Origin of the sequence: Acidipropionibacterium thoenii DSM 20276 (assembly GCF_000423445.1) — a bacterium.
Classification (GTDB): Bacteria; Actinomycetota; Actinomycetes; order Propionibacteriales; family Propionibacteriaceae; genus Acidipropionibacterium; species Acidipropionibacterium thoenii.
The window spans coordinates 142,964-200,634 of sequence record NZ_KE384018.1 but is presented as its reverse complement, the minus strand read 5'-3'; the positions used below and the strand labels follow the sequence as shown (position 1 = coordinate 200,634).

Sequence of the window (57,671 nt, the reverse complement as noted above, 5' to 3'; positions counted from 1 at the left end):
TACGGGCTGACCAAGGGCCAGTACTCGCCCACCTCGGTGCAGGGCACCGTGACCAAGTCCTCCCCGATGGGATCGGTGGACTACCCCTTCAACCCGCTGTCAGTGGCCCTGGGGGCCGGCTGCACCTTCGTCGGGCGGGCCATCGACTCCGACCGCAAGGGACTCGACGCCACCCTGATAGCGGCGGCGAAGCATCGCGGCACCTCCTTCGTCGAGGTCTTCCAGAACTGCCCGATCTTCAACGACGGCATCTACGAGGACCTCAAGGGCCCCGACGCGGCCGAGAACCTGGTGATCCTCAAGGACGGCGAACCGATCCTGCTGGGCGCCGACCACAGCCGCGGGGTGGTCCGCGACCCGGTCAACGGCACCCTCACCAGCGCGGACGTGGCGGAGGTGGGAATCGACCACGTCCTGGTCCACGACTCCCACCGGGTCGACCCCTCGCTGGCCTTCGAGCTGTCCCACCTCACCGACTCCGGGCAGATCAGCCAGACCCCGATCGGGATCTTCCGCGACGTCACCAAGCCCGCCTACGACGACATGGTGCGCGACCAGGTGGCCCAGGCCACCCAGCAGAACACCAGTCAGCAGGCCCACGATGACGCCCTGCAGACCCTTCTCGACGGGGTGGACAACTGGACGGTCACCGAGGACGGCCAGGTCGTCGAGGGCTGATCGGTCGATCCCTGAGGTCCCGACGAGGCGCCTGCCGAGTGATCGGCGGGCGCCTCGCCGACATCCAGGGGTGGGCGCAGTGAATGCAGTGAATAAGGTGGGGAGCGTGACTACTCAAGCCTCCCCCTCCACGACGCAGTTCCCCGGCCTCGACCCCTCGGTGAGCCCCGGCGACGACCTGTACCGCCATGTCAACGGGCGCTGGCTGGCCACCGCGGTGATCCCCGACGACCAGCCCTCGACCGGATCGTTCCGGCTGCTGCGCGACGCCTCCGAGGAGGCGGTCCACGAGATCCTCGACGAGTTGACCGATGGCGGTTCCGCCGAGCTCGTCGACGCGGCCCCGGAGGCCACCCAGCACGAGGCCGACCTGCTGGCCGGACTCTACGGACGCTTCATGGACACCGACGCCGTCGAGGCCGCCGGCGTCGCCCCGCTGGCCCCGGCGCTGGCCAGAGTGGCGGCGATCGCCACCCCCGAGGACCTGCTGGCCTTCCTCGGCTGGGGGCTGCGCAACGGCATCGCCGGGCTGTTCTACCTCGAGGAGGAGTCCGATCCGGGCAACCCGGACCGCTACGTGCCATGGACCGGGCAGGCCGGGATCGGACTTCCCGATGAGGCCTACTACCGCGACGCCGACAAGGCCGAGATCCGCCAGGCCTACCTGGCCCACATCCAGCGCTCCCTCGAGCTGGCCGGGATCGCCGGTGATGCCGCCGAGCTGGCCGCCACGGTGATGTCCCTGGAGACCGAGATCGCCTCCCACCACTGGGACCAGGTGCGCTGCCGAGACATGCAGGCCGGCTACAACCCGATGCCCTTCAGCGAGCTGTCGGGCAGCCATCCAGGACTGTTCCTGGAGACCTGGCGCACGGCGGCGTCGATCCCCGAGTCGGTGCTGGGCACAGTGGTGGTCAACCAGCCCAGCTTCTTCGACGAGCTGGAGCCGATGCTGACCGCCGGAAGGCTGGACGACTGGAAGGCCTGGGCGGCCTGGACCGTGGTGCGCAGCTACTCCCCCTACCTGTCGTCGGACCTGGTCGAGCAGAACTTCGCGTTCTACGGCCGGACCCTGTCGGGGACGCCGGTGCTGCGGGCCCGCTGGAAGCGCGGCGTCTCCTTCGCCGAGTCGGTGATGGGCGAGGCGCTGGGGAAGTTCTACGTCGCCAGGCACTTCCCGCCGGCCGCCAAGGCCCGGATGGACGACCTGGTCAGCCACATCCTGGACGCCTACCGGGTCTCGATCTCACAGCTCACCTGGATGGGCGAGCAGACCCGCGCCGAGGCACTCACCAAGCTGTCGAACTTCCGACCCAAGATCGGCTACCCGGCCAAGTGGCGCGACTTCAGCGGTTTCGAGCTTCCCGGCGGCGGGCTGATCGAGGCCGTCGCTGCGGCCTCGTCCTTCGAGGTCGACCGGATGATCGAGAAGCTCTCGGGGCCGATGGATCCCGACGAGTGGCTGATGTTCCCCCAGACCGTCAACGCCTACTACCACCCGCTGCGCAACGAGATCGTCTTCCCGGCGGCGATCCTGCAGCCGCCGTTCTTCGATGTCACCGCCGATGACGCCGTCAACTACGGGGCGATCGGGTCGGTCATCGGTCACGAGATCGGCCACGGTTTCGACGACCAGGGCTCCACCTGCGATGGCAGCGGACGGCTGCGGGACTGGTGGACCGAGGCGGATCGGGAGGCCTTCAAGGCGCGCACCACCGCTCTCATCGACCAGTACAACGCGCTCATCCCGGTGCAGCTGCAGCCCGACGGACCCCATGTCAACGGGGCCCTGACGATCGGGGAGAACATCGGAGACCTGGGCGGGGTCGGGATCGCCTTCCTGGCCCTGAAGCTGTCCTTCGGCGATGATCAGCCCGAGCCGATCGACGGGCTGAGCTGGCAGCAGCGGTTCTTCCTGTCCTATGCCACCATCTGGCAGGGCAAGTACCGCGACGAGGCGCTGCGCTCCCGGATCGCCACCGATCCGCACTCCCCCGATGAGCTGCGCTGCAACCAGATCGTGCGCAATGTCGACGCCTTCTACGATGCCTTCGGCGTCACCCCCGACAACGCCTTGTGGCTGGCTCCCGACAAGCGGGTCACCATCTGGTGAGCGGCCGAGGGGCGGGTGGGGCCGGACCCATCCGCCCCGACCCCCTGTCCCCGAACCCTCAACCCGCCGAGACGGCCTCGGCCAGGGCGAGCACCCGCCGGGCGGTCTCGACGTGGAGGTTCTCGATCATCCTGCCGTGGTAGGTGACCACTCCCGAGCCGTCGCCGGACTCCCAGGCCTCGATGACACCCCTGGCCTCGGCGATCTCGGCGGCGTCGGGGGCGAAGATCTCGTTGGCAGGGGCGATCTGGGAAGGATGGATCAGGGTCTTGCCGTCGAATCCCATCAGCATCGCCTCGCGGGCCTGGGCGGCGAATCCGTCGCCGTCCCGGACGTCGTTGTAGACCCCGTCCAGGATCACCGTGCCGGCCGCCCGGGCCGCCAGCACGCACATCTGCAGGGCGGTGGTCACCGGGGCCCGGCCGGGAACGTGTCGGGCGGCCAGCTCCTTGGTGAGGTCATTGGTACCCATCACCAGCACGCTCAGCCGCTCGGAGGCCTCGGCGATCGCCAGGCAGTCGAGCACCGCCCGGGGGGTCTCGATCATCGCCCAGATCGCCATCCGGGGCCCCGCCCCGGCAGCCTCCATGTCGGCGGCGATGGCGCGCACCTGCTCGGTCGATCCGACCTTCGGCACCGCGATCGCATCGGGGCCCGCAGCCACTGCGGCGGCCAGGTCGTCGTGGTACCACGGGGTGTCCATCCCGTTGACCCGGATGATGACCTCGCGGGAGCCGTACGGCCTTCCGGCGACCATCCGGGCCGCCCGGTCGCGGGCCTCAGGCTTGGCATCGGGGGCGACGGCGTCCTCCAGATCGATGATGATCGCATCGCAGGCCAGAGTCCGGGCCTTCTCCAGGGCCCGGGCGTTGGCGCCTGGCATGAACAGGGGTGAACGACGGGGGCGCAGCACTGGATCCATGCGGCCATTTTCTCACGGATCGCCTGGATCTGGCCCGACCGGGGGCCGATCAGGACGATGACCTCGTCGACGCCCAGCTGGGCGCCGACCTCGTCGCCGATCGCCACCCGGGCCTGGCTGGCCACCACCAGCACGGCGAGGTTGTCGAAGGTGTGACGGTGGCCTCCGGCCAGGGCGCTGCAGCCCATCGGCGATCACGCATCCCTCCGCCGGCAGGCAGCCGGCTCCACGGTCCTCGTGCTGTCCATACCGGGGAGCCCAGGCGGGGGATGCGACGCTGCACCGTTGGCGGGTAAGGCCCGCGTCGAGGTCGTATGAAGAATTCGTTACGCGGAGCTCGGCCGCCGACAGAACCCGCCGCGCGAGGACGCCGTCAGGAGGACCGGCTGACGACCTCGTCGCACAGCTGGGCCAGGGCGTCACGGGCCGGACCGGCCGGCAACGCGGCGAGCTCGGAGCGTGCCCGGTCGGCACGGGAGCGGATGCCGGCCCTCGCCTCGTCCATCACATGGCTGGCGCGCAGCCCTTCCAGGGCCCGGGCCAGCGCCTCGTCACTGGACAGGTCGGCGTCCAGCAGGTCCCTGACCGGCTGGTCGGCGGGGTCGCTGGAGGCCCGCAGCAGCAGCACCGGCAGGGTTGCGACGCCCTCGCGCAGGTCGATCCCCGGGGTCTTGCCAGTGCGGGTGGAGGTGATGTCGAGCAGGTCGTCGGCGAGCTGGAAGACCAGCCCGATCTCCTCGCCGAAGCGGCGCAGCACCGCCAGCTGCGTCTGCGGAAGGCCGGCCACCATGCCGCCGAAGACTGCCGCGGCGGAGATCAGCGAGCCGGTCTTGTCGGCGACGACGTCCAGATAGTGCTGCAGCGGGTCCTCGCCGGGCTGTGGGCCGCGGGTCTCTGCGATCTGGCCCTGGACCAGGCGGGCGAAGGTCTGCGCTTGGAGCCGGACGAAATCGGTGCCCAACCCGGCCACCGCCTCGGAGGCCCGGGCGAACAGGTAGTCGCCGACCATGATGGCCACCGAGTTGCCCCACCGCTGATTGGCCGACTCGGCCCCTCGCCGCAGCGTCGCCTCATCCATCACGTCGTCGTGGTAGAGGCTCGCGACGTGGGTCAGCTCCATCACCACGGCGGCACGCACCAGGTCCTGGTCGCTCACCGTGCCGGTGTCGTCCGGGTCCTGGCGGGCCAGTTGGGAGGACAGCACCACCAGCAGCGGGCGGAACCGCTTACCGCCGGCGGAGATGATGTGATTGGCAGCCTCGGTGACGAAGGGTGTGTCGGCCCCGGCCTGGCGAGCCAGCTCCTCCTCGACGAGGTCCAGCTTGTCGGTGACGAAATCGGTGAACTCGCTGGTGACGGGTTGCGACACGGTGCTCCTGTTCCAACCGGGCTGCCCCGGAGTTGCTGCCTGCGGTGCCCCGGCCCCCGGACCGGTGCGCACACTGCATCGTCAAGCCTAACGGCTCACCATTGCCCGCGACCAACCACACCACCTCCTGGCCCCCCGACGTCCACCGCGATGCGGGAGGGACGCCGGGCGACCCGGCAGTTCACCGGAGGAAGGTTGCGGCGTGATCGAAGACGTCGATCAGCGGCTGCGGGTAGAGGCCGAGTCCCAGGGTGGCCAGGGCGCAGATCACCAGCACCAGCCACGAGCCGGTGCTGATCGGGGAGACCTCCACCGCCTCGGCGGCCGGCCCGGGGCTGCGGAAGAAGACCACCGCGACCACCCGCAGGTAGAAGAACGCCGCGACAGCGCTGAACAGCACGCCGAGCAGGGACAACCACGCCCAGCCGCCACGCCAGCCGGCGGTCAGCACCAGGAGCTTGCCGATGAAGCCGAAGGTCAGCGGGATGCCGGCGAAGCTGAGCATGAACAGGGTCACCACTGCCCCGAGCCAGGGGTGACGGCGTCCCAGACCTGCCCAGGAGGCGATCTCATTGGACTCACCGCCGGACTTGCGCACCATCATGATGATGACGAACATGCCGATGGTCGCCAGTCCGTAGCCGATGAGGTAGACCATCACCGATGAGAAGGACCCCGAGGAGCCCTGCGTCATCCCGGTCTGAACGGTGTAGGCACCTGCGATACCGACCAGCATGAAGCCGGCGTGGGCGATCGAGGAGTAGGCCAGCAGCCGCTTCATGTCGGTCTGCACCAGGCCGACCAGACATCCGACGGCCATCGTGGCCACCGCCAGCACCGCGACCAGCGGCTGCCAGTCCCAGCGCAGCGCTCCCAGCCCCACGTAGAGCACCCTGACCATCGCCACCACACCGGCGATCTTGGTGGCCACCGACATGAAGGCGGTGACCGGGGAGGGAGCCCCGGTGTAGACGTCGGGGACCCAGGTGTGGAAGGGCACCGCGCCGACCTTGAACAGCAACCCGACGCAGACCAGTCCCATGCCCGCCAGTGCGATCCGGGAGGAACCCGGCTGGGCGGTCATCGCGGAGTCGATGCTGGCCAGCTCGAAGGACCCGGAGGCCCCGTAGAGAAGCGCGACCCCGTAGAGGAAGACCGCCGAGGACAGCGCCCCGAGCAGGAAGTACTTCAGCGCCGCCTCCTGGGAGATCAGCCGGCGACGCCGGCCCAGCCCGCACAGCAGGTACAGCGGCAGGGAGAAGATCTCCAGGGCCACGAACATCACGATGAGCTCGTTGGAGGCGGCGAACATCATCATGCCGAAGACCGAGAAGAGCATCAGCGGATAGACCTCGGTCTGCTCCTGGTGCGCGGCGGTCGCCTCCCGCTCGGTGGCCGATCCGGGCACCGAGGAGGCACTGGCCACGAAGGCCGTCTCGGTGCTGCCGTTGCGCTCGGCGAACAGCACGACGACGCCGATGGAGAAGATCAGCAGCAGCGCCCAGGTGGCATAGCTCGGGGCGTCCAGGGCCAGGGTCTGCTGGGCGGCCAGCTGGTAGCTGGCCCCCGACCAGGAGTTCAGGGTGCCGATCAGGGCGGCCACCAGGGCCACCAGGGTCAGCCCGATCTGGACCGGGCGCCGGCTCTGGCGCGGCACGAAGGCCTCCACCAGGACCGACAGGCAGGCGGCCACCATCATGATCATCAGCGGCGCGAGAATGCCGTACTCGAGTTTCGGGGCCGTGATCTCAAGCGGCACCGGGAGCTCGAGGGGGATCGGCGAGGCCGTCGACCCTGCGGTCAGAAGTGCGGAGATCACTTGACACCCTCCTTGACGACCGGCTGGGGATCGGTCATGTTCAGCTGGGACATGGTCGCCCTGGCGGCCGGTTCGATGACATCCAGCATCGGCTTGGGGAAAAACCCGAAGACCAGCAGGACGATGATCAGCGGGGCCAGCACGAACTTCTCCCGGCCCCCCAGATCTGTGCGCACCGGCGGGGTCCCCTCATCGATCGGACCGGTCATGGTCCGCCGATAGGCGCGCAGCACGTAGACCGCCGCCCCCACCATGCCGATGGTGGCCACCGCCACGTACACCGGATGGCGCCCCCAGGCCCCGGCCAGCACCAGGAACTCGGAGGCGAAGCTGGAGGTGCCCGGCAGTCCGAGGGTCGCCAGCCCGGAGACCAGGAACAGCCCGGCCAGCACCGGGGCGCCGGCCTGCACCCCTCCGAAGTCCTTGATGTCGGCACTGCCGCGACGGCGCACCAGGAAGCCGAGTACCAGGAACAGCGCCGCAGTGGCGAAACCGTGGTTGAACATGTAGAAGATCGAGCCGGTGATCGACGGCGTCGTCACCGCGAAGATGCCGAGCACCATGAAGCCGAAGTGGCTCACCGAGGTGTAGGACACCAGCCTCATCAGGTGGTGCGAGGTGGCGGCCATCACGGCCCCCCACAGGATCGAGATGACGGCCAGCGCCAGCACCACCGGGGTCGCCCAGGCCGAGGCCTGCGGGAACAGCCCCAGGCACAGTCGCAGCATTCCGAAGGTGCCGATCTTGTCGAGGATGCCGACCAGCAGGACCGAGGAGCCGGGGGTCGCCTGCTCGGCGGCATCGGGCAGCCAGGTGTGCACCGGGACCATCGGGGCCTTGATCGCGAAGGCGATGAAGAATCCGATGAACAGGTATCGCCCGATGGCCCCGTCGAAGTTCATCCGGACCAGGTCGGCCAGCAGGAAGGTGGTGTGACCGGAGGCACCGGAGTGGACCCCCAGGCCGATCACCGCGACCAGCATGATGAGCCCGCCGACCAGTGAGTAGATGAGGAACTTCAGCGCCGCCGCGCGGCGCCTGGCCCCTCCCCAACCGCTGATCAGGAAGTACATCGGCAGCAGGGTCGCCTCGAAGAAGAGGTAGAAGAGCAGGACGTCGGCCGCCACGAAGCAGTAGATCGCCAGTCCTTCCAGCATCAGTGCCAGGCCGAAGAAGATCGAGCCGGGCAGCTGCGGGGAGTCGCCCGTGTCGGCGCCACCGGCCCAGGCGTCACCGGTCCGGCCGATTCGCCACTCGGCGCCGAGCACCACCGGCACCAGGGCGACGGTGAGCAGCACCATCGTCATCGACAGCGGGTCGGAGCTCAACGCGTACCAGGCGCCGATCGACGAGATCCACTGGTGCTTCTCCGACAGGTCGGTGCCCCGGGACGCGGCGAGGAAGGCTGCCAGGCCCACCACGAAGGTCACCAGGGAGACCGCCAGGCCGAAGTACCTGGCGGTGGCACCCTTCAGGAACATCACCACAGCACCGGCCACGATGGGCAGCAGCGCCAGGATGGTCAGGACAGGCACAGTCATCTCCATCTCCTCCCTCAGGCCATCCGGCCCAGAATGACGACCACACCCACGACGACCACGCCGATCGCGGTGTGCAGTCCGTAACTGCGCACATAACCGTTCTGCAGCTTGCGCAGCGCGGTGCCGAGACCGGCCATCACCCCCGCGGTCCCCATCGCCCCGCCGTCGACAGCCGAGCTGTCGAAGGAGGAGATGCCATGGGCCAGGGCGGTCGCGGGCCTGACGACGACGGCGTCGTCAATGGCTCGTCCGTAGATGTCGTTGCGCCCGATGAGTGCCACCGGGTTGCTGGTGGCCGGCTCCTCGGAGGGCACCCCGTGGCGGTTGGTCAGCCAGCCGGTGACGACCCCGGCCGCCACCACCACCAGGGTGATGACGCCGATCACCGAGATGTGCAGCACTCCGGTGTGCTCGGGATGGGACCCGGTGGCCGGGGCCAGCCAGTCCCCGATCCAGCCGGTCATCACCAGACCGGCGCCGATCGACAGGATCGCCAGCACGATCAGCGGAACCGTCATGGTGGCCGGCGACTCGTGAGGGTGCACGCCGGTCCGCCAACGGCGTTGCCCGAGGAATGTCAGCACCATCAACCGGGTCATGTAGTAGGCGGTGATCCCGGCACCGATCAGGGCCAGTACCCCGAACACCGGGCCGGTGTCGAAGGCCGCCTCGATGATGTGGTCCTTGGAGAAGTAGCCGGAGGTGAAGGGGAAGCCGATGATCGCCAGGTACCCGCAGGCGAAGGTCCAGAAGGTGAGGGGCATCACCTTGGCCAGCGCCCCGAAGTGGTACATGTCGGTGTCATCACCGGTGCCGTGCATCACCGATCCGGCTCCCAGGAACATATTGGCCTTGAAGGCGCCATGGGTGATCAGGTGGAAGATCGCGAAGGTGGCCCCGATCGGGCCGAGCCCGGCGGCCAGCATCATGTATCCGATCTGGCTCATCGTGGATCCGGCGAGCACCCGCTTGATGTCCTTCTTGGTGGACCCGATCCAGGCACCCATCAGCAGGGTGATGGTGCCGATGATCGCCACCGCCAGGGTGGCCGAGTAGCTCTGGGCGTAGATGGCGTGGGAGCGCACCACCAGGTAGACCCCGGCGGTCACCATGGTGGCGGCGTGGATCAGGGCCGAGACCGGGGTGGGGCCCTCCATGGCGTCCATCAGCCAGTCCTGCAGGGGGAACTGGGCCGATTTCCCGCAGGCGGCCAGCAGCAGCATGAATCCGAGCAGCGCAGCCCAGCTGCCCGACAGCCCGGGCGCCCGCTGGGAGACCTGGGTGAAGTTCACGGTGCCGAACTGGGCCAACATCGTGAAGATCGCCATCGTCAGTCCCAGATCGCCGATCCGGTTCATGATGAAGGCCTTGTTACCGGCGGCCGCGGCGGCCGGGCGCTGGTACCAGAAACCGATCAGCAGGTAGGAGCACAGCCCGACACCCTCCCAGCCGATGAACAGCATGAGGTAGTTGTCGGCCAGCACCAGGATGAGCATCGAGGCGATGAACAGGTTGAGGTAGCCGAAGAACCGGCGACGGTGCGGGTCGTGGGCCATGTAGCCGATCGAGTAGATGTGGATCAGCGAGCCGACGAAGGTCACCAGCAGCACGAAGAGGATCGACAGCTGGTCGACCTGGAGGTCGATGCCCAGATGCCAGCTGCCGAGGTCGATGAAGTCGTAGACCGGCACCGAGACATTGCGCTGGGAGGGGTCGCGCCCCAGCAGTTCGATGAACAGCACCAGGCCGATGACGAAGGAGGCGATCGGGGCGAGCGCCCCGAGCAGGTGGCCCCAGCTGTCGGACCTGCGGCCGAGTACCAGCAGCAGACCGGCGCCGGCCAGCGGGATGGCGATCATCAGCCATGCCAGGCTGAACAGCCCTGAGGCGGCCACCGGGAGAACAGTCTCGAGGGGAACTGTGTCGAGCGGAATCATTCCGGTGCTCCTCAGTACTTCAGCAGGTTGATGTCGTCGACCGAGGTCGAGCGGCGGGAGCGGAAGATCGTGACGATGATCGCCAGCCCGACGACCACCTCGGCGGCGGCGACCACCATCACGAAGAAGGCGCCGACCTGACCGTCGAGGTTCCCGTGGACATGGGAGAAGGTCACCATGGTGAGGTTGACCGAGTTGAGCATCAGCTCCACCGACATGAAGATCACCAGCGCACTACGCCGATAGAGGAAGCCCAGCATGCCGATAGCGAACAGAATTGCCGACAGCACCAAGTAGTCGTTCGGGTTCATTCCAGTTCTCCCTCTCCCAGTCCTGACCCGCCCAGCTCGCCGTCGATCCTGTTGCGCGAGGCGGCGACGGTGGCGAAAGCCCGCTCGGTCGGCGCCTTGAGCTGACCGGCGTCCACGATCCCGCCACGGCTGCGCAGCGCCTCCGACACCGACTCCGGGGCGACCGTGCCGTCGGCCAGCAGGGCCGGGACGCCGATCTGGTTGCCCCGGGCAAAGACCCCGGAGTTGGGCTTGGCACCGGGATGCACGCCGGAGTCGCGGTAGGCGGCCATCCGGTCCTGGTAGCGCTCCTTCTGGTGCTTCTTGTCATGCAGCAGCTCGCCATGGGCCAGCACCATGGTGCCGACCACGCCGGTGATCAGCAGCGCTGCGGTGGCCTCGAAGGGCACCACGTAACGGCTGAACAGCAGCTCGGCCAGGGCGATGACATTGGACCCGCCCGAGGCATTGGCCTTGTCCAGGCCGGCCGCCCCGGTGATGCCGAGCTGGCTGCTGGACACCGCCGAGCCGACCGCCACGATGAGCATCACAGCCAGCACGAGGGCGGTGAACACCGAGACGACCCGGTGGCCCCTGAGGGTGTCGGTGACGACATCTCGGGCATCGCGTCCGATCAGCATCACCACGAACAGGAAGAGCATCAGGATGGCGCCGGTGTAGACGATGATCTGCACCACGAAGAGGAAGGGCGCCTGGAGGCTGGCGTACTGGATGGCCAGGCAGATCATCACGATCGCCAGGCACAGCGCCGAGTGCACCGCCTTGCGGCTGAACACCATCGCCAGCGCGGCGATCACCATGATCGGCGCCAGCAGCCAGAAGGCCAGGGCCGAGGCCGTCACCATCGCGATCATCGGGTCGCACCTCCTTCGTTGTCGGTGGTACCGCTGTCGGCGCTCCGGTCATCGGGCTTGCCGGTGGCCGGCAGCCCGAGGAAGTAGGCCTTCTCGGAATCCCCCAGTCGGCGCGGATGAGGCGGCTGCTCCATCCCCGCCGACAGCGGGGCGAGCAGCTCGGCCTTGGTCCAGATGAGCTTGGCCCGGGTGGTGTCGGCCATCTTGAAGTCGTTGGTCATCGTCAGTGCCCGGGTCGGGCAGGCCTCGATGCACATCCCGCACAGGATGCAGCGCAGATAGTTGATCTGGTAGACCCGGCCGTACCTCTCCCCCGGTGAGTACCTCTGCTGCTCGGTGTTGTCACCGCCCTCGACGTAGATGGCGTCGGCGGGACAGGCCCAGGCGCACAGCTCGCAGCCGACGCACTTCTCCAGCCCGTCGGGCCATCGGTTGAGCTGATGGCGCCCGTGGAAGCGGGGGGCCATCACCTTCTCCTTGCCCTTCTCCGGGTATCCCTGGGTGAAGGTCTTGCGGAACATCGTCCGGAAGGTGATTCCGAACCCTGACCAGGCTCCCATCAGAGAGCTCCCTTCTGCCGGAGGACGCCGGGCACGGCGTCTGCCCCATCTGCCGGGCTGTGGTGGGACGGGGCGTCGGCATCGTCGACGACCACCGCCGAGGAGGCTGCATCCACCGATCCGGCGGCGACCAGGCCGGCGTCCGTCTCGCCGGGCATCGGGGGGACCGGATAGCCGCCGGCGAAGGCGTCGAAGACCCTGGGTTCAGGTTCGGGCTGCTCCGCCCTGCCGCCGAGAAGGATGTAGCCGATCAGTCCGACCACCACCACCAGCAGCACTCCGAGGAAGATCGGATTGGTCATCCAGCCCTGGGCCCCGGCGGCTCGCATCACTGCCAGCAGCAGCACCCAGACCAGCGAGATCGGGATGAGGACCTTCCAGCCGAGGTTCATGAAGTGGTCCCAGCGGACGCGAGGCAGCGAGGCGCGCACCCACACGAAGAAGAAGATCACCAGCTGGCACTTGAGGAAGAACCAGAGGATCCCGATCCATCCGGAATCGAGGACTCCGATGAGGTTGAAGGGCCAGGGGGCGCGGTAGCCGCCCAGGAACAAGGTGGTGCAGACCGCGGCCAGGGTGGCCATGTTGATGTACTCGGCCAGGTAGTACATCCCGTAGGGGAAACCGGAGTACTCGGTGGAATACCCCGAGACCAGTTCCTGCTCGGCCTCCGACTCGTCGAAGGGCAACCGGTTGGACTCGCCGAACATGGTGAGCACGTAGATCACGAAGCTGGGCAGCAGCACCAGCCAGTAGTGGCCGGGAATGTGGGTGTCCACGCCGAACCAGACCAGGGTGCGCGCCTGGGAGTTGACGATGTCGGAGGTCGCCATCGACCCCGAGACCATGAAGACCGCCGCCAGGGACAGCCCCATCGCCACCTCGTAGGAGATCATCTGGGCGCTGGCGCGCAGTGAGCCGAGCACCGAGTAGGGGCCGGAGGAGGACCAGCCGGCCAGCACGATCCCGTAGATGCCGATCGAGGCCACCGCGATGATGAACAGCACCGCGACCGGGACGTCGGTGATCTGCAGCATGGTGCGCTGCCCGAAGATGGACACCTCTCCGCCCAGTGGGATCACCGCCCAGGCGCTGAAGCAGCAGATTCCGGCGATCACCGGGGCCAGGTAGAAGACGATCTTGTCGGCTCCCTTGGGGGTGACGACCTCCTTGAAGACCAGCTTGATGCCGTCGCCGATCGCCTGGCCCATCCCGCGGATGAATGCCGTGTTCATGATGGGCCCGAGCCGGTTCTGCATCCGGCCCAGCACCCGGCGCTCGAACCAGACGTTGAACAGGGTCCACATCAGCAGCAGCACGAAGATCACCACCACCTTGATGAGGGTGATCCACCAGACGTCAGCGCCGAACAGGGCGCTCTGCAATGGGGTCATGCCGCACCTCCCTGATCCGTACCCGCGTTGGCCTGATCCGTACCCGCGTTGGCCTGATCCGTACCCGCGTTGGCCTGATCCGTACCCGCGTTGGCCTGAACCGCGGCCAGGTGCACCGGGCTACCCGGCAGCACCCCCAGACGCTGCCGTAACGGCGGAGCCTGTCTCGAACCGCCACCCGCTGCCTGGTCCGGCCCGTGGAGCGGCATCCAGACCGCCCCGTCGATCATGGTCGGATCGACCCTGGCCGGCAGTTCCACCGAGCCGGCCGGCCCGGTGACCTGCACCGGCTGCCCCTCGGCCACTCCCAGCCACTGCGCCGTGCCGGGTGAGACCCGGACCACCGCCGGCCGGGCACTGGCCTGCAGGTCGGTGGCCCCGTCCAGGCCGGCGGAGGAGTCCAGCAGCTGGATCCAGGAGTCCAGCCTCAGCGACCCTGCACCACCGGCCACCGTTGCCGGGAACTGCCCCGAACCGTCGGCGGCACCGGTGCCGGGCCCACCCTCGGGATCGGCCAGCTCAGGGCGGGCCCCCTGCCAGGGCTCGATCTCGGCCCACGCGGCGTGGGCCTCGACCACCGTGCGCATCCCCAGATCCGAGCCCATCGCGTCGGCCAGCGCGGCCAGCACCCTGATCTCATTCATCGGGGTCGCGGGCTGGGTGTTGACCACCCGGACCCGACCGGGCCGGTGCTCCCAGTTGAGGAAGGTGCCGGAGGTCTCCTCCAGCAGCGCCACCGGCAGCACGACGTCGGCCCGCTCGGTGACCTGGGAGGTGCGCTGCTCCAGACTCACCAGGAATCCGACCTGCTCCAGAGCCGCCAGGGTGGCCGCCGGATCGGCGAAATCGCGGGGTTGGACGCCGGAGATCATCAGTGCGTCGATGGCCGGCTCGACCGGCTCCTCGGCATCATCGGCAGGCGAGCCCAGCACCGAGGCGAGCATCTGCCCGGCGTCCAGGCCGACCTCGGCCGGCAGCGTCCGGGCGGCCCACAGGGCTCCCGTCTCGACCCGTGCCACCGGGTCGGTGACCGGGCGGCCGCCGGGCAGCAGGCCCGGAAGGCAGCCGGCCTCCACGGCACCGACATCACCGGCACGACGGGGCACCCAGGCCAGCCGGGCACCGGCGACCCGAACGGCGTCCACCGCCGCGGTGAGGGCGCCGGGACTGGCAGCAGCCCGCTCGCCGATCAGCACGATGGTCCGCTCGTCGATGACATTGCGCTCCACCAGCCGCACCAGGGCGGCGTCCTCGTCGCCGGGCAGGCAGGGCTCCAGGGCGGCGCCCATCTTGACCGAGCCACGGGTGAGGTGGGTTCCGATGACGGTGACCGGCAGCTTCTTCTTCATCGCCGCCTTGCGCAACCTCAGGAAGATGATCGGGGACTCGTCCTCGGGTTCCAGGTCGACCAGTACCACCCGACCGGCGTCCTCCAGGTCGCGATAACTCACCGACTCGGCCTGGCTGCGCCCGGCCACCTGAGAGGCCAGGAAGGTGGCCTCCTCGGGAGAGGAGATCCGCGAGCGGAAGTCGATGTTGTTGGTGCCCAGCACCATCCGGGCGAACTTCGACCAGGCCAGGTTGGTCTCCACGGTGAGCCGGCCGCCGGTGAGTACTCCCACCCGGCGTCCGGCGGCCTTCAGCCCCGCCACCGCGGTGTCGATCGCATCGGCCCAGGAGGCGGGCTGCAGGACGCCGTCGCGGCGCACCAACGGTCGGGTGATCCTGTCGTCCTGGTGACCGTAACGGAAGCCGAACCGACCCTTGTCGCAGTTCCACTCCTCATTGACCTCGGGCAGGTCACCGGCCAGCCGGCGCTCCACCCGGTACTGGCGATGGTCGGTGCGCAGTTCGCAGCCGGCGGCGCAGTGCTCGCAGGTGGTCCGGGTGGAGACCAGGTCGAAGGGCCGGGCGTGGAACCGGTAGTCCTTGCTGGTCAGTGCCCCGACCGGGCAGATCTGGATGACATTGCCTGAGAAGTAGGAGTCGTAGCCGTCCTTGACGTACTCGCCGATCTGGGAGGCGGCACCACGCTCCTGGAGGTTGATGAAGGGGTCCCCGGAGATCTGGTCGGAGAACCGGGTGCATCGCTGGCACAGCACACAGCGTTCCCGGTCCAGCAGGATCTGGGCGGAGATCGAGATCGGCTTGGGGAAGGTCCTCTTGACCCCCAGGTACCGCGACTCGCCTCGGCCCTCGGCCATCGCCTGGTTCTGCAGCGGGCACTCCCCGCCCTTGTCGCAGATCGGGCAGTCCAGCGGGTGGTTGATGAGCAGCAGCTCCAGGATGCCTTCCTGGGCATTGCGGGCCAGCTCGGAGGAGACCTGGGTCCTGACGACCATCCCCTCGGCCACCGGCATCGTGCAGGAGGGCTGCGGCTTGGGGAAGCCCCGACCGTTGCCGGCGTCCGGGATCTCCACCAGACACTGCCTGCAGGCCCCGGCCGGGTCGAGCAGCGGGTGGTCGCAGAATCTCGGGATGGCAGTCCCGATCTGTTCGGCGGCGCGGATGATGAGGGTGCCCTTGGGCACGCTCACCTGCCGCCCGTCGATGGTGAGGGTCACCGACTCCGGCTTGGCCGGGGCCATCGTGGCATGTGTGGTGTCGACGCTCATGCGGTTGCTCCCACTCTGGAGTCGAGATCCTCGTCACTGAAGACCGTGCTGCGTTCGTAGGGCAGCAGCTGCCAGGCGGGCACGCCGTTGCAGCCAGCCTCGAACTCGTCGCGGAAGTTCTTCACCGCGCCGCGCACACAACCCACGGCGCCGTCGGCCAGGGTGCAGAAGGACCGCCCGCCGATCCGCTCGTTGACGTCCAGGAGCTTGTCGACGTCGCCGGGGCGGCCCTCGCCAGCCTCGATCCTGCGCAGCATCTGGACCATCCACCAGGTGCCCTCCCGGCAGGGGGTGCACTTGCCGCAGGACTCGTGCTTGTAGAACTCCATCCAGCGCAGCACGGTGCGCACCACCGAGGTGGTCTCGTCGAAGCACTGCAGGGCCTTGGTGCCCAGGATCGAACCGGCCCCGGCCACCGACTCGTAGTCCAGCGGGACATTGACCTCGGCGGCGCTGAACATCGGCGTCGAGGATCCGCCGGGGGTGAAGAACTTCAGCTGGTGGCCGGCTCGCATCCCGCCGCTGATCTGGAGCAGTTGCGCCAGGGTGATGCCCAGTGGGGCCTCGTACTGGCCGGGGTTGGCGACATGGCCCGACAGCGAGAAGAGCGTGAAGCCGGCCGATTTCTCGGTGCCCATCGACTGGAACCAGTCCTTGCCATGGGTGAGGATGGCCGGCACCGAGGAGATCGTCTCGGCATTGTTGACCACCGTCGGGCTGGCGTAGAGGCCGGCCACCGCAGGGAAGGGCGGGCGCAGCCTGGGCTGGCCGCGGCGTCCCTCCAGGGAGTCCAGCAGAGCGGTCTCCTCGCCGCAGATGTAGGCCCCGGCACCAGCATGCACGATGATGTCCAGGTCATATCCCGAGCCCAGGATGTCGGAGCCGAGGTAACCGGCCGAGTAGGCCTCCCGGACCGCCTGCTGGAGGCGCCGGATGATGTGCAGCACCTCACCGCGGACGTAGAGGAAGGCCACCTTGGCGTGCACTGCGTAGGAGGCGATGATGGCGCCCTCCACCAGGGTGTGCGGGGAGGCCATCAGCAGCGGCATGTCCTTGCAGGTGCCCGGCTCGGACTCGTCGCAGTTGACCACCAGGTAGGTGGGGTTGGGGTTGTCCTTGGGGATGAAGGACCATTTCAGGCCGGCCGGGAAACCCGCCCCGCCACGACCGCGCAGGCCGGCCTCCTTCACCAGGCTGATGACATCATCGGGGGCCATCCCCAGCGCGGTGCGCAGCCCGCGATAGCCGTCGCGTCGTTCGTAGTTGACGAGCTTCCAGGCGCGCGGGTCGTCCCAGTTCGCCGACAGCACGGGGGTCAGCGGGGAGCTGCCCTGAGCCATCTCGAGGGTGACTGCATCCTCACTCATCTCGACTCCTCCTCACCCTGGTCGTCGGTCTGCGACTGTTCTGCCGGCCGTTGCGCTACCGGAGCGCTCCAGCCGTGCTGGCGGGCGATCCTCAGACCCTGCAGGGAGGCGTCTCCCGCGGTGGGGCCCTCATCGGCCCGGTCATCGGGGAACCCGGCGAGCACCCGCTCGGCCTCCCGCCAGCTGGTGATGGTGGCGCCCCGGGTGGAGTGGACCGGTTCACCGGCGGCCAGCGCGTCGAGGATCTCGTCGGCCTTGCGGAGAGTCATGTTGTCCATGAACTCCCAGTTGACCATCATGATCGGAGCGAAATCACAGGCCGCGTTGCACTCGATGCGCTCCAGGGAGAACTTCCCGTCCGCGGTGGTCTGGCCCTCCTTGATGCCGAGCTTGTGCTCCACCCGGTCCAGCAGCAGGTCGCCACCCAGGATCGCGCACACCGAGGTGGTGCAGATCCCGATGTGGTGCTGGCCGGCCGGACGCCGCTTGTACATGGTGTAGAAGGTCGCCACCCCCGAGACCTGGGCCGCGGTGATACCGAGCACCTGGGCGCAGGCCTCGATGCCGGCCGGGGAGACCCGCCCGTCGACCGACTGCACCAGGTGCAGCATCGGCAGCAGGGCCGATCGCGGCTCGGGGTAGCGGGCCGCCAGGGAGCGCAGCTCCTCGAGGGTCTGCTCGGTGATCGACGTCGACTGGTCGGACTGGTCGACCCCGCCGGTGTCGCTGAAGTGGCTGTGGAACTCCTCGGAGAAGGGGTAGGAGGCCGACTGGCCGTCCTGGTCGGGGGCGCTCATCGGTCCACCCCTCCCATCACCGGGTCGAGGGAGGCCAGGGTGGCCACCACGTCGGGCAGCAGCGCGCCTTCGCACATCGCCGGGATCGACTGGACGTGAATGAATCCGGGGTCCCTCAGATGGCACCGGTAGGGCCTCGTCCCGCCGTCGGAGACCAGATGGCAGCCGAGCTCCCCGGCGCCGGCCTCGACCGCCTGGTAGACCTGCCCGGCGGGCACCTTGAACCCCTCGGTGACGAGCTTGAAGTGGTGGATGAGTGCCTCCATGGACTCCCCCATGATGTGCTTGATGTGTTCGTAGGAGTTGCCCTGGCCGTCGGGGCCGATGGACAGCTCGGCGGGCCAGGCGATCCTCTTGTCGGCGACCATGTGCGGGGCACCCTGGGTCTCGGTGAGGCGCTTGAGGCACTGCTTGAGGATCTTGATCGACTCGAACATCTCGTGCAGCCTCACCAGGTAGCGCCCGTAGGCGTCGCAGGAGTCGGCGGTGCAGACCTCGAAGTCGTAGTCCTGGTAGCCGCTGTAGGGCTGCTTCTTGCGCAGGTCCCAGGGCAGGCCGGTGGAGCGCAGCACCGGACCGGTGCAGCCCATCGCCATGCAGCCGGCCAGGTCCATGTATCCGGCCCCCTGGGTGCGTGACCTGAAGATCGGGTTAGCGGTGAAGAACTGGTCGATCTCCGGGATGTTGTCCGACATCCTCTTGATGAGATCGCGCAACCGGTCCAGGCCGTCCTCGGGAAGATCGGTGGCGGTGCCGCCGGGGCGGATCCAGGCGTTGTTCATCCGCAGCCCGGTGACCGCCTGGTTGAACTCCAGGCAGATCTCGCGTTCCCGGAGGCAGACCTCCTGGACCGATGTGGCGTTGAGCTCCAGGGCCCCGGCGCCCACCCCGGTGAAGTGGTTGGAGATCCGGTTGACCTCCATGATCATCACCCGCAGGATCTGGGCCCTCTCGGGGATCTCGTCGGTGATTCCGAGCAGCTTCTCCACCGCCAAGCAGTAGACCGCCTCGTTGAAGAAGTTGGCCACATAGTTGCACCGGGTCACGAAGGTGACGCCCTGGGTCCAGGTGCGGTACTCCATGTTCTTCTCGATACCGGTGTGCAGGAATCCGATACCCGGCCGGATGCTGGTGATGGTCTCGCCGTCCAGCTCCATGATGAGGCGCATCACACCGTGGGTGGAGGGGTGCGAGGGGCCGAAGTTGACCACCACCGTCTCGTCCCCACGCTCGGCGGACTCGGCGACGATGTCGGACCAGTCGCCGCCCTGGGCCAGGAACTCCTCGCGGCCCGCCGCCCCCGGGGATCCCGGGCCCCCGGCCGAGGTGCGGAACCCGCTGCGTGTCTGCTCGCTCATGAGTTGTAACTCCTTCGCTCGTCCGGCGGAGGTGTCACATGGCCCTTGTACTCCACCGGGATGCCCCCCAACGGGTAGTCCTTGCGCTGCGGATGGCCGACCCAGTCATCCGGCATCAGGATCCTGGTCAGTGCCGGGTGGCCGTCGAAGATCACCCCGAACATGTCCCAGGCCTCGCGCTCCTGGTAGTCGGCGTGCGGGTAGACGCTCACCACCGAGGGCAGGTGCGGGTGCTGGTCAGCAGGGTCGGCCAACGCCACCTCCAGGCGGATCCGCCGATTGTGCGTGTAGGACAGCAGGTTGTAGACGACGTGCACCTGCTGGCCGGTCATCTGCGGGTAGTGCACGCAGGTCAGGGCGGCGCAGCACTCGAACCGCAGCTGCGCGTCGTCGCGCAGTGCGGAGACGAGCTCGAGAAGCTTCTCGGGTCGCACGAAGAAGGTGATCTCGCCGCGGTCGACCAGGGTGAGGCCGGCGGAGAAGCCGGGCACCAGCTGGGCCATCCGGTCGGCCACCGCGTCGAACCAGCCACCGTAGGGCCGCGAGGAGTCGCCGGGGAACTCCACGACGCTGACCAGTCCGTTGTAGCCGGACGTGTCGGAGCTTCCGGAGGCACCTCCCCACATCCCGCTGCGGACCTCCATCACCGGGTTGGGGGCGGGAACCTGCTCGATCCCGGCGTCCCCTCCGCTCCGCTCCGGGGCCTTGTCGCCGCTGCCGGCGCTCGGCGTCTGATCACTCATCGCCCGATCTCCTTCGACGGCGTGGTGGTGGGCATCTCCAGGGTGCTGGGGGCGGCCAGCGCGATGCTCTCCTTGGCCTTCTCGACCTCGGCCATGTGACCGAGCAGCGGCCAGTGCTGGATCTGCTCGCGCAGCTTGAACACGGCATCGATGAGCATGTCGGGGCTCGGCGGGCAGCCCGGCAGGTAGACATCGACCGGGATGATGTGGTCGCAGCCCTGGATGATCGCGTAATTGTTGAAGATCCCGCCCGAGGAGGCGCAGGCCCCCATCGAGATGACCCACTTGGGATTGGGCATCTGGTCGTAGAGCTGACGGACCACCGGGGCCATCTTCTGACTCACCCGGCCCGAGACGATCATCAGATCGGCCTGTCGGGGCGAGGAGCGGAACACCTCATGACCCCATCTGGCGGCGTCGGCACGCGGGCCGCCGTAGGAGATCATCTCGATGGCGCAGCAGGCCAGCCCCATCGTCAGGGGCCAGAAGGAGCTCTTGCGCAACCATCCGACCACCGCCTCCATGGAGGTCATCACAATGCCGGCTGGGACATCAGCGTCGTACTCGGCCATTTCTTCCTCTCAGTCCTTGCCCTGCTCGGTGATGCTGCGGTCAGTCATGCTGTGCCGAGTCATGCCGGGTGGGCCGGGTCCAGATCCGTGGTGTCCAGTTCAATCCCAGTCCAGGCCTCGTCGGCGGTAGACGTAGAGGTAGGAGACGAAGACCGTCGCGATGAACAGCACCATCTCGATGACGGCGAAGGCTCCCAGGCTGAGGAAGTGGTTGAAGCCGACCGCCCAGGGGTAGAGGAAGACGATCTCGATGTCGAAGACGATGTAGAGCATCGCGACCACGTAGTACTTCACCGGGAAACGCCCGCCACCGACCGGCTGCGGGGTGGGCTCGATGCCGCACTCATAGGTGACGTGCTTCGAGGCGTTGTGGCGGGTCGGGCTGAACACCTTGTTCATGCCGATCATCACGCAGACGAACAGCGCCGCCAGGATCATCATGCTGACTAGGGGGATGTACGGGTTCATGACCTACCGCCTTCGACGTCGTTGTCTGTGGCACCCGGAGTGCCGCCGGGCCTGCTGGAACTGAGTTGACGCGATCTTCGCTGATCTGTCTTGGAATCAAGATAGTTCATCGCGGCGGGGTGTACGACACCGGCCCCGCTGTTCTCGCACGCCGGGTACCTCATGCTGCCCTGTCGGTACCTCATGCTGCCCTGTCGGTACCTCATGCTGCCCTGTCGGTACCTCATGCTGAGGGCGCCAATCGGGTGAGGGTGTTGATGAGCCGGTCCGACAGATCTCCGTCACGGGCATCGGTGAGATTGGCCAGCAGCTTGTTGACCAGCTTCATCAGGGACTTCCGCGGCAGCCCGTAGGTCGTGCACATCCGCATCACTCTCGGATCGCCGATGAGTTTCACGAAGATGGTCCCGAGCCGGTAGTAGCCGCCCAGCCGGGCCTTCAGACAGCTCTGGTAACCCTCCAGGGCCTTCTCGGCCGAGGAACTCCCGGCGCCGCGGTAATGGGCCTCGGCGATCGCATCGGCTGCCATCTCGCCGGCCTCCATGGCGTAGTCGATGCCCTCCCCGTTGAAGGGATTGACCATCCCTGCGGCGTCTCCCACCAGGAGCAGACCCCGACGGTAGGCGGGAGCCCTGTTGAAGGCCATCGGCAGCGCGGCCCCGCGGATCGGGCCCTCCTGATTGTCCTCGGTGAGCCCCCACTCGGGCGGGGTGTGGGACAACCAGCGTTTCATCAGCCCCCGGTAGTCGGTGTTGCGGAAGGCATCGGAGGAGTCGAGCATTCCCAGCCCCACGTTGACCGTGCCGTCGGGCTCGGGGAAGGCCCAGCCGTAGCCGGGCAGCAGGGCCGACTCGTGGGGCTTGCCGTCCCACAGCTCCAGCCAGGAGCTCAGACAGTCGTCCTGGGACATCGGGGAACGGAAGTAGGTCCGCACCGCCACCCCCATCGGGCGGTCCTCGCGCCGATGGATGCCCATCCGAGTGGCCAGTCTCGAGGAGACTCCGTCGGCGCCGACCACCACCGGGGCACTGAAGGTGCGGCCGTCCCTGGCGCGGACGCCGGTGATCCGGTCGGTGCGCGGATCGATGACCGGCTCGGTGACGTTGACCCCGGTGATGAGCTCGGCTCCCTGGGCCGCGGCGTGCTCGGCCAGGAACTGGTCCAGCACCGCCCTGCGGCAGACCATCCCGAAGTCCGGGAAGTCGGACAGCTCAGGCCACTCCATCACGAAGGAGGGGATGGTGCCGCCGTAGATGCGAAGCCCCCTGGTGTGCTTCCAGCCGGCCTGCTCGGAGACGTCGACGCCGAGCCGGATGAGTTGCTTGACGGCACGCGGGGTCAGCCCGTCCCCGCAGATCTTGTCGCGGGGGAAGACGGCCTTCTCCAGCAGGGTGACGTGCAGGCCTCGGCGGGCCAGGTGGGCGGCAGTGGCCGACCCACCGGGTCCGGCGCCGACCACGATGACATCGGACTCATGGCGGCCGCCACGAACCGAGTGGCTGCGGGCGGCGTCGACCCCGGGACCGGGCCCGTTGTCCCGCTGCTGCGCCATGACCGCCTCCTCATTGAACCGTGGCTCCGAGTCTATGGCCCCCCGGTGGCCGCGTCACATCCGTGCACTGCGTTCCGACAAGGGGAGACGCCGGCCACACCGGGACGGAATTCGCCACACCGGAGTTTCAGAAATCGGAACTCGCGCCATGACAGCAGATTGATCAGGTATCGCGCCTCGTAGCGGCGACTGGACCCCTCCGACCCGGTGAGCACATCTCTACCGATACCCGGTCTGGCTGGGAGGACGTGCACGCATTCGCATGCCGGGCCGGTATTGTGCTCACTGTGATCGTCAATCCAGGATCGAGCCGGCTGCGCGCCCGCACCGTGGCCATCCCTGACCCTGGATCCCTCCAGAGATATCTCACCCCGCGCAACAGCATGTGCCTGTTGCACGGCAAGGAGGGGATAGTCGGGCTGGGCGAGATCGCCCGCTTCGAGACGGACTCCCCCGGTGCCGCAGACGTCTGGTGGGAGGCGTTCTGCGCCGACATCGAGAATGAGACGGAGATGCCGGGGGTGCACGGCACCGGACCGCTGGCCTTCGGCTCCTTCACCTTCGACGGCGACCGGTCGACCTCGCCGTCGGTGATGATCGTTCCGGAGACCGTCATCGGGCGCCGGGCCGGTTACTGCTGGCTCACCCAGATGTCCTACGACTCGGTGCATGCCGATCCGCCGCAGGTCCAGCCGCCACCCCGCAAGCCCACCGGCCTGGAGGTCTCCGACGGGGTGATCACCGCCGAGGGCTGGGTGGAGCGCGCCACTCAGGTCCGCGAGATCCTGGGCGAGGACCTGCAACGCGTGCTGCTGATGCGCGACCTGATGGCCCACACCGATACTCCGGTGGACCCTCGCTGGATCGTCAAGCTGTGCGCCGACGTACTTCCCGGCTCCTGGACCTACCTGGTGCAGGGGGCAGTGGGAACGACGTCGAAGCTGGTGGTACGACAGATCGACGGCCTCATCACGACTCGGACGCTGACCCACGGGCCAGGTGGCACGATTGACCCGGTACCTCAGTTGCTGGAGGCCCTGCACGGCCGTGGTTTCTACGCCAGACAGCACCAGCGGGCGGTGCGCTGGTCCGAGGAGACGCTGCGACCCTTCTGCCGGTCGATCGAGGGCTCTCCATTCCCGGGGCTCGTCACTGCCGCCTCCGACCGGCTACTGGCGACCGACATCACCGGGGCTCCGCTTCCCACCACTCGTTCGCTGGCCGCAGTCGCGGCGATCCATCCGGCCCCCTTCGTCAGCGGCCTGCCGCCGTGGAAGGCCCTGGAGACGATCGCCGAGGTGGAGGGGGTCGACCGTGGCAGAATCTCCGGGCCGATCGGCTGGATCGATTCCGAGGGCGATGGTGAATGGGTCACCGACTGGCGCGGCGCCCAGATCGACGCCACCGACCCGAACCTGGTGCATGTCTTCGTGGGCCAGCCGGTGGCCCGCGACGACGACGTGAACCTGCTGGCCGCCGAACTCGAGGAGCGGATCGCCTCGACCCTCAGCCTGGTGAGGTAACGCGTCGCCCCGGCTGGGGCGACGCGTCTGGTCATCGCCTCTTGCGGGTGACGACCTTCGTGCCCGACGAGCCACCAGCACCCCCGGACCCACCGCGCCTGGTGCGCGCCATTTCGGCCTGGGCCTCCTTCTGCTTCTCGAGCAGCTCCTCCTGGTTGATGCCGCCCATCCGCAGGATGGCGTAGGCGATCACCGCCACCACGACGGAGATCCACGGCGACAGTCCCAGCACGATCCAGATCGTGATGAGGGCCACCATGTCCAGGCCGCGGACCAGGTTGAACATCAGACCTGGAGGCATCGCACCCATCTGGGTGGCCACCATCGGCGCCGAGTAGTCGGCGGATTTCGCCGAGACCCAGCGGATCGCGCCGATGTAGCCGGCGGCCGCGGTGATGACGGCCAGCATGACGGCCTGGATCCACGGCGTGTGGCTCGCCGAGCCCACCCCATGGAAGGCGGGCACCACGGCGATCGCCCACAACCCGGCCAGCACACCAGGAACCACCGAGGCCGAGGTGCGCACCTGGCTGGTGGTGAACGGCAGGCAGCGCATCAGGCCCTTGGTGCGCGACAGCACCCGCAAGGTGGTGAAGAACGGGATCAGCGCCGCGACCAGCACCAGCGCCGAGATGGTCGAGGAGAACCGGCCCATCCCCAGGGCCTCCACGGCGTAGGGCACCACCGCAGTGACCGCCAGTGCCAGCAGCGGGCGGGGGAACCGGATGAGACGCTGGACGTCGCGCCAGACCAGGGTCTGCAGGCCGAGCCCACGGCCACGGGTGGGGCGCACCTGGCCGCGTTCCACGGCGTCCCGCTCCTGGAGGATGTCGCGCATCAGGGCGAAGTCCAGGGCGAAGGCGGCGCCCTGCATGCCGGCAGCCAGGGAGCCTCCCGACATCAGCCGGGCCCGCCGGATCCGGTTCAGCCGCATCCGCGCCAGCACCCCGGAGACGATCAGCAGCAGGACCCCGCCCGCAGCCACCCCCCAGGCGGACTGCAGAGCCACCGAGGTGGTGATCTCCAGATGGAACCAGCCGCTCGCCGAACCCACCACGGCCAGCAGGGCGCACAGCCCGGCCAGACCGGCCAGACCGCCCACCAGCTTGACGGTCCAGACCCGCTCGGCACCCTGCTGGGCGGCTGCGAACGCCACCACTCCGCAGGCGGCGAAACCGGTGGCCACCGTCCAGGCGATGATCGCCTGTCCCGAGGAGCCGGTCAGCGCCGACATCAGGGCACCGATCGCGGCACCCCCCACGAAGGCGGCTGCGATCGCGACCCACAGGCGATTCACCAGCACCCGGGAGCGGTTGATGGGAGAGTCCAGCAGCCAGAATCCCTCGGCCGCCGAGGCCAGCACCGGGCCGAAGATCCGCGCCGCCATCATCGCGAAGGCCAGGACCCCGGCCAGTGCCGCCCAGGGCAGCAGCTCACGGGCGGTCCGGCAGCCGGTCGCCGAGCAGGTCGCGGCCTGGCCCTGGGCCTGAATGATGAGGCTGACGAGCATCGCCAGCACCACGGCCAGGGAGAACAGCAGCACATAGCCGTCGCTGAGCGCCTGCCAGATGTTCCTGGTGGTGCGGCCCTTGCGCCAGTCCCCCATCAGCAGCAGCAGCTGCTTCTCGTCGACCTCGCCCTGCCAGAACTCCTCGGGCTGGTGGTCGATGATGAGGTCGGGCAGCGCGACGTCGGCGATCTCGGCGTCCTTGGACTCCAGGGGTCTGGCTCCCTGGTGCTCGACCGAGTTCTGAGCGGCCTGGTTCTGCCCGCCCTGTGCGGCGGGCCGGTTCTGACCGCGGCCCTTGCGGTTGCGTCCGCGGCTCATCCGCGCTGCCCTCCCAGCGCCACGGTCCGGGCGCCGAGGGCCTCCAGCAGGGAGGGTTCATGGGAGGCCATCAGAATCGCCAGGTCGTGGCTCATCTCCTCGCGCAGCCGGGTGCCGAGCCAGGCGATCCCCTCGACGTCCAACCGGGCCTCCGGCTCATCGAGGACCAGCAGTTTCCGGGGCCGCACGAAGGCGGTGGCCAGCGCCAGACGCCGCCGCTGACCGGTCGACAGGGTACCGGGCAGCTGCCCCGACTGAGGCACCAGCTGGACCTCCTCCAACACCTCGTCGACCAGGGCGTCCGCCTCAGCCAGACCGTGGGCCCGGGCCAGCAGATCCAGATGCTCGACCACCGACAGATCGGGGAAGAAATCCAGGTCATCGATGACGGTGGCGACATTGCGGCGGAACTCGGCGCTGGTCTCACTGACCGGCTTGCCGAGGACCTCCACCGTTCCGGAGGTGGGCCGGTCGGCCCCCACCACGCAGCGCAGCACCGTCGACTTGCCGGCACCGTTGCGCCCGGTCAGCGCCACCGCCTCCCCGGCGTGCACGGTGAAGGACAGATTCTTGATGACGGTGTGATCGCCGTAGGACTTGGTGACGTCCTTGACAACCAGGACTGGGGAGGGAGAGGCCATGATGGCTATTGTCCCGCACCCGCCGACAGCCCCCAAACCCGGGCGATGGGCTCGCGAAGCTGTGGAAGACTTGGCGCCGTGTTGACGACCCGGGCCACCCTTGACAAGCACCATGACGACGTCGCCTCGATGTTCGACGGCGTGGCGAAGCGCTACGACCTGATGAACTCCATCATGACGATGGGAGCTGTCGACCACTGGCGCGACCTGGTCGTCGAGGCCGTCGAGCCGGCACCGGGCCAGACGATCCTGGACCTGGCAGCCGGCACCGGGACCTCGTCCGCCACCTTCGCCGCCCACGGCGCCGAGGTCTACCCCACCGATATCTCGATGGGGATGCTCCAGGTCGGTCACCAGCGCCAGCCCGGGCTGCATTTCGTGGCGGGCGACGCCACCCGGCTGCCCTATGCCGACGACTCCTTCGATGCCGTCACCATTTCCTACGGGTTGCGCAATGTGGAGAACACCTCGGCAGCTCTGGCCGAGATGCTGCGGGTCACCAGGCCCGGCGGGCGCCTGGTGGTCTGCGAGTTCTCCACTCCGACCTGGTCGCCCTTCCGTCATCTCTACAAGGACTACCTGCTGGCCGCCATCCCGGCGATGGCCCGGCTGGCCGCCAGCAATCGGGATGCCTACGACTACCTGGCCGAGTCGATCCTGGCCTGGCCCGACCAGCGCACCCTGGCCGATCTGATGGCCGGGGCCGGCTGGCAGGCAGTGGCCTGGCGCAACATCTGCGGTGGCATCGTGGCCCTGCACCGGGCGTGGAAGGCATGACCCAGGAGCACCGATTGAGGCAACCCGAACCGGCGGACGTCCAGCACCAGCAGATCCTGCTGGACTGCTGGGCCGCCCGCTCCTGCCCGGTCAAGATCCACAACGCCTTCGACCCCACCATCGCGGCCCTGCCGCGCCCCGACCAGGAGGGCGACGCCGAGCTCTTCGCCGACTCCCGGCAAGTGGTGGACGCCGCCTGCGACCGGCTGGCCGCGGTCCGGGGGGCGGTGGACCTGCGACAGGCCCAGAACCTTGGATCGGCCACCGTCGATGCCCTGGCCGCCGGCGCCCCGGTGATACTGGCCCCCGCCCTTGCCAGCTCGGCGGCCGGCCACCGGCGGGGATCCCCCGAGGTGCTGGTGAGAGCCGGAGTGACCTCCTCCGGCACCCCCGGATACCTGCCGGTGGTGATCACCCCGCACCGTATCCTGGAGCGCCACCACACCCGCCACCGGTTCACCTGGGCCAGTTCGCTGGCCGCCCCCGACCCCTCCGCGGCCCAGCTGGCCACCGATCAGACCTTCCGCTCGGCACGGCAGGGACCGCTGCTGCAGGCCGCCCACCACTGGCGGCTGCTGGAGGATCTGGGGCTGCTCCCGGCGGCGGACCCGCTACCGGCCCCGCGGATCGCCGGGATCATCGGCACCGACCAGATCGACCTGTTGGAGGGCGACCAGGGAGTCTCCTGGCTGGACCTGGACCACCGCTTCATCCGGACCTTCTCGCGCACCGCAGCCTCGGGCTGGCGGCGTCGCTCGGTGCTGGCCCGCTACGACCACGAGCACGACTTCCGGGTCTCGGTGGCCCGTCACGCGATGACCTCGCCGGATCACCCGATGGTCGCCCCGATCGTGGTGCGCGAGTGCGAGTCCTGCCCCTGGTGGCGGGTCTGCGAACCGCAGCTGGACGACGCCGACCTGTCACTGCGGATCTCCAAGGCACCACTGGACGTCCGCGAGATCGCCACTCTGCGGAGGCTGGGAGTCAGCACCGTCGACGAACTGGCCGACGCCGACCTGGACTCCCTGCTGCCCGACTACCTGCCCCAGGTCCAGCACCGCCCCCAGCCCGAGCGGCGGATCCGGCTGGCCGCCCGCCGGGCCCGGCTGATCCGCGACGGGGTGGCCCTGGAACGCAATGATGACGATCCGATCTCGCTGCCAGCCTCGCGCCTGGAGATCGACTTCGACATCGAGACCTCACCCGACGACCGGGTCTACCTGTGGGGATTCTGGGTCGACGACGCAGATCGGCTGCTGGCCACCAGCGCCGGGCACACAAGCCCCTACTACCTCGCCTTCTCCTGCTTCGAGGACCTGGATGACGCCACCGAGGCGGCCCTGGCAGCACGAGCCATCGGCTGGCTGGATGACGCCGTGAGAGCCGAACCGGGATGTGTCATCGTGCACTACTCCGACTACGAGAAGGTGCACCTCCGCCGATTCGGACGCAGGTCCACCCCGGCCGGATCCCGGACCGCCGGCCAGGTGAACCACCTGCTGGCCTCGGGCTGCTTCCTCGACCTGTTCACGGTGATGACCCGGCACTTCTTCGGCACCGCGGGGCTGGGGCTGAAAGCCGTCGCCCAGGCCGGGCCCGGATTCCACTGGAGAGACGCCGAGCCGGGCGGGCTGAACTCCCAGGTCTGGTGGGACCAGGCGGCCCACGATGCCGATCCGCAGCTGCGGGAGTCGGCCGCGCGCCGGGTGCTGGACTACAACGAGGACGACGTGCGGGCCACCTACGCGCTGCGGCACTGGCTGCGCCGGTGCCAGCCGGCAGCCCCCGCCGAGCCCTGAACCGCCCCTCTCCCTCGCGCTGTGCGCGGAACACCCCTGACGTTGGCACCCGACCCTCGTAACCTTGCCAGCTGTGCGTTCTCTGACCCGAATCCTGCGGTTCACCAGCTCGCTGTGGCGTCACTACGTCGGTGTCGTCCTCTCGGCGGTGGTGGTGGCCCTCACCGCCCTGGCGGTGCCCTTCGTCATCGCCCGTGCGACAGATCTGGCCGTCGACGGGGTGCGCACCGGCTCCCACCACATCGAGGCGATCCTGTGGATGGCGGTACTGCTGCTGGCGATGGATCTGATCAACTCGGTGGCCACCAATGTCAACGGCTGGCTCGGCGATGTGATGAGCGCCAGGATGCGCGAGATCCTGTCGAGCCGCTACTTCGCCAAGCTGCTGTCGCTGCCGCAGTCCTGGTTCGATGAGGAACTCACCGGTTCGATCACCAACAAGCTGACCCGCTCGATCACCAATATCACTGATTTCGCGAAGGCCTTCGCCAACAACTTCTTCACCCTGCTGCTGACCACCGCGGCGGTGCTGATCATCTCGGCCTGGTACTACTGGCCGCTGGCGGTGCTGCTGGCGGTGGTCTTCCCGCTGTATGTCTGGCTCACCGCGCTCACCTCGCGGCACTGGCAGGCCCGCCAGGACATCATCAACGAGCACCTGGACACGGCATCGGGTCGGTTCCAGGAGGTCATCTCGCAGATCCGGGTGGTCAAGTCCTTCGTCACCGAACGCATGGAACAGCGCGGTTTCGACGACCACTACGAGGCCACCATCGTCACCACCAAGGAACAGTCCACCCACTGGCACCTGATGGACACCCTGCGTCGGGCGGTGCTCAACGTCATCTTCTTCGGGATCTACGCGATCATCTTCGTCCAGACCGCCCGCGGATTCTTCAGCATCGGCCAGATGGTTCTGCTCATCCAGCTGATGACGATGGCCCGCCAGCCGGTGCAGATGATGAGCTACATCATCGACAACGCCCAGCGGGCGATCTCCGGGTCCAAGGACTACTTCGCTGTGATGGCGACCCGGCCCTCCTACACCCGGCCGCTGCCAGATGCCTCCACCCCGGCCGTCATCTCGATCACCCCGGACCGCCCAGCTGTGGAGTTCCGCGACGCGGTGTTCTCCTACGACGGGCCGAACCGGGTCATCGACCAGGTGAGTTTCCAGATCGGCAAGGGGGAACGGGTGGCCCTGGTCGGGGAGTCGGGCGGCGGCAAGTCGACCATCGTCAACCTGCTGCTGGGGCTCTACCCGCTGCAGGCCGGCCAGATCCTGGTCGGCGGCCAGTCCATCGCCGAGCTCCCGGTCGCCGAGCTGCGCCACAGCATCGGAGTGGTCTTCCAGGATCCGTCACTGTTCTCGGGAACCATCCGGGAGAACATCGCCTACGGCTCTGAGGCCACCGACGCACAGATCACCGAGGCCGCCCGTCGGGCCTACGCCGACCGCTTCGTGACCCGCTTCCCGGAGTCCTACGACACCCTGGTCGGCGAACGCGGTATCAAGCTGTCGGGGGGTCAGAAGCAGCGCATCGCGATCGCCCGTGCAATCCTCAAGGACGCCCCGATCCTGGTGCTCGACGAGGCCACCTCGGCCCTGGACACCAAATCGGAGAGATGGGTCCAGGCCGGTCTGGAAGCCCTGATGGAGGGCCGGACCAGCCTCATCATCGCCCACCGACTGTCGACCATCTCCGGGGTCGACCGGATCGTCACCCTGGATCAGGGCCGGGTCGACGAGATCGGGACGCCCCAGGAGCTGGCCTCGTCCGGTGGCATCTACGCCGAGCTGCTGGCCCTGCAGGCCTCCAGTTCCAAGGCCGATCGCAAGCGCCTGGAGCAGTTCGGCATCAAGTTCTGAGATCCGCTCAGAGGATCTCGTAACGGTGCGAGTAACGCGGGGTGGCCTGCATATCGGCCACTGCGGCCTTCCAGGTCAGGTAGTGCTCGGTGGTGCGGTGCGCCTCCACCGCGTCGATGTCGCGGTACTCCTCGACCAGGGTGAAGTTGGTCGGCACGTCGAGCTGGCGCACCAGGTCGAAGCGGGTGACGCCGGGCTCGGTGCGGCTGGCCACCGCATTGGCCGTGCTGGCCTCGATGAATGCGGCGACGCACTCGGGCTTGATGTCCAGGAATGCCAGGGTGATGATCATCAGCTGTCCTCTCAACGATGGGTGGCGTGAAACCTCTCATCAACCTATCGAAGGAGTTCCCGGCCGCACTCACCCTCAGCCGAGGATCGCACCGACGAGCAGCCCGACCGACCCGGCCAGTTCGGCGAGACCGGTGCTCTTCAACGTCGTCACCAACACCATCCCGGTGGCTCCGGTGACCATCGAGCGCACCGGCCCTGCCAGGAAGACCACCATCACCAGTCCCAGCAATGCCCACCAGGAGGTGATCGCCGCCACCATGACCACACCGATCACCGCCAGCGCCGCCAGCACCAGATAGAGCGCCCTGGTCCCGGCGTCACCCAGCCGAGTGGCCAGGGTCCGCTTGCCGGACGCACGGTCCCCCTCGATGTCGCGCAGGTTGTTGGCCACCAGCACGGCGCAGGCCAGCAGGCCGAAGACGACCGACGCCACCCAGGTCGCGGCATCCACCCTCCCGGCGACCACATAGGTCGTCCCTGCCACCGCGACCAGTCCGAAGAAGACGAAGACGAAGATCTCCCCCAACCCGGCGTAGCCGTAAGGATGGGAGCCACCGGTGTAGAACCAGGCCGCCAGCACGCAGGCCACTCCCACCGCCAGCAGCCACCAGTGGCCGGTCAGCACCACCAACGCGAGGCCGGCCAACCCGGCGATCCCGAAGAAGCCGAATGCCGCCGCCCTGACCTGTCCGGGCCGGGCGGCACCCGAACCGACCAGCCGCAACGGGCCGACCCGGCCGGGTCCGTCGGAGCCCCGGATACCGTCGGAGTAGTCATTGGAGAAGTTCACCCCGATCACCAGGGCCAGTGCCACCACCAGGGCCAGCACTGCCGGCAGCAGGCTGAAATGCCCGATCGCCACCGCCGAGGAGACCCCGGCGATCACCGCCGAGGCCGAGATCGGCAGGGTCCTCAACCGGCCCCCCTCCACCCACTGGCCGATCGTCGCCATCTCTCTCCCGTCTCCAGACCTCGCCTCGCACACGAGCGTCACACCCGTGCATCCGCCCCCCGACCTTCTCACACCTGATCGCTCATCCGGGACAGCGCGACTGAGCGAAGTGCACAACTTCGGCGACGAGGGTTTAGCGTTGTCCGAGTCGCACATGACCCGGCGGCCGGCCGACCCCGGTGGATGAGTCGGGCAGATCAGCTGGGCGGATCAGCCGAGCAGAACGGGGCCCCACCAGGCATGAGAACGATGTTCGCCAGCATGGCCATCCCGAACTACCGGATCTTCTTCGCCGGCACCCTGCTGGCGAATCTCGGGCAGTGGATCGCGCGCACCGCCCAGGCCTGGCTGGTGCTGGTGATCCTCACCGACCACAACGCCACCGCGCTGGGCTGGGTCACCGCCATCAACTTCCTGCCCGTGCTGCTCATCACCCCGTGGGCCGGCGCCCTGGCAGACCGTTTCCCCAAGCGCCGGATCATGGTGACCGCCCAGCTCGTGCTGCTCATCGACGCCGCGATCCTCGCCCTGCTGGTGCTGAGCGGACATGCCCAGCTGTGGATGGTGTTCATGTTCGCCGGCCTCGACGGCATCGCCTCCTCCTTCTACTCCCCGGCGATGCAGTCCTTCGTCCCCGAACTGGTTCCGCTGTCCCAGCTCACCAACGCGATCGGCCTCAACAGTGCCTCCTTCAACGGCGCGCGCATCCTGGGGCCCGGCCTGGCGGGACTGCTCATCGCGGTCTTCGGGGTGGGCTGGGTGATGACGATCAACGTCGGTCTCTACCTGCTGTTCATCGCCTCCCTCGTCCTCCTCAACAGCGAGCAGCTCCACCCCGCCCCGATCGCCACCGAGAAGGCCACCGTGCGCGACGGCGTCCGATATGTCCGCGGTCGCCCCGATCTGGTGCTGCTGCTCTTCATCGGCTTCATGATGGGGACCTTCGGCTTCAACTTCAATATCTCGGACGCCGTGATGGCCACCCAGGCCTTCGGGAAGGGCTCCGGGGAGTTCGGCCTGCTCGGCTCGGTGATGGGTGTCGGGGCGATCATCGGTGCCCTCCAGGCGGCTCGGCGTCAGCCCCGACTGCGCTACATCGAGTTGGCCCTGGTGGTCTTCACGATCTCGATGACCGCGGCCACCTTCGCCCCCAAGTACGGCATCTTCGCCGCCCTGATGGCCCCGGTCGGCTGGGGTGCGGTGACCACCACCATCGTCGCCAACTCGATGGTGCAGACCTCGGTCTCCCCGCAGATGCGCGGCCGGGTGATGAGTTTCTGGGCTCTGGTGGTGATGGGCGGGACGCCGCTCATCGCGCCGGTGGTGGGCTGGCTGGGAGATGCCATCAGCCCGCGGGCCACCGTGGGCTTCGGGGCGGTCTTCCTGGGACTGACCTTCATCGCCGTCACTGCGGTGGTGATGCGCAATGACCGGATCCGGGTGCACTTCGACCCCTCCAAGAAGGCTCCCTGGCTGCGGATGGTTCGAGGCCGGGTGACCGTCGACTACGACCGGCACGTGCGCTGAGTGGAGTCCGCCCTCGATCCGCCGGACGCCGGCCCCGTGGTGCCTTGGCCGGGCCCCCACGGGGTGGTTGACTTGAGCTCATGAAGAAACTCATCAATGCTGTTGAGGATATCGTCAAGGACTCGCTGGTCGGAGTGGCCGCCGCCCACCCCGATTCGCTCCGGGTCGATCTCGAGAATGCCGTGGTGCTGCGCGCCGAGGAGCCGCACGAGGGCAAGGTCGGCCTGGTCTCCGGCGGCGGTTCGGGCCACGAGCCGATGCACAGCGGCTACGTCGGCTACGGAATGCTGGACGCCGCCTGCTGCGGCCAGGTCTTCACCTCCCCGGTCCCCGACCAGATGATGGCCGCCGACAAGGCGGTCGACGGCGGCGCCGGCGTGCTGCACATCGTCAAGAACTACACCGGCGATGTGATGAACTTCGACATGGCCGCCGAGATGTCGGCCGCCGAGTCAGGGATCCGGATCGAGTCCGTGCTGGTGGCCGACGACGTCGCCGTCCAGGACTCGCTGTACACCGTAGGACGCCGCGGGGTCGGACTCACCGTTCTGATGGAGAAGATCCTGGGTGCCGCCGCCGAGGAGGGCCGCGACCTGGACGCCCTGCTGAGGGTGGCCGCCAAGGTCAACGAGGGGGGCCGATCCTTCGGCCTGGCGCTGACCTCCTGCGTGGTGCCGGCGGCCGGCCGACCGACCTTCGAGCTGGCCGACGACGAGATCGAGCTGGGCATCGGTATCCACGGCGAACCGGGCCGCCAGAGGGCCAAGCTGAGCACCGCGGCCGAGGTGGCCGAGCAGCTCGCCGAGCCGATCCTGGCCGATCTGGACTTCACCGGCGAACCGGTGATCGCGATGCTCAACGGGTTGGGCGGAACCCCCCTCATCGAGCAGTACCTGGTGTGGGGAGAGGTCTCCAAGGTGCTGGCCGGCAAGGGGGTGCAGGTCTCCAGGACCCTGGTGGGCAACCACATCACCTCCCTGGAGATGGCAGGATGTTCCCTGACACTGCTGAAGGCCGACGGTGACCTGCTCCATTTGTGGGACGCCCCGGTCAATACTCCCGGACTTCGATGGGGATGCTGATACATAATGTCTGATCTCTCGGCGCAGAGCGTCTCGACCTGGCTGAAGGACTTTGCCGAGGTCATCAACGAGCAGGCCAACTACCTCACCGATCTCGATCGCCAGATCGGTGACGCCGACCACGGCTCCAACATGTCGCGCGGGATGTCGGCGGTGGCGGCTCTCGACCCTGCTTCCTTCACCGATGCCTCGGGAATGCTCAAGAAGGCCGGGATGACCCTGGTGAGCACCGTGGGAGGGGCCTCCGGTCCCCTCTACGGCACCTTCTTCCTGAGGCTGGGCACCACCTTCACCAGCGACGGGGAGCTGAGCGCTGCGGACCTCGCCCGGGGGATGAAGGCCGGACTGGACGGCATCATTGCCCGCGGCAAGGCCTCCCCCGGCGACAAGACCCTGGTCGACACCCTCACCCCGGCGGTGGCTGCCGCCCAGCAGGCAGCCGACGAGGGCAGGAGTCTGGCTGAGGCCCTCCAGGCCGCCTCGAAGGCCGCCGACCAGGGCAGGGACTCCACGGTCGACATGATCGCCAAACGCGGTCGGGCGTCCTATCTGGGGGAGAGGTCGAAGGGACACCAGGATCCGGGTGCCACCTCGATGGCCCTGCTCATCGACAGCGCTGCGCGCTGCCTGGCCTGAGGAGGCCCGTGATGGCTGACAACTCTGCGACTGCACACGACACCGAGGCCGCTCCGCCGACCGACTCCCCTGCCGGGGTCGGCATCATCGTCGTCTCGCACAGCCACCGGCTGGCGGTGGCGGCGGTTGAGCTCGCCGAGCAGATGGTCCCCGACAACCCGCCCCCGATCCGGGTGGCCGCCGGCCTGGACGAGGAGACCCTGGGCACCGACGCGGCTGCCGTCGGCTCGGCCATCGAGGAGCTCTCCGGATGCTCGGGGATCCTCATCCTGGTCGACCTGGGCTCCTCCATCCTGTCCGCCGAGATGGCATCGGAGTTCGTCGATCCCGATCTGGCGGCCAGGGTCCGGATCAGCCCCGGACCGCTGGTCGAGGGGCTGGTGGTGGCGGTGGTCACCGCCTCCACCGGAGCGGACCTGGATGCCGTCGCCGCCCAGACCGCCGACGCCCTGGCACCCAAGGTGCAGCAGATCAACAGTTGACCCCGGGCAACTGTGCGTCCGAGGTGATCGGATGGGCGGCTGTGTGCGCGCGATCGCGCATCGGCCCGAACGGCGTCCATAGGATGACGGGTATGACCGATGCCGCCACCACCCCTCACCTCGACCCACCCCACAAGGCCGTCATCATGGCCAGGGGTCTGGGCACCCGGATGCGCAGGGCCGCCGAGGGGGTCGAGCTCGCCGGCGATCAGGCCGCCGCCGCCGCGGCCGGCGTCAAGGCGATGATCACCCTCAACGGTCGGCCCTTCCTCGACCACGTGATATCGACCCTGGCCGATGTCGGCTATCACGAGTTCTGCCTGGTGATCGGTCCCGAGCACCAGATGATCCGCGACTACTACGACGATCTGACCACGACCCGGGTCTCGATCGACTACGCCGTCCAGCAGGAACCGCTGGGCACCGCTGACGCGGCGCTGGCCGCGGAGTCCTTCGCCGGCGGTGACCGCGTCCTGCTGGTCAACTCCGACAACTTCTACCCCGGTGCCGCAGTGGCACGGCTGGCCGAGGCCCCGGCCTCCGCCACCCTGGGTTTCTCCAAGCGCTCGATGCTCGCCGAGTCGAATATCGACCCCGGACGGATCGCGGCCTTCGCGCTGTTGAGGGCCGACGCCGATCATCGACTCACCGGGATCATCGAGAAGCCGGCCCCCGAGGTGGTGGCGGCCGCCGGCGACGACGCCCTGGTCTCCATGAACTGCTTCCTGCTGACCCCGCGGATCTTCCAGGCCTGCCGCAGCATCGACCGATCGGCACGCGGGGAGTTCGAGATCGTCGACGCGGTGCGCTGGATGGTTGACGCCGGGGAGCGCTTCGACGTCGTCCCGGTCGACGCCGGGGTGCTCGACATGTCCAACCGTGGCGACATCGCCTCCGTCGAGGCCGCTCTGGGCGATCAGCAGGCGCTGTTGTGACCGACCGGAACGGGACGGTCACCGGCAAGAGGGCTGTGCCCGGCTCTGAAGGTGATGCCGCCGAGGTCCGCTGGTTCGTCCCCGGCCGCATCGAGATCCTCGGCAAGCACACCGACTACGCGGGCGGGCGCACCCTGGTCGCCGCCGTCGACCGGGGCGTCACCATCAGCTGCACCCCGACCTCGGGGCGCCCGGGGATCACCGCCCGCTCGACCGCCGTGCCCGGGGACCTTCGGCTGGTCGCCGGCACCGACCCGCAGCTGCCTGCCGGCCACTGGGGCCGCTATCTGCAGACCGTGGTCGACCGGCTCACCGACAACTTCGGCGCACTGGCCCCCTGCCAGATCGAGATCTCCAGCAATCTGCCACTGGCCAGCGGGATGAGTTCCTCCTCGGCACTGGTGAGCTCCCTGGTGCTGGCGCTGGCCGATGCCAACGGCTTCACCGGGTCACCCCGCTGGCGACGCAATGTCACCGATCAGGCGGATCTGGCCCAGTACCTGGCCTGTTTCGAGAACGGGATGAGTTTCAAGGAGCTTCCCGGTGCGGCCGGCGTCGGAACCTTCGGGGGCTCGGAGGACCACACCGCGATGGTCTTCAGCGAGGCCGATCGGCTCGGCCAGTTCCGGTTCTGCCCGATCCGGCTGGAGCAGCGGGTCGGGTTCCCTGCAGATCTGGCCCTGGTGGTGCTGGTGAGCGGGGTGGCGGCCGAGAAGACCGGGGCGGCGCGCGACCTCTACAACCGGGCATCGCTGTCGACCCGGGAGATCCTGAACCGCTGGAACCGGGCCACCCGACGGCAGGACGCCGTGCTAGCCGATGCGCTGGCCGCCGATCCCGGGGCCGAGAGGCTGCACCGCCTGATCTCTGACGACCAGTGGCTGACCAGGCGCCTGGATCACTTCCTGGCCGAGTCCGAGCAGATCATCCCGGCGGCCTCCCAGGCCCTGGCCGCCGGTGATCTGGTGGCCTTCGGCCAGGCCGTCGACCGGTCCCAGCTGGCTGCCGAGACCCTGCTGGGCAACCAGGTCCCCGAGACGATCGGCGCGGCCCGGATCGCCCGAGCCGATCTGGCGGCACTGGCCTGCTGCTCCTTCGGTGCCGGTTTCGGCGGCTCGGTGTGGGCGGCGGTACCCCGATCGGAGGCCGAGTCCTTCGCCTCGGCCTGGCTGTCGCGCTACACCGAGCAGTTCCCCGAGGCGGCCCGCCGGGCCTCCACCCTGATCACCCGCCCCGGCCCCTCGGCCCGGCGGCTGTGAGCACACCGCGGACGATTTACGTAACGATCGCGTTGCGCTATATGAGACAGCTGGCGGATGAGCTGGTCAACGGTGCCGTTGTGGGATTAGGGTTGCCTTACCTCAGTCAATGAGAGGGGTACCAGGACAGATGTCATCGTCCACCGATCTCGCGGCCGTCAGCGCCGACGCCGTTGCCTCCCACAGCCGTTCGATGGCTCACCGTCTGGTGAGCGGAGCTGGCAGCGCCTCCCTGCTGGCCTTCCGACTGGCTCCCGACCAGCTCTCCTCGGCACTGGCCCACGGCATGACGCCCTCCGGCCAGTTCCTGGTCGCCGGCTACGCCGATGCCGGCGACCCGGTGACCTCGGTCGCCGATGGCCGAGCGATCGACGTCCGGGTGGATCTGTCCAAGGAGTCCCCCGAGCCGGCTCTGCGCCTGGTGTGCGCCACCGCCCAGATGGTCGGAACCCTCACCTGGCTGTCCCCCGACGAGACCTTCCTGATGCTCGTCGACGGAGACCTGCCGGACCGCGTCGCCGAGATCGCCGAGAGCGAGAACGGCCGGGTCGGGGTCATCGAGACCGATCGTGTGCTGCTGCGCGACAGCCTCGGGGTGACGCCGATGGACGTGGACACCCTCGTCCAGGCCGACCGCTGCCCGAAGGCCTGGGAGGCCGCCTACCCGAGCGCCGATCAGGAGTGGGACGCCTACGACCTGGTCGCCTCGGTCAACGAACTCTTCCTTCGTCGGATCTGCCATGCCGTCGCCGATGGCCAGATCGCCGGGACGATCTGCGGGCGCCGATCCTCCACCCACAGCTGCGAGCACACCCTGGGACGGGTCTTCGTGGCCGATATCGACCGCACCGGCGTCACCCTGATGTCGGTGGAGTCCGAGGAGACCGTCATCGCCTTCGCCGCCTTCCGTCATCCGGCGACCTCTCTGGACGACCTGGCGGTGCAGTTGAGCTGTCTCATCGAGGACTCGGTTCCGGCCCGCTGAGCAGCCCGGCCTGATGAGGCGGCCCTGCCCACCGGCCGCCGAGCGCTCAACGACGGCACGCGGTTCGCGGCAGATCCTCGGTGGAGAGCATCCACCCCGCTCGGTCGCCTAGCATCGCTGTCATGGAACTTCCCTCCTGGCTCGGGCTGCCCACCCTCGGCTTCGGCCGGTCGACCCTGCGCGCCCGCCACGGCCTGGTGCTGGCCGGCGGCGGCTCCAGGGCCTCCTTCCAGATCGGGGCGCTGAGACATCTCTACGACGTCGTCGGGATCCGCCCCGAGGTGATCACCGCCACCTCAGCGGGATCGGTGGTGGCGTGCACGATCGCCCAGTGGTCCGATCCGAGCGACCAGGCGCGCGCCATGGCCCAGCTGGACCAGTTGTGGATGTCGATGCAGGACCAGTCGGAGATGTTCGCTCCGCGCGCCTGGTTCAAACTGCTGCTGGAGAAGGGGCCCGAGTGGGCCAAGCTCATCGACCACGAGCGCAGTCGCCGTACCCGTGGTCTGGCCATCCCGCGGATCAACCTGCCCTTCACCCGTGCCCAGGACGGTTCGAGCACCGTGGTCGACCCCGCCGATCCGGTGGCCGGCGGGGAGGACTCGCGGCTGGCTGCGCCCCTGAGCGGCCAGGCGGCCACCCTGGACCTGGCCACCAAGGAGATCCCGGTGCCCGACGACGGCGCCACCTGGAGCCCCTCAGTGGTGCTCCAGGTACTCGCCGCACTGTCCAAGCTGACCCGCGACGGCGGGGACATTCAGACCATTCTGAAGGGGGCCGACGCCTCCGGTTCGACCTACCGGGCCGGGCCGATTCTTGCCAAGTTGCTCGACACCACCTGGTTCCGCAGCGAACGACTGGCCGCCTCCAGCGTCCAGCTGCGGATCGCGATGGTGGCCCTGGAGTCGGGAGAGCTTCGCTACATGACCGAGCACGGCACCCTGGTCGACCGGCGCAACCAGCCCCTGGAGGGCCCCTCCCACGACGTCACCAAGGGAGTGCTGGCGTCCTGCTCGATACCTGGGGTGTTCCGACCCGTGGAGATCAACGGGGAGCACTACGTCGATGGCGGGGTCCGCGAGAACACCCCGGCCGAGATGGCGATCGGCCATCTCGGCGTCACACATCCCTATGTCATCGCCTGCTCTCCGTTGGGGATCGCCCGCACCGAGGATTTCGGCGCCAAGAACATGTTGGACCTGGCGACCCGCAGCATCGACATCCTCACCGATGAGGCAGGCCGCGATGAGATCGCCTACGCGCTGACCGCCGGAGCCAAGGTGATCGGACCCGATATCGCGGTGCACAGTTCCATGACGGTGGATCCCGGCCTGCTGAGGATCAACCGGGACTACGGCTGGATGACCTCCGCGGAGCAGTACGAGGAGACCGAACCGGAGGTCCGCGACCAGGTCAATGAGATCGTCCGGCTCCGGATGCGCGGCTGGGAGCTGGAGAAGGCCTGGCTGCATGACCAGATGCCGCTGGAGACGTTCGCGCCGTCCCTGGGCACTCCCTCGGCGCGACAGTCCCCCTCGTCCCAACAGCCCTTGAGCGGCCCCGAGCAGATCCTCGAGCTGGGTGAGGTCAAACGCCAGCTGGCGGAGGACTCAGCCCGGCTGCCCGAGTCGCTGCGTCCGGAGGGTGCCGACGCCTGGGGCTGGACCCTGGAGGAGCACGGCCACATGCCCCACGGCATCGAACCGCCCTGGTGAGTCTGGTGAGCCTGGGGAACCTGGTGGGCCTGGTGAGCCGACGGGCCGACCCGGACCGGGGCCTCTCGCCCGACAACCACGTTCGTCCTCGAATCTGGCGTTCGTCCTGGAATTCCAGGACGAACGCCAGATTCGAGGACGAACGTGGCAGGAGGCGGAGCTAGCAGAGCAGCAGGAGGAGAGTGTCGCGCTGACTCAGGGGGTCGACAGCAGGGGCAGCAGGTCGGCCACCGAGTCGAGGACGATGTTCGGCCGGTAGGGGAAGTGGTCGATGTCCTCGCGCTTGGTGATCCCCGACAGCACCAGGACGGTGAGCAGGCCGGCCTCGATACCGGCGACCATGTCGGTATCCATCCGGTCACCGATCATCGCGGTGGACTCCGAGTGGGCCTCGATCCGGTTGAGGGCCGAGCGGAACATCATCGGGTTGGGTTTGCCGACGATATAGGGATGGCGCCCGCCGGTCGCGGTGGTGATGAGCGAGGCGATCGCCCCGGTGGCCGGCAGCGGGCCCTGGGGTGAGGGGCCGGTGGCATCAGGATTGGTGCAGATGAACCGGGCGCCCTCACCGATCAGTCGGACGGCCTTGGTGATGGCCTCGAAGGAGTAGTTGCGCGTCTCGCCGAGCACCACATAGTCCGGGTCGGTGTCGGTGAGGATGAACCCGGCCTCGTGGAGGGCGGTCGTCAGACCGGCCTCGCCGATCACGAAGAGTCGCGCTCCGGGGTTCTGGTCGACCAGGAATCGGGCGGTCGCCAGGGCCGAGGTCCAGATGTTCTCCTCGGGGATGATGAGGCCCGATCCCTCCAGCCGAGCTGCCAGATCACGTGGGGTGAAGATGGAGTTGTTGGTCAGGACGAGGAATCGCCGGGAGGTGTCGACCCAGCGCTGGATGAGGTCTCCAGCGCCTGGGACCTCGCGTTCCTCGGCGACCAGGACGCCGTCCATGTCAGTGAGCCAGCACTCGACTTCTGCAGGTTCTCTCATGGCCTCAACACTAGCGACAAGAGTCCGGCCCGGGAGGCCGAACGTGAGCTTGCCGGGACCGGCAGGGAAGAAAACGGCGACCACGCCGGTTCACCCCCCAGATGGGCCATCGGCGGGTGCGGCTGCTGGGCAGTCGCGGCGAGCGTGTGGCCGTGGTGCACAACCGCTATGGAGGACTGGATGCGGCTCGGAGTTCTGGAACAGCTGCCACTTTTCGAGGGATACACCCCGAGGCAGGTGTTCACCGATGCAGTCGAGCTGGCACAGGGTCTGGAGGAGGCCGGCTACCACCGGCTCTGGATCGCCGAGCACCACAACAACGATCGCTTCATGTCGACCGCCCCGGACCTGGTGATGACCCACCTGCTGGACGCCACCTCGAGGATCCGGATCGGTTCGGGCGGGGTGATGGCGATGCACTACGGCTCACTCCAGCTGGCCGAGCGATTCGCCACCATGGCGACGATCTTCGGCGATCGTGTGGACATGGGCCTGGGCCGGGCCCCCGGTGGTGACATGCTGTCGGCCCTGGCGCTGAACCAGGGCCGGGCGATCCATCCCGAGATGATCAACGCCCTCATCGAGGAGACGCTGGGGTTGATGCGCGGCGAGCTGCCGGCCGATCACAGCTATCGGTCATTGCAGGTCGGGCCCTCCCTGGAGACCCTGCCGCAGTTCTGGCTGCTGGGCTCCAGTGGCCAGTCGGCGGCCTGGGCCGGGGACCACCGGATGCACTACGCCTATGCACAGTTCTTCACCGGACGCCAGAGCCCCTCGGTGGCCGACCGCTACCGTGCCCACCTGCCGGCCGGGGCCTCCGGCCTCACCCTGTCGGCGCTGTCGGTGAGCGCGGCCCCGACTGCTCGCGAGGCCGTCCACCAGGCCCTTCCAGCGGCCGGCGCCCGGGTGGCCCTGCAGCACGGACTGCCGGTGCACTTCGGATCGGCCGATCAGATGGACGCCGAGACCCGCGAGGGTCTGGCCTCCTATCTGCGCACCCATTCCTCGGAGATCATCGTCGGCGACTACGACCAGGTGGCGCAGAGAATCACCGACTTCCGGGCCGGTCACGGTGTCGACGAGGTGATGCTGATCAGCTACATCGCCGATGTCCGGACCAAGATCACGATGTACCGGGAGCTCGCCAGCCGGCTGCTGTGATCAGTGGCCCAGGGCCCTCATCATCTGCTCGAAGTCGTCGGTCAGGGCCAGATCATCGGCGACGGCCCGCAGCTGGGGCCCGGCCCCGTCGGATGGCTCGGCCGGCTCGTCGGCCGGGCCGCCCAGCAGCCGGCTGAAGGCCTCCACCGCCAGCTGGATCCTGGCCTCCAGAGCCGTCGAGTCCCCCCAGTCGGAGGTGGCGGCGAAGACCGAGACCGGAGCCACCACCGCGTGCAGGTAGTGGAACAGCGGGACGAGCGCCTGGTCGGTGACCAGGGAGTGCCTGGCGGTGCCGCCGGTGGCCGCCAGCAACACCGGGGTGCCGGCCAGGGCACCCTCGTCGAGGACCTCGAAGAACAACTGGAACACCGCGGCCGGGTGGGCGTTGAACACCGGCGTCACCGCTATCAGGGCATCGGAACCGGCGACCTGGTCGAGCAGCTCCTGCAGAGCGGGGGTGCGAAAGCCGGTCAGCTCGGCGTTGAGGAGGTCGTGGGCGTACTCCCGCAACTCGACGACGTCGATCTGAGGTGCTTCGGCGTCCGGCCGCCGGCTGCGAGCCCTCACAGCCGATACCAGACGGTCGGCCAGCAGCCGGGTGGAGGAGGGCTGGCCGAGGCCGGAACTGATGGCGGTGATCCGCATGATGGGTCCTGTGGGGTGAGAGGGTCGGGTGGTGAGTGCGCACATCGGTGGGCTGCATCGAGGTGCTGCGGTCGAGGACAAGGAGTGGTGGGCGGTGGCCCGCGGCGGGGATCAGGCGGTCCTGCTGGCCAGCCCGGTGACGTTGTCCCCGGTCTCGAACCGGTAGCTGTCATCGGGCTGCGCGCCGCTGGCGGCGAGCAGGCTGGCGTGGGTGGGGGCGTCGGGGATGTCGGCGGGGCGTCCCTCCAGCAGGCCCGCCCGAAGGTCGGGGAGGATCTCGCCGAGCAGGTCCATCTGCTCCAGAACCGTCTTGATCGGCAGTCCGGCGTGATCGATGAGGAAGAGCTGGCGCTGGTAGTCGCCGACCTTCTGCCTGAAACCGAGGGTCCGTTCGAGCACCTGCTGGGGAGAACCGACGGTCAGCGGGGTGCCGGAGGTGAACTCCTCCATCGAGGGGCCGTGTCCGTAGACCGGGGCGTTGTCGAAGTAGGGGCGGAACTCGCGGACGGCGTCCTGGGAGTTGCGGCGCATGAAGAACTGCCCGCCGAGCCCCACGATGGCGTGGGAGGCCGGGCCGTGGCCGTAGTGCTCGAAGCGGGTGCGGTAGAGCTCGATCATCCGCTGGGTGTGGTCGATCGGCCAGAAGATGTTGTTGTGGAAGAACCCGTCTCCGTAGTACGCGGCCTGTTCGGCGATCTGGGGAGAACGGATCGAGCCGTGCCAGACGAATGGCGGGATGTCATCCAGCGGTCGCGGGATGGAGGTGAAACCGTTGAGCGGGGTACGGAACTTGCCCTGCCAGTCGACCACGTCCTCGCGCCACAGCCGGTGCAGCAGGTCATAGTTCTCCAGGGCCAGATTGATGCCCTCACGGATGTCGCGGCCGAACCAGGGGTAGACCGGCCCGGTGTTGCCGCGTCCCATCATGAGGTCGACCCGACCGCCCGACAGGTGCTGGAGCATCGAGTAGTCCTCGGCGATCTTCACCGGGTCATTGGTGGTGATCAGGGTGGTCGCGGTGGAGAGGATGATCCGGCTGGTCCGGGCGGCGATGTAGCCGAGGGTGGTGGTCGGCGAGGAGGAGACGAACGGCGGATTGTGGTGCTCGCCCAGGGCGAAGACGTCCAGGCCGATCTCCTCGGCCTTCTCGGCGACCGCGACGATGTTCATCAGCCGCTGGTGCTCCGAGGGGATGACGCCGTTGGTCGGGTCGGGGGTGACGTCGGAGACGGTGAAGACGCCCAGCTGGACGGGGACCCTGGGCGCAGCGGCGAGCCTGGCCTCGGCCGTGACCTCAGGTGCCGCGGAACTCCCCGGGGCGCCGACCCCCTCGATGCTGGCGGTTGTGCTCTTGGTCACCGGACCTCCTAAGTGGTTGATGTATCAACTATCCTAACCCGGGACCACCGCGGTCTATTCCGCGATGCCGGTGACCACTCGTCGATCCCCCGAACCCCTGCTTGCGGTGTTCCCTCCGGTCTCGGTGGAGCACGGCAGCGTGGCACGGCGGTGGAGCCGGTTGCGACTGGAGGGCTGGCCTCGGGAGGCTATTCTTGCCCGAGGTCGACCAGACAGGAGATGGCGTGAGGATCCAGGCCGCAAGCGAGGTCTCTACGAGCCCTGCGCGATCACATCCTCGGTCACCGGCATCCGGTGCCTTCGAACCGATCCTCGGCCAGGCCCACGCCAAGGCGATCCTGTTCGGTGAGCATGCCGTGGTCTATGGCTCCCCCGCCGTGGCGATCCCACTGCACGCCCTCACCACGACTGCCCAGGTGCGTCCCCTGGCCCGGGGCACCCGGATCCACAGCGCGCTGTTCCATGGCGACGCCGACGACGCCCCCGCCCGGGTGCAGCCGCTGCTGGAGGCCATCTACTCCGCCCAGCGCCACACCGGGATGACGCAGACCGGGGTCGAGTTGCGGCTGGACAGCACCGTTCCCTACGAGCGCGGGCTGGGTTCCAGCGCCGTGGTCGGGGTCTCAGTGGCCCGCGCGATCGCCGCCCTGGCCGAGGTCGAGATGACCGAGGACGAGACCTTCGAGGTGGCGATGGACTGTGAGCGGATCGCCCACGGCAGGTCCAGCGGACTGGATCCGCGGACCGTCATCTCCCAGGTGCCGATCCGATTCCACGGCGGCAAGGTCTCCCCCATCCAGGTCGGGGCACCACTGGTCTTCGTGCTCGCCGACAGCGGCCATGCCGGCTCCACCGCTCAGGCGGTCGGAGCGGTCAAGGCCAGCCTGGAGGCCGACCCGACCCGCGTCAGTGGCCTCATTGACCGGCTCGGCGAGCTCGCCGAGGGATCCCTGGAGCAACTCGCCCGCGGCGATGGTGAGACCCTGGGAGCCCAGATGTTCGAGGCGCACCGGTTGCTGGCCGAGCTCGGGGTCAGCGATGTCGCTCTGGAACGACTGGTGGACGCCGCCCAGGCGGCCGGTGCGACCGGCGCGAAGCTGACCGGAGGCGGCCGCGGAGGCTGCGTCATCGCGTTGGCCCGCGACGACGAGTACGGCGCGAAGCTGGAGCATGTTCTGAGATCCGCCGGTGCGGCGCGCACCTGGCGGACCACGGTGGAGGCTGCATGAGGACCAGCGGGCCGAGCACAGGAACCCCCACGCACACAGGACAGAGGGCATGAGCCGGGCATCCTCCATCGCCTACCCGAATATCGCCCTGGTCAAGTACTGGGGAAAACGCGACGAGGCCCTCATCCTTCCCGCGGCCGGGTCACTGTCGCTGACCGTCGACGACCTGGCCACCATCACCACGGTGGAGGTCACCGACCGGCCCGGCGAGGACATCTTCCTCCTCAACGGGAGGGCCACCAGTGCCAGCGCCACCGAACGCACGAGCGCCTTCCTGGATGTCATCCGCACGCAGCTCGGAGACGATCGGGCGGCTGTCGTCAGCTCGACCAATGCCGGGCCCACCGGCGCGGGAATGGCCTCCTCGGCGTCCGGCTTCGCGGCTCTGGCCAGCGCAGCTGCCGGCGCCTACGGGTTGAGCCTCGACCAGCGGGCACTGTCACGGCTGGCCCGGCGGGGATCTGGCTCGGCCTGCCGGTCGGTGGTCGGCGGACTGGCGGTCTGGCATGCCGGGAACGAGTTGGAATCCTTCGCAGAACCGGTCCCCGGACCGGACCTGAGACTGGTCCCGGTGATCGTCTCGGGTCGTCCCAAGGCTGTCTCCAGCCGTCGGGCGATGCGGCTGAGCCGCGACACCTCGCCCTTCTACCCGGCCTGGGTGAGTTCCACCGAGGAGACCCTCAGGCAGATGATCGACGCCTGCGCGGCCGGTGACATCGAGCGGATCGGGCAGCTCACCGAGTCCCACGCACTGCGGATGCATGCGGTGATCGCCTCCTCCACGCCCCCGGTGCGCTACCTGTCACCGGCCAGCCTGACAGTTCTGGACGCCGTCCAGGAGTTGCGCGCCGGCGGGCTGACCGCCTGGGCGACCGCCGATGCGGGCCCGAATGTCTGTGTCCTCACCACCCCCGGGGATGCCGGCCAGGTGGCCCAGGCGATGGCCGGGCTGGCAGTCGCGGATCCGGCCGAGGGTGCCCCGAGCCCGGTGCGGATCCTCGGCCCTGGGCCGGGAGCGCACCTGATCCCTGATCCCGTCGAACTCACCCGGGGAGCCTCATGATCGAGACCCGAGCTCCTGGAAAGCTCTACATCGCCGGCGAGTACGCCGTGGTGGAACCCGGGCACCCGGCGGTCCTGGTGGCCGTGGACCGCTGCATCACGGTTCGGCTCACCGCCGGCTCCCAGATGGGCAAGGTGCACTCCACCCGCTACGGGCACGGCCCGGTCACCTGGGTGCGAGACGCCGACGGCCAGATCGTCACCGATCGCAGCCCCTACGACTACGTCACCGCCACCATCTCGGTGATGGAGAAGCTGCGCGCCGAACGCGGTCTGGCACCGCGCTACTTCGACCTGCACATCGACTCCGAGCTGGACGACGAGGACGGTCGCAAGTTCGGTCTGGGCTCCTCGGCCGCCGTGACGGTGGCCGTGGTGGCGGCCCTGGACGAGTTCTACCAGATGGGTCTCAGCCTCACCGAGAGGTTCCGGATCGGCCTGCTGGCCACCGTGGAGGTGGCTCCGCGGGCCTCCGGCGGGGATGTCGCGGCCAGCACCTTCGGCGGTTTCGTGCACTACGTCTCCCCCGACCGCGACGCCCTCCGGCGCACCGCCGGCGCCCAGGGGGTCGAGGGGACCCTGGGGGCCCCGGTGTGGCGCGACTGCCGGGTCGCCCAGCTCGGGCCGCTGGCCGGGCTGGACCTGCTGGTCGGCTGGACCGGGTCGCCGGCCTCCACCGAGCGTCTGGTGGAGAGGGTGCACCTGGAGCGGGTGCCCGGGGACCGTGGGGACGCCGACGCCCACTACGAGGCCTTCCTGGCCGGGGCACGGACCGGGGTCGATGAGCTGGTGGCGGCGTGGAGCCGTGATCCGGCGACCGTGCTGCGGGTGATCGGCTCCTTCCGGACCCTGCTGCAGGGCCTGGGCAGGCTGCGCGGCACCAGGATCGAGACCGATCAGCTGCGCGCCCTGTGCGATCTGGCCGAGGCCTCCGGAGCGGCCGCCAAGCCGTCGGGGGCCGGGGGCGGGGACTGCGGGGTCGCTCTCATGCCGCACGGCGGTGACCATGACGGACTGCTGGACGCGTGGCGGGCCAACGGCATCCTGCCCCTGGATCTGAGCCCCTACCCGGCTCAGCGCGACCCTCGCGGAGCGACCCGATGAGCGCCCTGCCCAGTGGACCCGACTGGGGTCACGACGCGGCTCAGCGCCACGACCGCAAGGAGGACCACGTCCGGCTCGCCGTGGTGCAGTGGTCGGGCCGCAGGGACCAGGGCGAGGGCGGTCCCCCGCGCCCGGGAGGGTCCCCGGTCAACGAGTTCGACGACCTGGAGTTCCTGCACCACGCCCTGGGGGCGGTCCCCCTGGATGAGGTCGACCTGGGTGTCGAGCTGGCCGGCCAGCGTCTGGAGTCGCCGTTCTACATCAACGGGATGACCGGCGGCACCGAGCACACCGGCCACATCAACCGGCAGCTGGCCATCGCCGCACGGGAGACCGGACTGGCGATGGGGTGCGGTTCGGTGTCTATCGCCCTGGACGATCCGTCCTGCGCCGAGGGGTTCCGGGTGATCCGGCGCGAGAACCCGCGCGGGCTGGTGATGGCCAATATCGGCGTGGGACGGTCGGCCGATGACGCCGTGAGAGCGGTCGAGCTGCTGGAGGCCGACGTCCTGCAGGTCCACGTCAATGCCGTCCAGGAGACGGTGATGCCCGAGGGCGCCCCGCGCTTCGCCGACTGGCGCGACGGCATCGCTCGGATCGTCGAGGCGGTGCCGGTCCCGGTGCTTGTCAAGGAGGTCGGATTCGGGCTGAGTGCCCGGACCCTGCGTCAGCTCGCGGAGATCGGCGTCCGGTACGCCGACGTGTCGGGACGCGGCGGGACCGACTTCCTGCAGATCGAGAACGACCGGCGCCCCGGGGCCGACTACGGCTATCTCACCGGATTCGGGCAGTCGGCCCCGGCCTGTCTGCTCGACGCCGGCCGACTGGGGTTCGAGGAGCACCCCGCCCTGCTGGCCTCCGGCGGGGTGCGCAACCCGCTCGACGTGCTCAAGTGTCTGGCCCTGGGGGCCGGGTCGGTAGGAGTGGCCGGATCCTTCCTCAGCGCTGTGGTGGACGGCGGCGCCGCCGCCCTGGTGGAGCTGATCACCAGCTGGCAGGTGCACACCCGGGAGCTGGCCGCCCTGCTGGGGGCCCGCGACGTCGCCGGGCTGCAGCGCACCGATCTGCTGGTGCGCCGGGGCCTGGCGGAGTACTGCCAGCTGCGCGGGATCGACGCGGGGCCCTACTCGCGGCGCAGCGAGGCCTGACCGCTGCTGCGCAGGATCACTCGGTCGGCTGCAGAGAGTTGAGCCCGAGGATGCGGAAGATCTGATCCTCGACCCGGTCCAGTGGCAGGTCCGGGTGGAATATCAGCCATTCCAGGCCGGCTATCAGCGTCGCCCCGACGATGGCCGCGGCGCCGATCCGGCTGTCCGGGCTCTCCTTGCTGACGACACTGCCAGTCTCCTCGGCGGAACTGCCGCTCTCGATCGCATCAAGGGGCCCCATCAGCGCGGTGCGCCAGCTCGAGACCGACTCCCGCCAGGAACGATCGGTGCGGAACACCTCCGAGGCCAGTACCCGTGCCGAGTCGAGGTGCTCGTGCATGTCGGCGAGCAGGGTCGCCACCACCGCACGCTGCAGTGCGGCACCGGTGAGACCGCGCGAGGCCTCACGGATCGAGTCGGAGACCCGGGCGGCGTGCTCGTCCATCAGGGCCTCCACCAGACCCGCCTTGGAGGTGAAGTTGTAGTAGACGCTGCCCTTGGCGCTGCCCGAAGCCAGCGCGATGTCGTCGACCGAGGTCGCCGAGACGCCGCGGGTGGCGAACAGGTGGGTGGCCGCATCCAGAATCGACTGCGCCGTCGCCCCCCGTCGCCCGGGTGATCTCGTGAGGGCATGTGACTCCTGCCCCGACTGCGGCTCGACAGGTACGTCTCTGCCGGTTGTCATGACTCCTCCATCTCACCGTTGAGCGTTCCGCACCGGGTGGGGTGTCGACCGGACTCCGCCCGGTCGGCACCCCACCCGGTCCGTCATCAGATCTTCAGGGCCGGGTGCAGCCGCGACAGGGTCCAGGTGCGCTTGCGCGCTGCCAGGATCGACGAGAGCACCAACGAGACCACGAAGATTCCGGCCATCACTGCCACCGCTGTCCAGAACCTCGGCCCGATCGAGCCGGTGATCGCCTGCCTCAGTCCGTTGACCACATAGGTCATCGGCATCCACGGGCTGACGGCCTGGAAGAATCCCGGTTCGGTCTGGATCGGATAGGTGCCACCGGCCGAGGCCAACTGCAGCATCAGCACCGAGATGATGATCACCTTACCGATGGCCGAGCCGAAGCCGATCTGGAGCATCTGTTGCAGGGCGAAGAAGGCGGCGGCCACCAGGAGAGCGAACAGCACGGTCGCCACCGCGTGGTTGGGGTTGATGCCGATAGCGAAGTGCATCACCGAGAGCATGATGAAGACCTGTCCCACGGCCAGGGTGAGCGCCGAGTTGAGCGATCCCCACGCCATCCGGAACCCGCTGACCGAGGTCATCAGGGCCCGCGACTGGAGCGGGCGCAGCAGCAGCCAGGCGACCAGCGCACCGACCCACAGGCCCAGGCCGATGAAGAACGGTGCGAAGAACTCGCCCCACGACGCCGCCTGGTGCAGGTTGTGCTTGGCCAGGCCGACCGGTGAGCTGACGGCCCTGGCCCGCTGGGTCTGGACCGACGCGGAGTCGTGGGGGATCTGTCCGGCCCCGCTGCTCAGCTTGTTTCCCAGCGTGGTGGCGCCGTGCTCGAGGGTGCCCAGCCCGGTGGTCAGGGTCGGCGTCCTGGCAGCCAGGGTGGCCGCGCCGGAATCGACCTTCGTGGTGGCGCTGTGGATCTTCTGGGCTCCCTGGTCGAGAGCCGCGACTCCGCTCACCAGCGCCGGCACCTTGGCGTTGAGCTGGCCGGTTCCGGAGGCCACCTGCTTGCCACCGGCGGCCAACTGATTCGCGCCACTGGTGAGGGTGGTGGCCCCAGAGGCGAGTGCACCGGCCCCGCTGCTGATCTTCGAGGTCCCTGCGGCGAGCTGCTGGCTGCCGGCACTGATCGCCTTCGCCCCGGCGACCAGGCCCCTGCCGGGGTCGGGGTTGGTGAATCCACCCGACAGACTCCTGGCCCCGGTGTCCAGCTGCGCCAGGCCCGCGACGAGCCCCCTGTCGGAGTGGGGGTTGTTGAGCCCGTCGCTGAGCTGGACGAGTCCCTTCTGGAGGGTCGGGATGCCGGTCGAGGCCTTCGTGCTCATCTGGGTGATACCGCTCGACAGTGCCTTCGACCCGACCATCAGCTGGTTGATCGATCCCTGGCTGCCGCTGAGGGTCTTGGCGCCGGTGGCCAGACTGGCCGAGCCGCTGGCGAGTTCACCAGACCCCTTCGTCAGAGTCTGGGCGGCTCCGGACAGGGTTGGCACCGATCCGGACAGGGTGGACAGTCCGGTTCCCAGCGGCCCGTTGCTGGAGACGGCGCCGGCGAGCGACCCCGCTCCCCTGCTGAGCTGCGAGCTGCCGCTGCTGACCTGGGATGCTCCATCGGCCAGGCTCTGGGCCGCCGCGTGCACCGACGTCGTGCCGCCACTGGAGTAGATGCCGTCGCGCACCTGCGAGGCGCCTGCGGCAAGGTCGGAGGCCTGACGCTGGGCACTCTGGCCAGTGCTCGTCTCCAGGCCGGAGAGAATCCGGTTGACACCGGCGGTGTCGCCTCGGTCGAGCTCGGCTCTGGCGGCGATGACGGCGGCATTGATCTGCTTGAGCTGGGTCGCGGTCTGGTCGGTACCGGCCGCGACCTGGGCGGCTCCCTGGTGGAGCGTGGAGTCCTCCCCGGTGGCTGCGGCCAGGGTGCGTGCGCCGCGGCTCAGCGAGGTCGCCCCGTCGGCGACCTGACTGGCCCCGGTCTTGAGGGATCCCGAGGCGGTCTGGGCTCCCGACAGCCAGGTCTGGGCCCCGCCGGTCCAGCGCTTCGCCCCGGATGCGAAGGAGGTCGCACCGGAGGAGAAGGTCGTGGCCCCGGAGGAGAAGTGGCTGGCTCCCGTGGACAGTTCCGAGACGCCGGTCACCAGAGTCCCGAACTGGTTGGCCAGCCGGGTGGCTCCGTCGGCCAGGGCCGGTGCCCCCGACGTCGTGTCGGCGGCCTGGGCCAGACCCTTCTGGAGGCCGGTGAGACCGGAGGCTCCGTTGGACAGCTCCGCGGCTCCCTTCCCGGCCGTCCGGGCGCCGGCCAGTGCGCTGTCGAGGCCGGTGCTGAGGTGCTGGGCGCCGGCGGAGGCGGTCGAGACGCCGGTGACATATCGGGCCTGGGCATCGCTGAGGTCGCGTGCACCCGAGGCGCCGCTCGCCGCTCCGGAGGCCAGCGAGTTGATGCCGTTGACCAGGGTCGGGGTCTGCTTCTGGAGCGCGGTGAGTCCGGCAGACAGCTGCTCGGCGCCGGTGTTGAGCCGCGACACCCCGCTGGCCATGGTCGACACCTTGCCTGCGGCGCTGGCGGTGCCATCGGCCAGCGTTCCGGCCCCCGCCGCCAGCTGCGCGGTGCCGGCGGCGAGTTCTCTGGTCCCCACGCTCAGCGTCGTGGAACCGTCCTTGGCCTTCTTGAGACCGTCCTGCAGGACGAAGGCGCCGTCGGAGGCCTTCGTCATGCCGTTCCGGGCGTCACCGAGTCCCACGACAAGGGTCTTGGCCGCCGTCTGCCCGATCTTCTGGGACACCACGTCGCGGATCTGGGTCATGGCGTTGCTGCCGAGCTCGGTGGCCAGGAAGGAGTTCGAGTCGTTGTAGGTGACCTTGATCTCGGCGGAGGTCGGATCCTGGCTGCCGAGGGAGACGATGTCGGAGGAGAAGGTCGCAGGGATCGTCACCGAGAAGTAGTACTTGCCGGACTTCACGCCGTCGGCCGCGGTCGAGGAGTCGACCAGGTGCCATCCCAGTGGCTTCCGGTCGACCAGTGTGGTGACCACATCGGTGCCGGCGTGGACGGTCCTGCCGTTGCTCTGAACGGCGACGTCCTGGTTCACCAGCGCCACCGGCAGGTCGTCAAGACGGTCGACCGGGTTCCAGAACGCCCACACGTACATGGCGCCGTAGAGCAGTGGGATGAGCAGCAGCACGACGAGGGCCATCCGGGTGATGGGCTGCCGGAAGAACCTCTTGAGTTCGGTTCCGTGAGATGTCCAGGCGAACATCACGCCTCCTCGGCGACGTCGGTGGTGGTCAGATCAAGGTGGGACGGCTCGGTCGTCCAGGGGATGCGGTCGAGCTCGTGCGCGTCGGTCGTGGAGGCGACCACGGTGACACCCGATGCCGCGATGGCGTCCAGCCGCGACCAGACGGTGTCCTGGTCGGACAGGTCGTGGAGCTGGTCGACGGCGTCGACGGTGATCAGCGCCGGACTGCTGGCAAGAGACAGGGCGATACGCAGCAGCAGGTTCGACGGCTCGTCCAGCTCGTAGACGCGGGTCTTCGCAGTGGGAACCGGCAGATCGCCGAAGGCGAGCCGGCAGATCTCGGCGATCTGCTCGTTGCCGGGGTAACGCACGATCTTGTACCAGGGCGCGAGCCAGGCGAGCCGTTCGCGGACGGTCGAGCGCACCGTCACGACGTCGTCCAGATCGTCGAGACCGGCGACCCCGGTGACCGAGGTGTGGCGCTGGACCCAGCGTTCCGCGGCGGGCAACTGGTGCCCCAGGACCTCGAGTCGCGATCCCCTCGAGGGTCGCATCCGCCCGGCGAGGGTGAGCATCAGGGTGGACTTGCCACTGTCCGGAGAACCGGTGACGATCCCCAGATGCCCATCCTCCAACGTCCAGTCGAGGGGTCCGTAGACCAGACCTCGCCTGCTTGCCAGGTGAAGGTCCCCAGCCTGGATGGCGAGTTTCGTCATCACACTCTCCTGTACCTACGCGCGGTGCGACCTGCACCCGTCGAGCACTATACTGACCGGTCAGTACAAATCAGAATCGATGAGACGACGCCCCCCCCTCGCGTCTGTACTGACGAATCTGTACCCCTGTTCTGCACCGGCAGGCGTGCGGCACCCGGCGGAGTGGCTCACAGCCAGCTGCCCGCAGACCTCGGATGAGGACGGGCGGCAGATCCGACCCCGCCCCATTACCCCCGATATGACGCCATGTGCGGCTTCCACAATGACGTCCACGGTGTTTTCGTGGCTCATGTAATGCGATGTCCCGAACAGCAAAAACGGCGCAGCCCGCTGGAAATTCCCCAGTTCTCCCACCGCGGAAAAGAAGACCAATACGTGGGATTTATCACCCCACTGCCGATTGCGACTGGTGTCCGCCGTGGAGAGGCGCTGCCTCTCCACAGTCATGAAGGAGAGTTGCTGCAATGCCCAACGAGATCACGATCCCGAGGGATCCCGAACCGCCCCTGACTTCAGGAGGACCCGATCTCATTCATCGCATGGTCGCCGAGGCGATCGGCACCATGGTCCTGGTCGGTGGCGGCATCGGCACAGCGATCCTGGCGGCAGTGTTCCCCAGCGCCAACAACAACGTGGTGGGAGTCGGCCACCTCGGCGTGGCTCTGGCCTTCGGCCTGACCGTGGTGGTCGGCGCCTACGCCTTCGGCCCGATCTCCGGCGGGCACTTCAACCCGGCGATCACCCTGGGAGTGGCGGCCTCCGGCCGGTTCCCCTGGAAGGACACCGTCGGCTACATCGTCGCCCAGATCATCGGCGGCTTCGTCGGTGCCTCGGTGATTGCTGCGATCGCCTCGTCCAAGGCCGGGTTCTTCTCGGCCGCCAAGGCCACCGGTTTCGCCTCCAATGGTTACGGCGCCCACTCCCCAGGTGGTTTCGGAATCACCGGTGCGATCATCGTCGAGATCGTCTTCACCGCGATCTTCGTGCTCGTCGTGCTGGGCACCACGGCCAAGATCGCCCCGGCCGGCTTCGCCCCGCTGGCCATCGGTCTGTCGCTGACCCTGATCCACCTCGTCACCATCCCGGTCGACAACACCTCGGTGAACCCGGCCCGCTCGATCGCCGCGGCGATCTACGGCGGCTCGGCCAACCTGGCCCAGCTGTGGGTGTTCATCGTGTTCCCGATCATCGGCGGCCTCATCGCCGGTTTCATCTACCGTCCGATCTTCGGCAAGAAGTTCACCGAAGCGGCGTGATGATCCGGTAGCACCGAACCCGTCGCGGGGCCCGCGCACATTCTCGAATGTGCGCGGGCCCCGTCGCATTGCTGGAGGGTCCCACGACCCGGACAGACGCCCCCCGAAAACAACGTCTCGATGTGTGCGGGCACACCGAAACGGATCCGAAACCTTGACGCGAAGAGCCGGTAATTCTGGACCCACAGCATGCTGCCCCATAGGCGGCACCGGTTGCCAGGACGGTGTTGGAGAGCTCTGAACGGCGCTATCACTTCCATCATCGGAGGCCGATCATAGGAAGCTCAGCTGAGTACCCCGCCCTCATCAATGAGATCGGGGATTGCCGCTGGTCAGCGGCTCATCAGGGAGTGCCCCCACTGGGACTCGAACCCAGGACCCACGGATTAAAAGTCCGTTGCTCTAACCAACTGAGCTACGGGGGCCCGCTCAGTCTAGCGATCCACCCGGTGGGCCGTGACAAGCTGTGTCCATGACGGCACCGGTTGGCATGTGGGTGATCCTGGGGGCGGGGCTCGCCCTTCTCGTCATCGCGGCCCTCGCCGATCGGCGCTCCAGACTGCGCGCCGAGGCCGAGGTGTCCGCGCTACCGCACGGACGGCGTCTGCCCCGGATGTCCCAGGAGCTGTGCAGCCACGTCGACGAGATACTGGCCGACGATCACCTCAGTATCGGCGCCAGACTGGTCGACCGGCGGGCCGCCTCGCAGCTGTCCCCCGACGACGAACCGACCGCGATCCTGGAGGACGCCCGGGTCATCATCTGCCCCGAACCCCTGGACGGCGCGCGCATCATCCAGGCCATCCTGATGGGTTGTCCGGATCGGGCCGATCTGGCGATCGTCTGCCCCGAGATCGACGACTTCGCGCTGGGAGTTGCACTGGCCAACCACCTGCACGGCGCTCGGGCGGTGGTCCCGATCATCGCCGACCCCGCGGACTGTGCGCAGATCGCCGAGACGCTGGGAAGCACCCCGACCACGAAGGCCGCAATCCGTAGTGGATGGCTTCCCGCCGAGGTGTGGGGACGCGCCCACCTGGTGATCAGTGATGCCCTGTCGACGACGGTGGTGCCCGCCCCCGCCGACAGTCCCGAGAAACCCTCAAGCGCGCATTGAGGGGTTGCTGAGCAATTCTCAGGCTTCCGGGATCGCCTCAGAATCTCTCCGACCGGGCCCACAAGAGCATCTTTCATCTGCGCATTTCCCCTAGTCAAGGGAGTATTCTGGGCTTCTTGTCGCCAGCATCGGGTCCTGAATCACAGGTTCGTCATTCCTGACCCGCGCTCCGCGTGTCCCCTTGACTCCATCGCGACAGATCCTCCGGCGGAGCTGGCGGAGGGCCTTCAACCGACCATAGGTTTCAACTGACACCAGGGGTTTCACGGGCGGGGACGCCGTTCTCCACACGAGCCCGGGAAGCCCCCACGCCAGGTAGCGGGCCCTGCCCGCTGGAGGGGAATCGCCACGATGGCCGTATCGCATCCAGTTCGAATCGGGGCCGTGACGCTGGCCTCAGCCGGCCTGATCGCCACCGGGTCACAGTTGCTCACCGTGAGCCCGGCCCAGGCGGTCGCCCCCCGGCCCAGCGTGCGCCCAGCGCTGCAGACCGGCGCCGCCACCGCTCCGACCGTCAGCCCCACCCTCGCCCCGCTGCCGGCCTCCTCACCGAACCCGTTGGTCTACGCCACCACCGCGGTGCGGGTCCGCGCGGCAGCCAGCACCTCCAGCACCATCCGCGGAGTCCTGGCCAAGGGCCAGAGCGTCGTCAGCCGCGGCGCCTCGGTCAACGGCTGGACACCGGTGA

47 protein-coding genes, 1 tRNA gene and 3 pseudogenes (1 of these 51 cut by a window edge) are annotated in these 57,671 nt (G+C 68.5%); 22 read left to right on the top strand and 29 right to left on the bottom strand.

The features are described 5' to 3' along the window. Both G554_RS0110325 and G554_RS0110320 read left to right on the top strand, forming a co-directional pair. Nucleotides 1-678, top strand: the 3' portion of a protein-coding gene (locus tag G554_RS0110325) for a 2-oxoacid:ferredoxin oxidoreductase subunit beta (RefSeq protein WP_027587825.1). Its footprint begins 441 nt before the window's first position; the window shows 678 of its 1,119 coding nt (coding positions 442-1,119); the start codon falls outside the window, past its left edge; it ends in the stop codon at nucleotides 676-678. A gap of 106 nt (nucleotides 679-784) precedes the next feature. Beyond that, complete coding sequence (locus G554_RS0110320) at nucleotides 785-2,791, top strand: M13 family metallopeptidase (protein WP_051232895.1); 2,007 nt, start codon at nucleotides 785-787, stop codon at nucleotides 2,789-2,791. A gap of 58 nt (nucleotides 2,792-2,849) precedes the next feature. Here the strand turns inward: G554_RS0110320 and G554_RS0110315 are convergent, their stop codons facing one another. From G554_RS0110315 to G554_RS0110230, 18 genes and pseudogenes are all read right to left on the bottom strand, one after another. Beyond that, complete coding sequence (locus G554_RS0110315; protein WP_051232893.1) at nucleotides 2,850-3,713, bottom strand: HpcH/HpaI aldolase/citrate lyase family protein; 864 nt, start codon at nucleotides 3,711-3,713, stop codon at nucleotides 2,850-2,852. 83 nt (nucleotides 3,714-3,796) lie between these two features. Beyond that, nucleotides 3,797-3,901: pseudogene (locus G554_RS18720) on the bottom strand (hypothetical protein); the annotation flags it as partial. A 185-nt stretch (nucleotides 3,902-4,086) separates the two neighbouring features. Further along, complete coding sequence (locus tag G554_RS0110305) at nucleotides 4,087-5,082, bottom strand: polyprenyl synthetase family protein (RefSeq protein WP_027587822.1); 996 nt, start codon at nucleotides 5,080-5,082, stop codon at nucleotides 4,087-4,089. Between the two features lie 181 nt (nucleotides 5,083-5,263). Then, nucleotides 5,264-6,859 carry an NADH-quinone oxidoreductase subunit NuoN gene (gene nuoN, locus G554_RS0110300; protein WP_027587821.1) on the bottom strand — a complete coding sequence of 532 codons (1,596 nt, stop codon included), beginning with the start codon at nucleotides 6,857-6,859 and terminating at the stop codon, nucleotides 5,264-5,266. A gap of 38 nt (nucleotides 6,860-6,897) precedes the next feature. Next, nucleotides 6,898-8,442, bottom strand: a complete 1,545-nt coding sequence (locus tag G554_RS0110295) for an NADH-quinone oxidoreductase subunit M (RefSeq protein ID WP_027587820.1) — start codon at nucleotides 8,440-8,442, stop codon at nucleotides 6,898-6,900. A gap of 14 nt (nucleotides 8,443-8,456) precedes the next feature. Next, nucleotides 8,457-10,379, bottom strand: a complete 1,923-nt coding sequence (gene nuoL / locus G554_RS0110290) for an NADH-quinone oxidoreductase subunit L (RefSeq protein WP_051232891.1) — start codon at nucleotides 10,377-10,379, stop codon at nucleotides 8,457-8,459. Nucleotides 10,380-10,390: 11 nt separating this feature from the next. Further along, on the bottom strand, nucleotides 10,391-10,690 hold the full coding sequence (gene nuoK / locus G554_RS0110285; RefSeq protein WP_027587818.1) for an NADH-quinone oxidoreductase subunit NuoK: 300 nt from the start codon (nucleotides 10,688-10,690) through the stop codon (nucleotides 10,391-10,393). After that, nucleotides 10,687-11,544, bottom strand: a complete 858-nt coding sequence (locus G554_RS15865; RefSeq protein WP_051232889.1) for an NADH-quinone oxidoreductase subunit J — start codon at nucleotides 11,542-11,544, stop codon at nucleotides 10,687-10,689. Before G554_RS15865 ends, nuoK begins: the two co-directional genes overlap by 4 nt. Then, entirely contained in the window at nucleotides 11,541-12,104 is a 564-nt protein-coding gene (nuoI, locus tag G554_RS0110275) for an NADH-quinone oxidoreductase subunit NuoI (protein WP_027587817.1), read from the bottom strand. Before nuoI ends, G554_RS15865 begins: the two co-directional genes overlap by 4 nt. After that, nucleotides 12,104-13,498 carry an NADH-quinone oxidoreductase subunit NuoH gene (gene nuoH, locus G554_RS0110270; RefSeq protein WP_027587816.1) on the bottom strand — a complete coding sequence of 465 codons (1,395 nt, stop codon included), beginning with the start codon at nucleotides 13,496-13,498 and terminating at the stop codon, nucleotides 12,104-12,106. Before nuoH ends, nuoI begins: the two co-directional genes overlap by 1 nt. 179 nt (nucleotides 13,499-13,677) lie before the next feature. Further along, nucleotides 13,678-16,113, bottom strand: a pseudogene (locus G554_RS15860) (NADH-quinone oxidoreductase subunit G); the annotation flags it as partial. Next, nucleotides 16,110-17,453 carry an NADH-quinone oxidoreductase subunit NuoF gene (gene nuoF, locus G554_RS0110260; RefSeq protein ID WP_027587815.1) on the bottom strand — a complete coding sequence of 448 codons (1,344 nt, stop codon included), beginning with the start codon at nucleotides 17,451-17,453 and terminating at the stop codon, nucleotides 16,110-16,112. The gene nuoF and the pseudogene G554_RS15860, both read right to left, overlap by 4 nt. Nucleotides 17,454-17,476: 23 nt before the next feature. Continuing rightward, a complete protein-coding gene (nuoE, locus tag G554_RS0110255; RefSeq protein WP_027587814.1) occupies nucleotides 17,477-18,277 on the bottom strand; it encodes an NADH-quinone oxidoreductase subunit NuoE in 801 nt (266 codons plus the stop codon). Then, a complete protein-coding gene (locus G554_RS0110250; RefSeq protein WP_084648468.1) occupies nucleotides 18,274-19,635 on the bottom strand; it encodes an NADH-quinone oxidoreductase subunit D in 1,362 nt (453 codons plus the stop codon). Before G554_RS0110250 ends, nuoE begins: the two co-directional genes overlap by 4 nt. After that, nucleotides 19,632-20,378, bottom strand: coding sequence for an NADH-quinone oxidoreductase subunit C (locus G554_RS0110245; RefSeq protein WP_027587812.1), 747 nt, complete (start codon nucleotides 20,376-20,378; stop codon nucleotides 19,632-19,634). The genes G554_RS0110250 and G554_RS0110245 overlap by 4 nt, the downstream gene beginning before the upstream one ends. Further along, on the bottom strand, nucleotides 20,375-20,950 hold the full coding sequence (locus tag G554_RS15855; RefSeq protein WP_036925376.1) for a NuoB/complex I 20 kDa subunit family protein: 576 nt from the start codon (nucleotides 20,948-20,950) through the stop codon (nucleotides 20,375-20,377). Before G554_RS15855 ends, G554_RS0110245 begins: the two co-directional genes overlap by 4 nt. 99 nt (nucleotides 20,951-21,049) lie before the next feature. Next, nucleotides 21,050-21,418 (bottom strand): NADH-quinone oxidoreductase subunit A, encoded by a 369-nt coding sequence (locus G554_RS0110235; RefSeq protein ID WP_027587811.1) that lies wholly within the window; start codon nucleotides 21,416-21,418, stop codon nucleotides 21,050-21,052. Nucleotides 21,419-21,641: 223 nt separating this feature from the next. After that, nucleotides 21,642-22,970, bottom strand: coding sequence for a geranylgeranyl reductase family protein (locus tag G554_RS0110230; RefSeq protein WP_084648467.1), 1,329 nt, complete (start codon nucleotides 22,968-22,970; stop codon nucleotides 21,642-21,644). 287 nt (nucleotides 22,971-23,257) lie between these two features. Here G554_RS0110230 and G554_RS0110225 point away from each other — a divergent pair, with 287 nt between their 5' ends. Further along, nucleotides 23,258-24,493 carry a chorismate-binding protein gene (locus G554_RS0110225; protein ID WP_027587809.1) on the top strand — a complete coding sequence of 412 codons (1,236 nt, stop codon included), beginning with the start codon at nucleotides 23,258-23,260 and terminating at the stop codon, nucleotides 24,491-24,493. Between the two features lie 31 nt (nucleotides 24,494-24,524). Here G554_RS0110225 and G554_RS0110220 read toward each other — a convergent pair. Together G554_RS0110220 and G554_RS0110215 are read right to left on the bottom strand one after the other, a co-directional pair. Further along, a pseudogene (locus tag G554_RS0110220) lies at nucleotides 24,525-26,245 on the bottom strand (DUF6297 family protein); the annotation flags it as partial. 72 nt (nucleotides 26,246-26,317) lie between these two features. Beyond that, nucleotides 26,318-26,971, bottom strand: coding sequence for an ABC transporter ATP-binding protein (locus G554_RS0110215; RefSeq protein ID WP_027587807.1), 654 nt, complete (start codon nucleotides 26,969-26,971; stop codon nucleotides 26,318-26,320). Nucleotides 26,972-27,091: 120 nt separating this feature from the next. Here G554_RS0110215 and G554_RS0110210 point away from each other — a divergent pair, with 120 nt between their 5' ends. The 3 genes from G554_RS0110210 to G554_RS0110200 all read left to right on the top strand — a co-directional run bounded on the left by G554_RS0110210 (nucleotide 27,092) and on the right by G554_RS0110200 (nucleotide 31,408). After that, complete coding sequence (locus G554_RS0110210; RefSeq protein ID WP_245570037.1) at nucleotides 27,092-27,739, top strand: demethylmenaquinone methyltransferase; 648 nt, start codon at nucleotides 27,092-27,094, stop codon at nucleotides 27,737-27,739. 14 nt (nucleotides 27,740-27,753) lie between these two features. Next, a complete protein-coding gene (locus tag G554_RS0110205) occupies nucleotides 27,754-29,538 on the top strand; it encodes a TM0106 family RecB-like putative nuclease (protein ID WP_245570027.1) in 1,785 nt (594 codons plus the stop codon). A gap of 73 nt (nucleotides 29,539-29,611) precedes the next feature. Further along, nucleotides 29,612-31,408 carry an ABC transporter ATP-binding protein gene (locus tag G554_RS0110200; RefSeq protein WP_084648466.1) on the top strand — a complete coding sequence of 599 codons (1,797 nt, stop codon included), beginning with the start codon at nucleotides 29,612-29,614 and terminating at the stop codon, nucleotides 31,406-31,408. 7 nt (nucleotides 31,409-31,415) lie between these two features. Here the strand turns inward: G554_RS0110200 and G554_RS0110195 are convergent, their stop codons facing one another. Further along, nucleotides 31,416-31,700 (bottom strand): putative quinol monooxygenase, encoded by a 285-nt coding sequence (locus G554_RS0110195; protein ID WP_036925372.1) that lies wholly within the window; start codon nucleotides 31,698-31,700, stop codon nucleotides 31,416-31,418. A gap of 75 nt (nucleotides 31,701-31,775) precedes the next feature. Beyond that, the gene (locus tag G554_RS0110190; protein ID WP_027587802.1) at nucleotides 31,776-32,654 is read right to left on the bottom strand and encodes a 1,4-dihydroxy-2-naphthoate polyprenyltransferase; all 879 of its coding nucleotides are present in this window, start codon (nucleotides 32,652-32,654) and stop codon (nucleotides 31,776-31,778) included. A 249-nt stretch (nucleotides 32,655-32,903) separates the two neighbouring features. On the opposite strand from G554_RS0110190, the gene G554_RS0110185 reads away from it, so the two are divergent. From G554_RS0110185 to G554_RS0110150, 8 genes are all read left to right on the top strand, one after another. Further along, nucleotides 32,904-34,181, top strand: coding sequence for an MFS transporter (locus G554_RS0110185; protein ID WP_027587801.1), 1,278 nt, complete (start codon nucleotides 32,904-32,906; stop codon nucleotides 34,179-34,181). Between the two features lie 80 nt (nucleotides 34,182-34,261). Then, nucleotides 34,262-35,263, top strand: a complete 1,002-nt coding sequence (gene dhaK / locus G554_RS0110180; protein ID WP_027587800.1) for a dihydroxyacetone kinase subunit DhaK — start codon at nucleotides 34,262-34,264, stop codon at nucleotides 35,261-35,263. Between the two features lie 6 nt (nucleotides 35,264-35,269). Then, on the top strand, nucleotides 35,270-35,899 hold the full coding sequence (gene dhaL / locus G554_RS0110175) for a dihydroxyacetone kinase subunit DhaL (protein WP_027587799.1): 630 nt from the start codon (nucleotides 35,270-35,272) through the stop codon (nucleotides 35,897-35,899). An 11-nt stretch (nucleotides 35,900-35,910) separates the two neighbouring features. After that, a complete protein-coding gene (gene dhaM / locus G554_RS0110170; protein WP_084648465.1) occupies nucleotides 35,911-36,381 on the top strand; it encodes a dihydroxyacetone kinase phosphoryl donor subunit DhaM in 471 nt (156 codons plus the stop codon). Between the two features lie 92 nt (nucleotides 36,382-36,473). Further along, on the top strand, nucleotides 36,474-37,316 hold the full coding sequence (locus G554_RS0110165) for a nucleotidyltransferase family protein (protein WP_051232881.1): 843 nt from the start codon (nucleotides 36,474-36,476) through the stop codon (nucleotides 37,314-37,316). Between the two features lie 35 nt (nucleotides 37,317-37,351). Further along, nucleotides 37,352-38,575, top strand: a complete 1,224-nt coding sequence (locus G554_RS0110160; RefSeq protein WP_027587796.1) for a galactokinase family protein — start codon at nucleotides 37,352-37,354, stop codon at nucleotides 38,573-38,575. A gap of 130 nt (nucleotides 38,576-38,705) precedes the next feature. After that, entirely contained in the window at nucleotides 38,706-39,560 is an 855-nt protein-coding gene (locus tag G554_RS15850) for a hypothetical protein (RefSeq protein WP_036925370.1), read from the top strand. A 122-nt stretch (nucleotides 39,561-39,682) separates the two neighbouring features. Beyond that, on the top strand, nucleotides 39,683-41,275 hold the full coding sequence (locus G554_RS0110150) for a patatin-like phospholipase family protein (protein ID WP_027587795.1): 1,593 nt from the start codon (nucleotides 39,683-39,685) through the stop codon (nucleotides 41,273-41,275). A gap of 195 nt (nucleotides 41,276-41,470) precedes the next feature. On the opposite strand, the gene G554_RS0110145 is transcribed toward G554_RS0110150, so the two are convergent. Next, entirely contained in the window at nucleotides 41,471-42,262 is a 792-nt protein-coding gene (locus G554_RS0110145) for an HAD-IIA family hydrolase (RefSeq protein WP_027587794.1), read from the bottom strand. A 180-nt stretch (nucleotides 42,263-42,442) separates the two neighbouring features. Between G554_RS0110145 and G554_RS0110140 the strand changes: the two genes are divergently transcribed. Beyond that, a complete protein-coding gene (locus tag G554_RS0110140) occupies nucleotides 42,443-43,423 on the top strand; it encodes an MsnO8 family LLM class oxidoreductase (protein WP_027587793.1) in 981 nt (326 codons plus the stop codon). Here G554_RS0110140 and G554_RS15845 read toward each other — a convergent pair whose 3' ends face one another. Both G554_RS15845 and G554_RS0110130 read right to left on the bottom strand, forming a co-directional pair. After that, the gene (locus G554_RS15845; protein ID WP_036925369.1) at nucleotides 43,424-44,068 is read right to left on the bottom strand and encodes a CE1759 family FMN reductase; all 645 of its coding nucleotides are present in this window, start codon (nucleotides 44,066-44,068) and stop codon (nucleotides 43,424-43,426) included. Nucleotides 44,069-44,179: 111 nt separating this feature from the next. Continuing rightward, nucleotides 44,180-45,313, bottom strand: coding sequence for an LLM class flavin-dependent oxidoreductase (locus G554_RS0110130; RefSeq protein ID WP_027587792.1), 1,134 nt, complete (start codon nucleotides 45,311-45,313; stop codon nucleotides 44,180-44,182). 338 nt (nucleotides 45,314-45,651) lie between these two features. On the opposite strand from G554_RS0110130, the gene mvk reads away from it, so the two are divergent. The 4 genes from mvk to fni are packed head-to-tail and all read left to right on the top strand — an operon-like array spanning nucleotide 45,652 to nucleotide 49,970. After that, on the top strand, nucleotides 45,652-46,656 hold the full coding sequence (gene mvk / locus G554_RS0110125) for a mevalonate kinase (protein ID WP_051232878.1): 1,005 nt from the start codon (nucleotides 45,652-45,654) through the stop codon (nucleotides 46,654-46,656). A 49-nt stretch (nucleotides 46,657-46,705) separates the two neighbouring features. Then, on the top strand, nucleotides 46,706-47,719 hold the full coding sequence (gene mvaD, locus G554_RS0110120; protein WP_027587790.1) for a diphosphomevalonate decarboxylase: 1,014 nt from the start codon (nucleotides 46,706-46,708) through the stop codon (nucleotides 47,717-47,719). Beyond that, nucleotides 47,716-48,822, top strand: coding sequence for a phosphomevalonate kinase (locus tag G554_RS0110115; protein ID WP_027587789.1), 1,107 nt, complete (start codon nucleotides 47,716-47,718; stop codon nucleotides 48,820-48,822). Before mvaD ends, G554_RS0110115 begins: the two co-directional genes overlap by 4 nt. Then, nucleotides 48,819-49,970 (top strand): type 2 isopentenyl-diphosphate Delta-isomerase, encoded by a 1,152-nt coding sequence (gene fni / locus G554_RS0110110; protein WP_051232875.1) that lies wholly within the window; start codon nucleotides 48,819-48,821, stop codon nucleotides 49,968-49,970. Before G554_RS0110115 ends, fni begins: the two co-directional genes overlap by 4 nt. A 16-nt stretch (nucleotides 49,971-49,986) precedes the next feature. Here the strand turns inward: fni and G554_RS15840 are convergent, their stop codons facing one another. The 3 genes from G554_RS15840 to G554_RS15835 form a co-directional block, all read right to left on the bottom strand. Then, nucleotides 49,987-50,655 (bottom strand): TetR/AcrR family transcriptional regulator, encoded by a 669-nt coding sequence (locus tag G554_RS15840; RefSeq protein ID WP_051232872.1) that lies wholly within the window; start codon nucleotides 50,653-50,655, stop codon nucleotides 49,987-49,989. Between the two features lie 86 nt (nucleotides 50,656-50,741). Beyond that, nucleotides 50,742-53,912 (bottom strand): YhgE/Pip domain-containing protein, encoded by a 3,171-nt coding sequence (locus tag G554_RS0110100; RefSeq protein ID WP_027587787.1) that lies wholly within the window; start codon nucleotides 53,910-53,912, stop codon nucleotides 50,742-50,744. Beyond that, a complete protein-coding gene (locus tag G554_RS15835; protein ID WP_051232870.1) occupies nucleotides 53,912-54,610 on the bottom strand; it encodes an ATP-binding cassette domain-containing protein in 699 nt (232 codons plus the stop codon). The genes G554_RS0110100 and G554_RS15835 overlap by 1 nt, the downstream gene beginning before the upstream one ends. 464 nt (nucleotides 54,611-55,074) lie before the next feature. Here G554_RS15835 and aqpZ point away from each other — a divergent pair, with 464 nt between their 5' ends. Beyond that, nucleotides 55,075-55,866 carry an aquaporin Z gene (gene aqpZ / locus G554_RS0110085; protein ID WP_084648462.1) on the top strand — a complete coding sequence of 264 codons (792 nt, stop codon included), beginning with the start codon at nucleotides 55,075-55,077 and terminating at the stop codon, nucleotides 55,864-55,866. Nucleotides 55,867-56,217: 351 nt separating this feature from the next. Here aqpZ and G554_RS0110080 read toward each other — a convergent pair. Continuing rightward, nucleotides 56,218-56,291: transfer RNA gene (locus tag G554_RS0110080), tRNA-Lys, on the bottom strand. A 47-nt stretch (nucleotides 56,292-56,338) separates the two neighbouring features. Here G554_RS0110080 and G554_RS0110075 point away from each other — a divergent pair. Beyond that, nucleotides 56,339-56,983, top strand: coding sequence for a hypothetical protein (locus tag G554_RS0110075; RefSeq protein ID WP_154654257.1), 645 nt, complete (start codon nucleotides 56,339-56,341; stop codon nucleotides 56,981-56,983). A 384-nt stretch (nucleotides 56,984-57,367) separates the two neighbouring features. Further along, on the top strand, nucleotides 57,368-57,671 hold a 304-nt coding region (locus G554_RS17885; RefSeq protein ID WP_036925368.1), incomplete at its 3' end, for a hypothetical protein.

What these genes read in the sequence shown, in the direction of transcription:
- G554_RS0110315 (WP_051232893.1), bottom strand. Translation starts at nt 3,713, where the DNA reads ATGGATCCAGTGCTGCGCCCCCGTCGTTCACCCCTGTTCATGCCAGGC.
- G554_RS0110295 (WP_027587820.1), bottom strand. Translation starts at nt 8,442, where the DNA reads ATGACTGTGCCTGTCCTGACCATCCTGGCGCTGCTGCCCATCGTGGCC.
- nuoL (WP_051232891.1), bottom strand. Translation starts at nt 10,379, where the DNA reads ATGATTCCGCTCGACACAGTTCCCCTCGAGACTGTTCTCCCGGTGGCC.
- nuoK (WP_027587818.1), bottom strand. Translation starts at nt 10,690, where the DNA reads ATGAACCCGAACGACTACTTGGTGCTGTCGGCAATTCTGTTCGCTATC.
- G554_RS15865 (WP_051232889.1), bottom strand. Translation starts at nt 11,544, where the DNA reads ATGATCGCGATGGTGACGGCCTCGGCCCTGGCCTTCTGGCTGCTGGCG.
- nuoI (WP_027587817.1), bottom strand. Translation starts at nt 12,104, where the DNA reads ATGGGAGCCTGGTCAGGGTTCGGAATCACCTTCCGGACGATGTTCCGC.
- nuoH (WP_027587816.1), bottom strand. Translation starts at nt 13,498, where the DNA reads ATGACCCCATTGCAGAGCGCCCTGTTCGGCGCTGACGTCTGGTGGATC.
- nuoF (WP_027587815.1), bottom strand. Translation starts at nt 17,453, where the DNA reads ATGGCTCAGGGCAGCTCCCCGCTGACCCCCGTGCTGTCGGCGAACTGG.
- nuoE (WP_027587814.1), bottom strand. Translation starts at nt 18,277, where the DNA reads ATGAGCGCCCCCGACCAGGACGGCCAGTCGGCCTCCTACCCCTTCTCC.
- G554_RS0110250 (WP_084648468.1), bottom strand. Translation starts at nt 19,635, where the DNA reads ATGAGCGAGCAGACACGCAGCGGGTTCCGCACCTCGGCCGGGGGCCCG.
- G554_RS0110245 (WP_027587812.1), bottom strand. Translation starts at nt 20,378, where the DNA reads ATGAGTGATCAGACGCCGAGCGCCGGCAGCGGCGACAAGGCCCCGGAG.
- G554_RS15855 (WP_036925376.1), bottom strand. Translation starts at nt 20,950, where the DNA reads ATGGCCGAGTACGACGCTGATGTCCCAGCCGGCATTGTGATGACCTCC.
- G554_RS0110235 (WP_027587811.1), bottom strand. Translation starts at nt 21,418, where the DNA reads ATGAACCCGTACATCCCCCTAGTCAGCATGATGATCCTGGCGGCGCTG.
- G554_RS0110230 (WP_084648467.1), bottom strand. Translation starts at nt 22,970, where the DNA reads ATGGCGCAGCAGCGGGACAACGGGCCCGGTCCCGGGGTCGACGCCGCC.
- G554_RS0110210 (WP_245570037.1), top strand. Translation starts at nt 27,092, where the DNA reads ATGTTCGACGGCGTGGCGAAGCGCTACGACCTGATGAACTCCATCATG.
- G554_RS0110195 (WP_036925372.1), bottom strand. Translation starts at nt 31,700, where the DNA reads ATGATCATCACCCTGGCATTCCTGGACATCAAGCCCGAGTGCGTCGCC.
- G554_RS0110190 (WP_027587802.1), bottom strand. Translation starts at nt 32,654, where the DNA reads ATGGCGACGATCGGCCAGTGGGTGGAGGGGGGCCGGTTGAGGACCCTG.
- G554_RS0110185 (WP_027587801.1), top strand. Translation starts at nt 32,904, where the DNA reads ATGTTCGCCAGCATGGCCATCCCGAACTACCGGATCTTCTTCGCCGGC.
- dhaK (WP_027587800.1), top strand. Translation starts at nt 34,262, where the DNA reads ATGAAGAAACTCATCAATGCTGTTGAGGATATCGTCAAGGACTCGCTG.
- dhaL (WP_027587799.1), top strand. Translation starts at nt 35,270, where the DNA reads ATGTCTGATCTCTCGGCGCAGAGCGTCTCGACCTGGCTGAAGGACTTT.
- dhaM (WP_084648465.1), top strand. Translation starts at nt 35,911, where the DNA reads ATGGCTGACAACTCTGCGACTGCACACGACACCGAGGCCGCTCCGCCG.
- G554_RS0110165 (WP_051232881.1), top strand. Translation starts at nt 36,474, where the DNA reads ATGACCGATGCCGCCACCACCCCTCACCTCGACCCACCCCACAAGGCC.
- G554_RS15850 (WP_036925370.1), top strand. Translation starts at nt 38,706, where the DNA reads ATGTCATCGTCCACCGATCTCGCGGCCGTCAGCGCCGACGCCGTTGCC.
- G554_RS0110150 (WP_027587795.1), top strand. Translation starts at nt 39,683, where the DNA reads ATGGAACTTCCCTCCTGGCTCGGGCTGCCCACCCTCGGCTTCGGCCGG.
- G554_RS0110145 (WP_027587794.1), bottom strand. Translation starts at nt 42,262, where the DNA reads ATGAGAGAACCTGCAGAAGTCGAGTGCTGGCTCACTGACATGGACGGC.
- G554_RS0110140 (WP_027587793.1), top strand. Translation starts at nt 42,443, where the DNA reads ATGCGGCTCGGAGTTCTGGAACAGCTGCCACTTTTCGAGGGATACACC.
- G554_RS15845 (WP_036925369.1), bottom strand. Translation starts at nt 44,068, where the DNA reads ATGCGGATCACCGCCATCAGTTCCGGCCTCGGCCAGCCCTCCTCCACC.
- mvaD (WP_027587790.1), top strand. Translation starts at nt 46,706, where the DNA reads ATGAGCCGGGCATCCTCCATCGCCTACCCGAATATCGCCCTGGTCAAG.
- G554_RS0110115 (WP_027587789.1), top strand. Translation starts at nt 47,716, where the DNA reads ATGATCGAGACCCGAGCTCCTGGAAAGCTCTACATCGCCGGCGAGTAC.
- fni (WP_051232875.1), top strand. Translation starts at nt 48,819, where the DNA reads ATGAGCGCCCTGCCCAGTGGACCCGACTGGGGTCACGACGCGGCTCAG.
- G554_RS15840 (WP_051232872.1), bottom strand. Translation starts at nt 50,655, where the DNA reads ATGACAACCGGCAGAGACGTACCTGTCGAGCCGCAGTCGGGGCAGGAG.
- G554_RS0110100 (WP_027587787.1), bottom strand. Translation starts at nt 53,912, where the DNA reads ATGTTCGCCTGGACATCTCACGGAACCGAACTCAAGAGGTTCTTCCGG.
- G554_RS15835 (WP_051232870.1), bottom strand. Translation starts at nt 54,610, where the DNA reads ATGACGAAACTCGCCATCCAGGCTGGGGACCTTCACCTGGCAAGCAGG.
- aqpZ (WP_084648462.1), top strand. Translation starts at nt 55,075, where the DNA reads ATGCCCAACGAGATCACGATCCCGAGGGATCCCGAACCGCCCCTGACT.
- G554_RS0110075 (WP_154654257.1), top strand. Translation starts at nt 56,339, where the DNA reads ATGACGGCACCGGTTGGCATGTGGGTGATCCTGGGGGCGGGGCTCGCC.